Origin of the sequence: uncultured Jatrophihabitans sp. (genome assembly GCF_964244045.1) — a bacterium.
In the GTDB taxonomy this organism is placed as follows: Bacteria; Actinomycetota; Actinomycetes; order Mycobacteriales; family Jatrophihabitantaceae; genus Jatrophihabitans.
Genome location: NZ_CAXTHK010000003.1, coordinates 54,859 through 109,733 on the forward strand (window position 1 = coordinate 54,859; position 54,875 = coordinate 109,733).

Annotated in this window: 56 protein-coding genes, 4 tRNA genes and 1 pseudogene (2 of these 61 only partly in view); 26 read left to right on the plus strand and 35 right to left on the minus strand. The window is 70.3% G+C overall.

Annotated elements, in window-relative coordinates; all coding sequences use genetic code 11:
* The 6 genes from ACFFC4_RS03370 to ACFFC4_RS03395 all read left to right on the plus strand — a co-directional run.
* On the plus strand, positions 1 to 818 hold the 3' portion of the coding sequence (locus ACFFC4_RS03370; RefSeq protein ID WP_375497783.1) for a prephenate dehydrogenase. Its footprint begins 145 nt before the window's first position; only the last 818 of its 963 coding nucleotides appear in the window; its start codon lies off the left edge, out of view; its stop codon occupies positions 816 to 818.
* 89 nt (positions 819 to 907) lie between these two features.
* Complete coding sequence (locus ACFFC4_RS03375) at positions 908 to 1,468, plus strand: hypothetical protein (protein ID WP_375497785.1); 561 nt, start codon at positions 908 to 910, stop codon at positions 1,466 to 1,468.
* A 121-nt stretch (positions 1,469 to 1,589) separates the two neighbouring features.
* A tRNA-Glu gene (locus ACFFC4_RS03380) sits at positions 1,590 to 1,662 on the plus strand.
* A 77-nt stretch (positions 1,663 to 1,739) separates the two neighbouring features.
* Positions 1,740 to 1,816 (plus strand) — tRNA-Asp (locus ACFFC4_RS03385).
* Entirely contained in the window at positions 1,816 to 2,532 is a 717-nt protein-coding gene (locus ACFFC4_RS03390; protein ID WP_375497786.1) for a sirohydrochlorin chelatase, read from the plus strand. Before ACFFC4_RS03385 ends, ACFFC4_RS03390 begins: the two co-directional genes overlap by 1 nt.
* A 40-nt stretch (positions 2,533 to 2,572) precedes the next feature.
* Positions 2,573 to 2,646: transfer RNA gene (locus tag ACFFC4_RS03395), tRNA-Phe, on the plus strand.
* 40 nt (positions 2,647 to 2,686) lie between these two features.
* Here the strand turns inward: ACFFC4_RS03395 and xylB are convergent.
* From xylB to ACFFC4_RS03420, 5 genes are all read right to left on the minus strand, one after another.
* A complete protein-coding gene (gene xylB, locus ACFFC4_RS03400; protein WP_375497788.1) occupies positions 2,687 to 4,099 on the minus strand; it encodes a xylulokinase in 1,413 nt (470 codons plus the stop codon).
* Positions 4,100 to 4,102: 3 nt separating this feature from the next.
* The gene (locus ACFFC4_RS03405; protein WP_375497790.1) at positions 4,103 to 5,092 is read right to left on the minus strand and encodes a zinc-dependent alcohol dehydrogenase family protein; all 990 of its coding nucleotides are present in this window, start codon (positions 5,090 to 5,092) and stop codon (positions 4,103 to 4,105) included.
* Between the two features lie 25 nt (positions 5,093 to 5,117).
* On the minus strand, positions 5,118 to 6,002 hold the full coding sequence (locus ACFFC4_RS03410) for a carbohydrate ABC transporter permease (RefSeq protein WP_375497792.1): 885 nt from the start codon (positions 6,000 to 6,002) through the stop codon (positions 5,118 to 5,120).
* Positions 5,999 to 6,961, minus strand: coding sequence for a carbohydrate ABC transporter permease (locus ACFFC4_RS03415; RefSeq protein ID WP_375497794.1), 963 nt, complete (start codon positions 6,959 to 6,961; stop codon positions 5,999 to 6,001). Before ACFFC4_RS03415 ends, ACFFC4_RS03410 begins: the two co-directional genes overlap by 4 nt.
* Positions 6,962 to 7,056: 95 nt before the next feature.
* Positions 7,057 to 8,412 (minus strand): ABC transporter substrate-binding protein, encoded by a 1,356-nt coding sequence (locus ACFFC4_RS03420; RefSeq protein ID WP_375497796.1) that lies wholly within the window; start codon positions 8,410 to 8,412, stop codon positions 7,057 to 7,059.
* 190 nt (positions 8,413 to 8,602) lie between these two features.
* On the opposite strand from ACFFC4_RS03420, the gene ACFFC4_RS03425 reads away from it, so the two are divergent.
* Together ACFFC4_RS03425 and ACFFC4_RS03430 are read left to right on the plus strand one after the other, a co-directional pair.
* Positions 8,603 to 9,589, plus strand: a complete 987-nt coding sequence (locus ACFFC4_RS03425) for a sugar-binding transcriptional regulator (RefSeq protein WP_375497798.1) — start codon at positions 8,603 to 8,605, stop codon at positions 9,587 to 9,589.
* Complete coding sequence (locus ACFFC4_RS03430) at positions 9,579 to 10,385, plus strand: phosphotransferase (RefSeq protein WP_375497800.1); 807 nt, start codon at positions 9,579 to 9,581, stop codon at positions 10,383 to 10,385. Before ACFFC4_RS03425 ends, ACFFC4_RS03430 begins: the two co-directional genes overlap by 11 nt.
* Before the next feature lie 3 nt (positions 10,386 to 10,388).
* Here ACFFC4_RS03430 and ACFFC4_RS03435 read toward each other — a convergent pair whose 3' ends face one another.
* The 6 genes from ACFFC4_RS03435 to ACFFC4_RS03460 all read right to left on the minus strand — a co-directional run bounded on the left by ACFFC4_RS03435 (position 10,389) and on the right by ACFFC4_RS03460 (position 16,556).
* Positions 10,389 to 11,477 (minus strand): ABC transporter ATP-binding protein, encoded by a 1,089-nt coding sequence (locus ACFFC4_RS03435; protein ID WP_375497802.1) that lies wholly within the window; start codon positions 11,475 to 11,477, stop codon positions 10,389 to 10,391.
* Positions 11,478 to 11,687: 210 nt separating this feature from the next.
* Positions 11,688 to 12,092 (minus strand): cyclic nucleotide-binding domain-containing protein, encoded by a 405-nt coding sequence (locus tag ACFFC4_RS03440; RefSeq protein WP_375497804.1) that lies wholly within the window; start codon positions 12,090 to 12,092, stop codon positions 11,688 to 11,690.
* 34 nt (positions 12,093 to 12,126) lie between these two features.
* A complete protein-coding gene (locus ACFFC4_RS03445; RefSeq protein WP_375497806.1) occupies positions 12,127 to 13,869 on the minus strand; it encodes an MDR family MFS transporter in 1,743 nt (580 codons plus the stop codon).
* The gene (locus tag ACFFC4_RS03450; protein ID WP_375497808.1) at positions 13,869 to 14,396 is read right to left on the minus strand and encodes a MarR family winged helix-turn-helix transcriptional regulator; all 528 of its coding nucleotides are present in this window, start codon (positions 14,394 to 14,396) and stop codon (positions 13,869 to 13,871) included. Before ACFFC4_RS03450 ends, ACFFC4_RS03445 begins: the two co-directional genes overlap by 1 nt.
* A gap of 112 nt (positions 14,397 to 14,508) precedes the next feature.
* Positions 14,509 to 16,188, minus strand: coding sequence for an AMP-binding protein (locus ACFFC4_RS03455; protein WP_375497810.1), 1,680 nt, complete (start codon positions 16,186 to 16,188; stop codon positions 14,509 to 14,511).
* A gap of 158 nt (positions 16,189 to 16,346) precedes the next feature.
* Positions 16,347 to 16,556 (minus strand): BldC family transcriptional regulator, encoded by a 210-nt coding sequence (locus ACFFC4_RS03460; RefSeq protein WP_375497812.1) that lies wholly within the window; start codon positions 16,554 to 16,556, stop codon positions 16,347 to 16,349.
* 329 nt (positions 16,557 to 16,885) lie between these two features.
* Between ACFFC4_RS03460 and ACFFC4_RS03465 the strand changes: the two genes are divergently transcribed.
* A complete protein-coding gene (locus tag ACFFC4_RS03465) occupies positions 16,886 to 17,074 on the plus strand; it encodes a DUF3073 domain-containing protein (protein WP_375497814.1) in 189 nt (62 codons plus the stop codon).
* Positions 17,075 to 17,210: 136 nt separating this feature from the next.
* On the opposite strand, the gene purM is transcribed toward ACFFC4_RS03465, so the two are convergent.
* From purM to ACFFC4_RS03505, 8 genes are read right to left on the minus strand one after another with little or no spacing between them, the layout of a single operon-like run.
* Positions 17,211 to 18,299 (minus strand): phosphoribosylformylglycinamidine cyclo-ligase, encoded by a 1,089-nt coding sequence (gene purM, locus ACFFC4_RS03470; protein WP_375497816.1) that lies wholly within the window; start codon positions 18,297 to 18,299, stop codon positions 17,211 to 17,213.
* The gene (gene purF / locus ACFFC4_RS03475) at positions 18,296 to 19,822 is read right to left on the minus strand and encodes an amidophosphoribosyltransferase (RefSeq protein WP_375497818.1); all 1,527 of its coding nucleotides are present in this window, start codon (positions 19,820 to 19,822) and stop codon (positions 18,296 to 18,298) included. The genes purM and purF overlap by 4 nt, the downstream gene beginning before the upstream one ends.
* 30 nt (positions 19,823 to 19,852) lie before the next feature.
* Positions 19,853 to 20,614 carry a sterol carrier family protein gene (locus tag ACFFC4_RS03480; RefSeq protein ID WP_375497820.1) on the minus strand — a complete coding sequence of 254 codons (762 nt, stop codon included), beginning with the start codon at positions 20,612 to 20,614 and terminating at the stop codon, positions 19,853 to 19,855.
* Positions 20,615 to 20,621: 7 nt separating this feature from the next.
* Complete coding sequence (gene purL / locus ACFFC4_RS03485) at positions 20,622 to 22,892, minus strand: phosphoribosylformylglycinamidine synthase subunit PurL (protein WP_375497822.1); 2,271 nt, start codon at positions 22,890 to 22,892, stop codon at positions 20,622 to 20,624.
* Positions 22,889 to 23,566: a phosphoribosylformylglycinamidine synthase subunit PurQ gene (gene purQ / locus ACFFC4_RS03490; protein ID WP_375497824.1), complete on the minus strand. Its 678-nt coding sequence runs from the start codon at positions 23,564 to 23,566 to the stop codon at positions 22,889 to 22,891. Before purQ ends, purL begins: the two co-directional genes overlap by 4 nt.
* 23 nt (positions 23,567 to 23,589) lie before the next feature.
* Complete coding sequence (gene purS, locus ACFFC4_RS03495; RefSeq protein WP_375497826.1) at positions 23,590 to 23,823, minus strand: phosphoribosylformylglycinamidine synthase subunit PurS; 234 nt, start codon at positions 23,821 to 23,823, stop codon at positions 23,590 to 23,592.
* Between the two features lie 37 nt (positions 23,824 to 23,860).
* A complete protein-coding gene (locus tag ACFFC4_RS03500) occupies positions 23,861 to 24,430 on the minus strand; it encodes an NADPH-dependent FMN reductase (protein ID WP_375497828.1) in 570 nt (189 codons plus the stop codon).
* 45 nt (positions 24,431 to 24,475) lie between these two features.
* The gene (locus ACFFC4_RS03505; RefSeq protein ID WP_375497830.1) at positions 24,476 to 25,378 is read right to left on the minus strand and encodes a phosphoribosylaminoimidazolesuccinocarboxamide synthase; all 903 of its coding nucleotides are present in this window, start codon (positions 25,376 to 25,378) and stop codon (positions 24,476 to 24,478) included.
* Positions 25,379 to 25,570: 192 nt separating this feature from the next.
* Between ACFFC4_RS03505 and ACFFC4_RS03510 the strand changes: the two genes are divergently transcribed.
* Together ACFFC4_RS03510 and ACFFC4_RS03515 are read left to right on the plus strand one after the other, a co-directional pair.
* A complete protein-coding gene (locus ACFFC4_RS03510; RefSeq protein ID WP_375497832.1) occupies positions 25,571 to 26,617 on the plus strand; it encodes a helix-turn-helix domain-containing protein in 1,047 nt (348 codons plus the stop codon).
* Positions 26,618 to 26,634: 17 nt separating this feature from the next.
* On the plus strand, positions 26,635 to 27,021 hold the full coding sequence (locus tag ACFFC4_RS03515; RefSeq protein WP_375497834.1) for a hypothetical protein: 387 nt from the start codon (positions 26,635 to 26,637) through the stop codon (positions 27,019 to 27,021).
* Positions 27,022 to 27,025: 4 nt separating this feature from the next.
* Here ACFFC4_RS03515 and ACFFC4_RS03520 read toward each other — a convergent pair whose 3' ends face one another.
* From ACFFC4_RS03520 to ACFFC4_RS03530, 3 genes are all read right to left on the minus strand, one after another.
* Entirely contained in the window at positions 27,026 to 28,390 is a 1,365-nt protein-coding gene (locus ACFFC4_RS03520; RefSeq protein ID WP_375497836.1) for an aspartate aminotransferase family protein, read from the minus strand.
* Positions 28,391 to 28,498: 108 nt separating this feature from the next.
* Positions 28,499 to 29,842: an amidase gene (locus ACFFC4_RS03525; protein WP_375497838.1), complete on the minus strand. Its 1,344-nt coding sequence runs from the start codon at positions 29,840 to 29,842 to the stop codon at positions 28,499 to 28,501.
* Positions 29,843 to 29,876: 34 nt separating this feature from the next.
* Complete coding sequence (locus ACFFC4_RS03530) at positions 29,877 to 31,502, minus strand: alpha/beta hydrolase (RefSeq protein WP_375497839.1); 1,626 nt, start codon at positions 31,500 to 31,502, stop codon at positions 29,877 to 29,879.
* A 305-nt stretch (positions 31,503 to 31,807) separates the two neighbouring features.
* Between ACFFC4_RS03530 and egtA the strand changes: the two genes are divergently transcribed.
* The 4 genes from egtA to ACFFC4_RS03550 all read left to right on the plus strand — a co-directional run bounded on the left by egtA (position 31,808) and on the right by ACFFC4_RS03550 (position 35,904).
* Positions 31,808 to 33,094 (plus strand): ergothioneine biosynthesis glutamate--cysteine ligase EgtA, encoded by a 1,287-nt coding sequence (gene egtA / locus ACFFC4_RS03535; protein ID WP_375497841.1) that lies wholly within the window; start codon positions 31,808 to 31,810, stop codon positions 33,092 to 33,094.
* Positions 33,087 to 34,364: an ergothioneine biosynthesis protein EgtB gene (gene egtB, locus ACFFC4_RS03540; RefSeq protein ID WP_375497843.1), complete on the plus strand. Its 1,278-nt coding sequence runs from the start codon at positions 33,087 to 33,089 to the stop codon at positions 34,362 to 34,364. The genes egtA and egtB overlap by 8 nt, the downstream gene beginning before the upstream one ends.
* Positions 34,357 to 35,064, plus strand: a complete 708-nt coding sequence (gene egtC / locus ACFFC4_RS03545) for an ergothioneine biosynthesis protein EgtC (RefSeq protein WP_375497845.1) — start codon at positions 34,357 to 34,359, stop codon at positions 35,062 to 35,064. Before egtB ends, egtC begins: the two co-directional genes overlap by 8 nt.
* Before the next feature lie 72 nt (positions 35,065 to 35,136).
* Positions 35,137 to 35,904 (plus strand): lysophospholipid acyltransferase family protein, encoded by a 768-nt coding sequence (locus ACFFC4_RS03550; RefSeq protein WP_375497847.1) that lies wholly within the window; start codon positions 35,137 to 35,139, stop codon positions 35,902 to 35,904.
* A 50-nt stretch (positions 35,905 to 35,954) separates the two neighbouring features.
* Here the strand turns inward: ACFFC4_RS03550 and ACFFC4_RS03555 are convergent.
* A pseudogene (locus ACFFC4_RS03555) lies at positions 35,955 to 36,233 on the minus strand (3-beta hydroxysteroid dehydrogenase); the annotation flags it as partial.
* 53 nt (positions 36,234 to 36,286) lie between these two features.
* On the opposite strand from ACFFC4_RS03555, the gene ACFFC4_RS03560 reads away from it, so the two are divergent.
* Positions 36,287 to 36,865: a TetR/AcrR family transcriptional regulator gene (locus ACFFC4_RS03560; RefSeq protein ID WP_375497849.1), complete on the plus strand. Its 579-nt coding sequence runs from the start codon at positions 36,287 to 36,289 to the stop codon at positions 36,863 to 36,865.
* A 3-nt stretch (positions 36,866 to 36,868) separates the two neighbouring features.
* Here ACFFC4_RS03560 and ACFFC4_RS03565 read toward each other — a convergent pair whose 3' ends face one another.
* A complete protein-coding gene (locus tag ACFFC4_RS03565) occupies positions 36,869 to 38,359 on the minus strand; it encodes a DHA2 family efflux MFS transporter permease subunit (protein ID WP_375497851.1) in 1,491 nt (496 codons plus the stop codon).
* Positions 38,356 to 39,204 (minus strand): amidohydrolase family protein, encoded by an 849-nt coding sequence (locus ACFFC4_RS03570; protein ID WP_375497853.1) that lies wholly within the window; start codon positions 39,202 to 39,204, stop codon positions 38,356 to 38,358. The genes ACFFC4_RS03565 and ACFFC4_RS03570 overlap by 4 nt, the downstream gene beginning before the upstream one ends.
* A 14-nt stretch (positions 39,205 to 39,218) precedes the next feature.
* Here ACFFC4_RS03570 and ACFFC4_RS03575 point away from each other — a divergent pair, with 14 nt between their 5' ends.
* Together ACFFC4_RS03575 and ACFFC4_RS03580 are read left to right on the plus strand one after the other, a co-directional pair.
* Positions 39,219 to 40,058, plus strand: a complete 840-nt coding sequence (locus ACFFC4_RS03575; RefSeq protein ID WP_375497855.1) for a PaaX family transcriptional regulator C-terminal domain-containing protein — start codon at positions 39,219 to 39,221, stop codon at positions 40,056 to 40,058.
* The gene (locus ACFFC4_RS03580; RefSeq protein ID WP_375497857.1) at positions 40,055 to 40,558 is read left to right on the plus strand and encodes a TrmH family RNA methyltransferase; all 504 of its coding nucleotides are present in this window, start codon (positions 40,055 to 40,057) and stop codon (positions 40,556 to 40,558) included. Before ACFFC4_RS03575 ends, ACFFC4_RS03580 begins: the two co-directional genes overlap by 4 nt.
* Here ACFFC4_RS03580 and ACFFC4_RS03585 read toward each other — a convergent pair.
* The gene (locus ACFFC4_RS03585) at positions 40,506 to 41,201 is read right to left on the minus strand and encodes a methyltransferase domain-containing protein (RefSeq protein ID WP_375497859.1); all 696 of its coding nucleotides are present in this window, start codon (positions 41,199 to 41,201) and stop codon (positions 40,506 to 40,508) included. The two genes, ACFFC4_RS03580 and ACFFC4_RS03585, sit on opposite strands and share 53 nt — an antisense overlap.
* 124 nt (positions 41,202 to 41,325) lie before the next feature.
* Between ACFFC4_RS03585 and ACFFC4_RS03590 the strand changes: the two genes are divergently transcribed.
* The gene (locus ACFFC4_RS03590) at positions 41,326 to 42,378 is read left to right on the plus strand and encodes a DUF371 domain-containing protein (RefSeq protein ID WP_375497861.1); all 1,053 of its coding nucleotides are present in this window, start codon (positions 41,326 to 41,328) and stop codon (positions 42,376 to 42,378) included.
* A gap of 80 nt (positions 42,379 to 42,458) precedes the next feature.
* Positions 42,459 to 43,427: a hypothetical protein gene (locus tag ACFFC4_RS03595; protein WP_375497863.1), complete on the plus strand. Its 969-nt coding sequence runs from the start codon at positions 42,459 to 42,461 to the stop codon at positions 43,425 to 43,427.
* 2 nt (positions 43,428 to 43,429) lie between these two features.
* On the opposite strand, the gene ACFFC4_RS03600 is transcribed toward ACFFC4_RS03595, so the two are convergent.
* From ACFFC4_RS03600 to ACFFC4_RS03620, 5 genes are all read right to left on the minus strand, one after another.
* The gene (locus tag ACFFC4_RS03600; RefSeq protein WP_375497865.1) at positions 43,430 to 44,005 is read right to left on the minus strand and encodes a Uma2 family endonuclease; all 576 of its coding nucleotides are present in this window, start codon (positions 44,003 to 44,005) and stop codon (positions 43,430 to 43,432) included.
* Between the two features lie 72 nt (positions 44,006 to 44,077).
* Positions 44,078 to 44,920: an LLM class F420-dependent oxidoreductase gene (locus ACFFC4_RS03605; RefSeq protein WP_375497867.1), complete on the minus strand. Its 843-nt coding sequence runs from the start codon at positions 44,918 to 44,920 to the stop codon at positions 44,078 to 44,080.
* Between the two features lie 78 nt (positions 44,921 to 44,998).
* Positions 44,999 to 45,433 carry a Uma2 family endonuclease gene (locus ACFFC4_RS03610; RefSeq protein WP_375497869.1) on the minus strand — a complete coding sequence of 145 codons (435 nt, stop codon included), beginning with the start codon at positions 45,431 to 45,433 and terminating at the stop codon, positions 44,999 to 45,001.
* 152 nt (positions 45,434 to 45,585) lie between these two features.
* On the minus strand, positions 45,586 to 45,864 hold the full coding sequence (locus ACFFC4_RS03615; RefSeq protein ID WP_375497871.1) for a hypothetical protein: 279 nt from the start codon (positions 45,862 to 45,864) through the stop codon (positions 45,586 to 45,588).
* A gap of 107 nt (positions 45,865 to 45,971) precedes the next feature.
* Positions 45,972 to 46,059 (minus strand) — tRNA-Ser (locus ACFFC4_RS03620).
* 272 nt (positions 46,060 to 46,331) lie between these two features.
* On the opposite strand from ACFFC4_RS03620, the gene ACFFC4_RS03625 reads away from it, so the two are divergent.
* Positions 46,332 to 47,849, plus strand: coding sequence for an MFS transporter (locus ACFFC4_RS03625; RefSeq protein ID WP_375497873.1), 1,518 nt, complete (start codon positions 46,332 to 46,334; stop codon positions 47,847 to 47,849).
* 12 nt (positions 47,850 to 47,861) lie between these two features.
* Positions 47,862 to 48,551, plus strand: a complete 690-nt coding sequence (locus tag ACFFC4_RS03630; protein ID WP_375497875.1) for a TetR/AcrR family transcriptional regulator — start codon at positions 47,862 to 47,864, stop codon at positions 48,549 to 48,551.
* Here the strand turns inward: ACFFC4_RS03630 and ACFFC4_RS03635 are convergent.
* The 3 genes from ACFFC4_RS03635 to ACFFC4_RS03645 form a co-directional block, all read right to left on the minus strand.
* The gene (locus tag ACFFC4_RS03635) at positions 48,540 to 49,328 is read right to left on the minus strand and encodes a vWA domain-containing protein (RefSeq protein WP_375497877.1); all 789 of its coding nucleotides are present in this window, start codon (positions 49,326 to 49,328) and stop codon (positions 48,540 to 48,542) included. The genes ACFFC4_RS03630 and ACFFC4_RS03635 overlap by 12 nt on opposite strands.
* 134 nt (positions 49,329 to 49,462) lie before the next feature.
* Positions 49,463 to 50,356 carry an AAA family ATPase gene (locus ACFFC4_RS03640; protein ID WP_375497879.1) on the minus strand — a complete coding sequence of 298 codons (894 nt, stop codon included), beginning with the start codon at positions 50,354 to 50,356 and terminating at the stop codon, positions 49,463 to 49,465.
* Positions 50,357 to 50,460: 104 nt separating this feature from the next.
* Positions 50,461 to 51,579: an NDMA-dependent alcohol dehydrogenase gene (locus ACFFC4_RS03645; protein ID WP_375497881.1), complete on the minus strand. Its 1,119-nt coding sequence runs from the start codon at positions 51,577 to 51,579 to the stop codon at positions 50,461 to 50,463.
* 187 nt (positions 51,580 to 51,766) lie between these two features.
* Between ACFFC4_RS03645 and ACFFC4_RS03650 the strand changes: the two genes are divergently transcribed.
* The gene (locus ACFFC4_RS03650; protein ID WP_375497883.1) at positions 51,767 to 52,045 is read left to right on the plus strand and encodes a hypothetical protein; all 279 of its coding nucleotides are present in this window, start codon (positions 51,767 to 51,769) and stop codon (positions 52,043 to 52,045) included.
* Position 52,046: 1 nt separating this feature from the next.
* Here the strand turns inward: ACFFC4_RS03650 and ACFFC4_RS03655 are convergent, their stop codons facing one another.
* Positions 52,047 to 52,862, minus strand: a complete 816-nt coding sequence (locus ACFFC4_RS03655) for a tyrosine-protein phosphatase (RefSeq protein ID WP_375497885.1) — start codon at positions 52,860 to 52,862, stop codon at positions 52,047 to 52,049.
* A 74-nt stretch (positions 52,863 to 52,936) separates the two neighbouring features.
* Here ACFFC4_RS03655 and ACFFC4_RS03660 point away from each other — a divergent pair, with 74 nt between their 5' ends.
* The 3 genes in view from ACFFC4_RS03660 to ACFFC4_RS03670 are tightly spaced (each overlapping or abutting the next) and all read left to right on the plus strand, a layout consistent with a single transcriptional unit that may run on beyond the window.
* Positions 52,937 to 53,239, plus strand: coding sequence for an urease subunit gamma (locus ACFFC4_RS03660; RefSeq protein ID WP_375497887.1), 303 nt, complete (start codon positions 52,937 to 52,939; stop codon positions 53,237 to 53,239).
* Positions 53,236 to 53,541 carry an urease subunit beta gene (locus ACFFC4_RS03665; protein WP_375497889.1) on the plus strand — a complete coding sequence of 102 codons (306 nt, stop codon included), beginning with the start codon at positions 53,236 to 53,238 and terminating at the stop codon, positions 53,539 to 53,541. Before ACFFC4_RS03660 ends, ACFFC4_RS03665 begins: the two co-directional genes overlap by 4 nt.
* On the plus strand, positions 53,534 to 54,875 hold the 5' portion of the coding sequence (locus tag ACFFC4_RS03670; protein ID WP_375497891.1) for an urease subunit alpha. Its footprint extends 395 nt past the window's final position; 1,342 of the gene's 1,737 nt are visible here — the first part of the coding sequence; it begins with the start codon at positions 53,534 to 53,536; its stop codon lies off the right edge, out of view. The genes ACFFC4_RS03665 and ACFFC4_RS03670 overlap by 8 nt, the downstream gene beginning before the upstream one ends.

Genomic DNA, 54,875 nt, shown 5'->3' on the forward strand with positions numbered 1-54,875 from the left:
TCGCGGTGGCGCCCTCGACCGCCGCGGCCGCCCGCGGTGCCGACCTGATCGTCCTGGCCATGCCGCTGCCCGCCGTCCGCGACGCCGCAGCCGCCCTGCGCGGGCACTTGTCACCCGGCGCGATCGTCACCGACGTCGGCACCCTCAAGCAACCGGTCGTCGACGCAGTCCGCGCCGAGCTCCCTGGCGTCTCGTTCGTCGGCGGGCACCCACTAGCCGGTGTCGAGGACACCGGGTGGCCGGCCGCGCGGCCAGCGATGTTCCGCGATGCGTCGTGGTCGCTCGTGCTGGAAGCCGACACCGACCTCGACGACTGGCTGCGGCTCGCGTCCTTCGTCTGCGACATCGGTGCGCGCCCGGTGCCCACCACGGCCGCCGACCAGGACGCCGCGGTCGCCCGGGTCATCGGCCTGCCACACGTGCTGGCCGAGGCATTGGCCCTGACCGGGCTTGCCGGCGGCCCGCTCGGGCTGACGCTGGCGGCCGGTTCGTACATGTCCGGCTCGCGGGTGGCACGGACCCGTCCCGAACTGGTGACCACGTGGTGCGACGGGAATCCTGCGCTGCCCACCGCACTCGACGACGCCATCAGTTACCTCGTCGAGGCCCGCGATGCGCTGCGCTCGGGCGGTTCCGTGCTTTCGCTCGCCGACGCCGGCCACGCGGCGCGCATCAACTGGGAGCACCGCCAGGTCGAGCCCGTCGAGCTGCGGGCCGATGCTGCTGCGCTGGTCGCGCACGGGCGCTGCGGGGGGTGGATCACTGCCGTGCTGCAAGAGCCCGATGGCGTCCGACTGTTGGGCATGCGCCCCGTCTGAGCTGCAGCGTGGCGGCTCGTCCCGACCGGTTGTCCACAGGGCGCGAACTCGGCCCCCTGCGGGTCGTCGGCCGGCGGTAGCTTCGCCCCATGACGATGATCAGAGTGGCCCCCGCATCGGCCCTGCGGTTGTTCCTGCTGGCCCTCGGGCTGCTCGTACTCGTGGTCGCTCAGGCCACCCCGGCCGCTGCGACGCTCGACCCACCGCAGCAGTCGGGCAATTGCGCGTCCACCAACACGTCGTACGTCGGGATCTCGATCGGGGTGGGTCTGGGCAAGGATCGGACGGGCGCAATCACCAAGCACAACGAGGCGCTGGGCCTCGCCTGCCTGGTCCGCAGCGCGCACCACGTGCGGATCATGCTGCAGTGGGACACGGTCGGCCGGTTGTTCCAGGGCACCTTCGGCGGGTACATCCGCGACTGCACGACGAAGAAGTGGTACCTCGTCACCTACCTGGCCTACGACAACGGCACCTCGCATCGCCGCGGCGCAAAGACAAGTACGCGATCGTTCACGTCGCGACACAAGATCCAACCCGTCGTGCAGGGTGACGGCGCCTACTCGCGCGCGCCCTTCCCCATCGGGAGCGCTGCCTCGGGCCACTTCGCCTCGTTGAAGGGTTTCCGCGCGATAGGCGCGTGCGTCTGACCGCGCCGCGCCTCGCGCCGACGTCCGCGCGGGCCGGCAGCCGGAACCGGGTTGGGCGCGGTTCGCGCCGTCCCCTATGCTGGGAGGGTCCACCAGCGGGGCTAGCATGATGCGGTTCGCCGCCCTCATCGTCTAGAGGCCCAGGACGCCGCCCTTTCAAGGCGGTAGCACGGGTTCGAATCCCGTTGGGGGCACGTACGACGTCCGTAGCAGCGTTGAGTGAAGTAGCACCGTCAATACCGCCAGATCGGCCCGCACGTCGGGTCGCCGAGGCCCCGTAGCGCAGCTGGTTAGCGTGCCGCCCTGTCACGGCGGAGGTCGCGGGTTCAAGTCCCGTCGGGGTCGCCATGCACGAACAGCTCCAGCAGCCAAAGCACCCTCGCCTGCTGCTCGTCGCCCACGGCACCCGTTCCACCGTCGGGCTGCAGACCACCCGCGAGCTTCGCGATGCCGTCGGCGCCGCCCGCCCCGGCACCCTCGTCGAGCTCTGTTACCTCGATGTCGTGGACCCGCGCCTTGCCGACGTGCTGGCCACCGACGATCGACCGGCGGTGATCGTGCCCGCCCTGCTGTCCACCGGCTTCCACGTGCAGCACGACATCCCCGAGGCCATCGGCGACCGCCCATCGACGCTGCTCGCCCGGCACCTCGGCCCGCATCCGCTGCTCGTCGAGGCGATGTTCGACCGGCTGCCGGCGGGCGCCGCCAGCGCCGTGAACGCCGCCAGCGCCGCCGTGGCCCTTGTCGGTGCCGGCTCCACCCGACCCGAGGCGCGCACCGAGCTCGACGAGGTGGCGCGCCTGATCGGCGAGCGCACCGGCGCGACCGTCCCGGTGTTCACCATGGCCGACGACCTGCCTGCCGAGCTGTCCGCGCTCGCCCGGCCGCTGCAGGTGCTCACCTACCTGCTGGCCGAGGGTCAGTTCGTCACCACGCTGCGCGACGCGGCCGACGAGCTGACCGAGGTCGGCGATCCGATCGGCGTGCATCCCGCGGTGGTCGAACTCGTGTGGTCACGCTACGACGAGGCGCTCGCGCAGAACCGCGTCGACGCGGTCGGCTAGACTCGCTCGCGTTCGGCCCGGGCCCGGCCCGCGGCTGTACGGCCAGGTAGCTCAGTTGGTACGAGCGACCGCCTGAAAAGCGGTAGGTCGGCGGTTCGACCCCGCCCCTGGCCACCCGGTACCCACCCGCCATGGCGCCGCCGCCGATCCTGGGTCACGCGTGCCGATCCGACGACGGCTCGTCCACCGTCAGCTCGCGCGCGGCCGCGTAACGCTCGCGCACGTGCGGTGTGGCCGGGTGTTCGTACTCGCCACGTACCGGCACCGGCCAATCGGGTGCGACGTCGGCGCCCGACAGCACCCAGGCCGCCTGGCGGGCCGCGCCCCGAGCCACCGACTCGGCTACGGCCGGGACGACCACGGCAAGCCCCAGCACCGCGGACGCGATGGTGCATGCCGCGACCGATCGCGCTCCCCCGCCCACCAGCACGATCCGCCGGGCATCGAGGCCCTGCACCCGCAGGGCGTCGACACCGTCGGCGAGACCGCACAGCACGCCCTCGAATGCTGCCCGGGCGATGTTGGCCGGCGTGCTGTTGCCCAGTCGCAGCCCGTGCAGGGCCCCGGTCGAGTGCGGCTTGTCCGGCGTCCGCTCTCCCTCCCAGTACGGGACGAGGACGACACCCTGCGCCCCGGGGTCCGCGCGCAGCGCCAGGGCGGACAGGGTGGGCAGGTCGACTCCCAACATCGTCGCCACTGCGTCGAGGACGCGGGTGGCGTTGAGCGTGCACACCAGCGGCAGGAACTGCCCGGTGGCGTCGGCGAAACCGGCGACGGCCCCTGACGGGTCCGCCGTAGGCGCGGTTCCGACCCCGCAGGCCACCCCGGACGTGCCCAACGAGACCAGCACGTCCCCCGGTCCGAGGCCGGTGCCGAGCGCCGCCGCCGCGTTGTCGCCCGCGCCGGGGCCGAGGACGACAGCCGACGCGGCGAGCTCGCCCGCCTGCTCGGCCGGCGCCAGCACGCGTGGCAGGTCCGGACGCGCCCCGCAGGCGAGCCGCAGCAGGTCGTCGCGGTACTCGCCCGTCGCGGGTGACCAGTACCCGGTGCCGCTCGCGTCGCTGCGGTCGGTGACGAGTTCGCGCCGCCCACCCAGCTGCCACGTGAGCCAGTCGTGCGGCAGGCAGACCGCCGCCGTGCGATCGAGCGCCACCGGGTCGTGCTCGGCCAGCCAGCGCAGCTTCGTGACGGTGAACGATGCCACGAGCACGGACCCGACCGCTGCCGCCCAGCCGCCGGCGCCGCCCGGCAGCTCCTCGGTCAGTGCCCGCGCGGCCGGGGCGGAGCGCAGATCGTTCCAGAGCAGGGCGTCCCGAACGACGGAGCCGTCCTCGGCGAGGCACACCATGCCGTGCTGCTGGGCACCGACTGCGACCGCGGCGACATCGGCGAACCCCCCGGCGGCTGCGATCGCTTGCTGCAGCGCTGTCCACCACGCCTGCGGATCCACCTCCGTACCGGCCGGGTGGGCCACCGCGGCGGAACGCACCAGGGCTCCGGTGTCCGCGTCGACGACGTGCACCTTGCACGATTGTGTGGACGAATCCACGCCCGCGACGAGCGCCAACGGCTACGGCACCACCTGGGTCTTGAGCCCGGTACCGGACTTGAACGCCTCGATCGCGTCGGCGTACTGCTCGAGCGGCACCCGGTTGGTGATGAACAACGTCGGATCGAGCACTCCGGTGGCGAACAGGTCCGCAGCCCTCTCGTAGCTGTGCAGCACCGCCATGGAACCGGTGATCGTGATCTCCTTGTTGTAGATCCGGTACGGCTTGATAACCGCCTCCGCGGCGTAGTCGGCGACGCCGAACTGCAGGAACGTGCCGCCCGGCGCCACCCGGTCCAGGCCGTCCTGGATCGCCTTGGCGTTGCCCGTGGCGTCGACCACGAGGTCCCAGCCGAAGGGTGGCTCGATGCCCTCAGCCGTGGTCTCGGCGTGCGTGACCCCGAGCCCACGAGCCACGTCGAGGCGCTCCTTGTTGAGGTCGACGACGTCGATGCTGGTGGCACCGACGCGCTGCGCGAGACGCAGCATCATCAGTCCCATCGTGCCGGCGCCGTAGATGAGCACGTGCGCGCCCAGCTGACTGCTGAGCACGTCGTAGCCGCGTACGGCACACGACAGCGGCTCGATCAACGTCGCGTCGCGGGTGTCGATGTGCTCGGGCAGCGTCACGCAATTGGCGGCCGGTACCGCGACGTACTGCGCTGCGCCGCCGGCCGCCGTCACGCCGATCGCGCCCCATCGCAGGCACAGGTTGTTGCGTCCGCGCCGGCAGTTGTGGCACTCGTGGCAGTACAGCGACGGGTCGACGGCCACCCGGTCACCCTCGTTGACGCCTACCGCTCCGGTGCCGAGCGCCACGACCGTGCCGGCGAACTCGTGCCCCGGAATGACGGGCAGACTCGGCGCGAACTCGCCCTGCAGGATGTGTAGGTCTGTCCCGCACAACCCGCAGGCGGCGACCTCGACCACGACCTCGCCCGCGGCGGGAGTCGGATCGTCGACGGTCTCGACCGCGACCTCGCCGACCGACTTCACGACTGCGGCTCTCATGACTGCACCCCGCGCGGCTCGCCGGTCATTTCACAGCACCCAACGACAGTCCCTGGACGAGCTTGTCCTGCGCTGCGAAGCCCGCCACCAGGACCGGGATCGAGATCATCACCGCGCCCGCGGACAACTGCGCCAGGTAGGCGTGCTCGGTCTGGATGAGCGTGCTCACGTACACCGGCGCCGTCTGGGCATTGACGCTCGTCAGCACCTTCGCGAACAGCTGCTCGTTCCAGCTGAAGATGAAGCAGATCAGCGACGTCGCCGCGATGCCCGGCATGGCGATCGGTGCGACGATCTTGCGCAGGATCATGAGCGTGCTCGCACCGTCCATCGAGGCCGCCTCGATGATCGCCGGTGGCACCTCGGCGAGGAACGAGCGCATCATCCACACCGCGATCGGGAGGTTCATCGAGGTGTACAGCACGATCAGCACAAGGATGTTGTCCGGCAGGTTCACGACCTTGGTCGTGAACAGGTAGATCGGCAGGATCCCGGCCACCGGCGGGAGCATCTTGGTGGACAGGAAGAAGAACATCACGTCCGTCCACTTGCGCACCGGACGGATCGCGAGTGCGTACGCCGCGGGGATCGCCAGGACCAGCACGAGCACCGTCGAGACGACGCTTGCCTGCAACGAGTTCAACAGCGCGGGCCTGATGTTGTTGGTCTCGCCGAACAGGTCGCTGTAGTTCTGACCGGTGAGCGGCGCGGTCCAGCTCGGCGGGTAGGTCTGCGCCTTGGGCGGCGTGTGCAGCGAGGTCAGGATCATGTAGAGGATCGGGACGATGAAGACCAAGCCGATCACCCAGGCGGAGACGGCGATGACGGCCTTGCCGTAGCGGCGTGCCGACGGCGACTTCGCCGACGGGACGTCGTCGAGGACCTGCGGGTCCATGGTGGCCGAGGTCATCGGACCTCCTCGTCGGTGAGCAGGGAGGACACGACGCGCAGCCCGACGGTCGCGACGATGATCGAGCCGATGACGACCACGACGCCCAGGGCCGAGGCCGCGCCGTAGTCCTTGGCCGAGTAGAAGACCTCGTAGATCTCGAACGGGATGTTGGTCGAGTTCTGGCCGCCGGTCATCCCGACGATGGCGTCGAAGTTCTGGACGATGAAGATCGTGCCGAGGACGACGCTGAGCTCGAGGTAGCGACGCAGGTGCGGCAGGGTGATGTTGCGAAACATCTGCCAGGCGTTGGCACCGTCGATGCTGGCCGCTTCCATGACGTCGCCGTCGCGGGACTGCAGGCCGGCCAGCAGGATCAGCATCATGAACGGCGTCCACTGCCAGATCAGTTCGATCTCGATGGCCATCTTCGGGTGTTCGGTCAGGAATGAGATGTTCTGTGCGTCGTGCACGCCCAGCTCGCCGAGCAGGCCGTCGACGAGCCCGAAGCCCGTCTGCAGCACCCCGTTGCCCCAGAACACCGCCGCCGCGATCGGGACGACCAGGAACGGGGCGATCATCATCGTGCGGACCACGCCGCGGCCGATGAAGGAGTGATCGAGCAGCAACGCGATGCCGAGACCGAGGGCGGCGCTGACGGCCACCACCGTCACCGTCATCTGGATCGAGGTGTAGACGGCCTCACGGTAGGCGGCGGTCTGGAACACCGACTTGAAGTTGTCGAGACCGGCGAACGAACGGCCCGGGGCGTCGGGCTGGGCGCTCCAGTTCATGAAGGAGATGATCAGCGTGGCCACGAAGGGAAGCTGCGTCACGATGATCAGGAAGACCAGGGCGGGCAGCAGCGGTGCCCTGCGCACCCAGGACTGCTTGTCCCACTTGTGAACCTTCGGCGGGCTGACCTTCGCGGCCGGCCGCGGCGCGGGCGCCGCCTGCTTGTCGAGGGCTATCGAACTCATCCTGGCCTCCGCCTCCTGGTGGGGTCGTCGGTCACGGCGGTGGCCGTGAGCAGCGGCCGTGACCGGCAGATGAGTGCCGGCCACGGCCGCGTGCGTCATTTCTGCTTGTTGCCGGCCGCCTGCGCGAGCGCCTGACAGCTGTTCAGCGCCGAATCCGTGGTCTCCGAGCCGGCGATCGCACTGCTCACCGCCTTGGCGCAGTTCGTACCGAAGTCCGTGAACGACGGGATGCCGACGAACTGGATGCCGCTGTACGGACGCTTCTGCACCCCCGGCATGGCCGCCGGTGCGTTCTTGATCGAGTTCAAGGTCGGCGTGGCGAACGCCGAAGCGACCTTGAGGTAGGTCGGGTCGGAGTAGGTGGAGGCCCGCTTACCGGCCGGGATGTTGGTCGGTCCGCCCGTGCTGGGGTTCTTCGTGTCGGCGGCCACGAGCTGCTCGTAGGCCTTGCTCGAAGCCCAGCTGACGAACTTCTTCGCGTTCTCCTGGTGCTTCGAGGCCTTCTCGATGGCCCACGCCCAGGTGTAGAGCCACCCGGACTGCGCGGTCTGGTCGTGCGGCGCGGAGACGTAGCCGATCTTGCCCTTCACCGGGGAGTCGGAAGCCTCGAGGGAGCCGGCCGCCGCGGTGGAGTCGTACCACATCGCGACCTTGCCCTGCTGCAGCGCGTTGAGGCACTGCGGGAAGCTGAAGGTCGCCGCGCCGGGCTCGCCGTGCTGGCGCACGAGGTCGACGTAGAAGTTCGCCGCCTTCTTGAATCCGCCGGTGTTCACCTGCGCCTTCCAGTCCTGGTCGAACCAGGTGCCGCCGAAGGTGTTCACGACCGTGGTCAGCGGAGCCAGGTTGTCGCCCCAGCCGGCCAGGCCGCGCAGGCAGATGCCTTTCATGCCCGCCTGCGAGCCATCGGCCTTCGCCGCCCATTCGGCGACCTGCTGCCAGGTGGGGTCGGTGGGCACCGTGATGCCGAGGTTCTGCATCACGTCCTTGCGATACATCAGGAATGACGACTCGCCGTAGAACGGTTCGCCGTAGACGGTGCCGTTGTAGGACAGCGCAGAGGTCATCGACGGCAGGATGTCGGCCTGGTCGAACTTCGGGTCCTTCGCGATGCTCGCCATGCTCGAGATCCAGCCCGCCTTGGCGTAGTACGGGATCTCGAAGTTCGACAGCGTGGCCACGTCGTACTGCCCAGTCTGGTTGGCGAACTCCGTACTCGCCGTGTCGCGCATGTCCTGCTCGACCTTGACCACGAAGTTCACTTTGATGCCGGTCTGCTTCGTGAAGTTGGCCGCGGTGAGCTTCTGCAGCTCGAGCATCGGCGGGTTGTTCACCATCAGGACGTTGATGCTCTTCTTGCCCGAGCTGTTGCCGCCGGCGCTGCAGGCGCCCAGTCCCGCCGAAGCCAGGACGAGCGTCAGGGCCACGATGCCGGTTCGCCGTCTCATTCGCATGCGTCGTACTCCTGTCAGTGGGTGCAGGTCATTGCACGCCGTCGCTGGTCACTTGACCTCTCACATGAGCACCGATGTGCTCGAATGACAGCCGAAGCTTCTTACGTGACTCTCGTCACTATCAACGCTTGGTGCCGAACTGATACCGGCGGCGCTCAAACGAGCAGAATGGCTTCAACTGGAGGACGTCGTGACCCCCACTCCGACCGAGCACGTGCTGCTCGCGCGAGTCGCGCGCAACTACTACCTCGACGACCGCTCGAAGAGCGACATCGCCCTCGAGCTCGGCATCAGCCGGTTCCGGGTCGCCCGCCTGCTCGACACGGCCCGCCGGGAAGGAGTGGTCACCATCCACGTCGCATCGCCGACGGGATACGACACCGAGCTGTCCGTGCGCCTGCAGGAGATGTTCGGCCTGTCGCACGCAGTGGTCGTCACCGCCGAGGACGACGGTCCGGACACCCTGCGACAGCTGCTCGGCCGGGTCACCGGCGAGGTCCTGCACGGCCTCATCACGCGCGAGGACGTGTTGGGACTCGCCTGGGCGCGCTCGCTGCGCGGGGTGGCCCGCGAGGGCATGGCCATTGCGCCGTGCCCGGTCGTCCAGCTCACCGGGGCGCTGTCCGGGCCCGACGGCAGCGACGTCCTCGAGCTGGTGCGCAGCGTGGCGAAGGCCAGCGGCGGCAGCCCGCACGTCTTCTACGCGCCGCTGGTGGCCCCTGACGCGGCGTCGGCACGCAGCCTGCGCAAGCAGCCGGAGGTCAGGCATGCTGCGGAGTTGGCCGACAAGGTGACTGTCGCCGTCGTGGGGATCGGCGCCTGGGAACCCGAGTTGTCGACCATCTATGACATGGTCGAGCCGGCCGCCCAGCAACGCACCACCGAGCTGGGGGCGATCGGCGAGATCTCCGGCGCGATCATCGACAGCGCCGGCAAACCGCTGGCTACGCCGCTCAGTCGCCGCATCATCGGGGTCACCGGCGATCAGTTGCGGCGCATCGATACCGTCATCTCCGTCGCCTACGGGCGGCGCAAGGCGCCCGCCGTCCTCGCCGCGCTGCGCGGCGGCCTCGTCAACGGGCTCATCACGCATACTGACCTGGCTCGGGCCCTGCTCGACACCGCCACCGAGGCCGGGCTCGGTCCAGCCCCCATCAGGAGCAGTCGTGAGCGCTGAGCGGGGGCGGATCGTCGGTACGGGCATCGACGGGCCGCTGCCCGGCGGCACCGCCAACCGGGGCCGCGTCGTGCGCGTCGGCGACACCGTCCACCGGCCACGCGGCGTACACACCCGCGCGGTCCACGCCCTGCTCGACCATCTCGTGCGCCGCGGTTTCACCAAGGCGCCACGGGTCGTCACCGCCGACGACCGCAGCGAGGTGCTCACCTACCTCGAAGGCACTGCCGCCACCGAGCCGCTCGCGGACTGGGCACTGCGCGACGACGCGGTGTTCGGGGTGGGCCAGCTGCTGCACGAGCTGCACGAGCACTGCGCCGGCTTCGACAGCACCGGACTGGTCTGGCAGCGCCCCGTGCCGGTGCGCTGGCGCGGTCCGCTCATCACGCACAACGACGTCAATCCGGCCAACGTCATCTTTCGGGCCGGCGCCCCGGCGGCGCTAATCGACTTCGACCTCGCCGCACCGGCGAGCGCAGGTTGGGATCTCGCCGTGACCGCTTGCTTCTGGGCCCCGCTGCGCAGCGCCGGCGACATCGCCGACAGCCGGCAGGGCAACGTCCGTCGTCGATTCCGGGCGCTGCTCGACGGCTACGAGGCGCCGGCCGGCCTGCGCTACGACGCCGCCGAGGCCACCGTCGAGGCCAACGCCTGGATCGCTGCCATCATCGAGGACGCGAGCCGCCGCGGGCACCCCGCCTTCGGCCGGCTGTGGGCCGCCCAGTCGCAGATGTACGCCCGCGCCGACGCCTGGCTACGCCGAAACCAGCTGCACCTGGCCGACGCCGTGCGCTGACGGCTACCCGATGCGGTCGCCGGTGCTGGCGTCGAAGACGTGCTCCTGGCCCGGCTCGGCGGACACCGTGAGAGTCTCGCCGATGCGTGGCGCGGTGCGGCCCGCGACCCGAACCACGATGGGACGGTCCGTGGCCGGGTTGTCACCCGCCAGGCTGCCGTAAACGTAACTGTCCGAACCGAGCTCCTCGACCAGGCTGACCTGCAGCGCGAGACCACGGTCGGACAGCGAGAGGGCCTCGGGGCGGATGCCGAGCTGGATCTGCTCGACGCCGATCCGATGAGCGCGCTCCAGCATCTCGCGCGGCAACGCGATGACGGTGTCGCCGAGCTTGGCGCCGTCCGGCACCAGCTGCGCGTGCCGCAGGTTCATCGCCGGCGAGCCGATGAAACCGGCCACGAACGCGTTCTTTGGCCGGTCGTAGAGATTGCGCGGGGTGTCCACCTGTTGCAGGACGCCATCCTTCAGCAGCGCGACGCGGTGGCCCATGGTCATGGCCTCGACCTGGTCATGGGTGACGTAGACGGTCGTCGTCTTCAGCCTTGCCTGTAGCGCCGCGATGTTGGCGCGCGTCTCGACCCGCAGCTTCGCGTCGAGGTTGGACAGCGGCTCGTCCATCAGGAACACGCTGGGCTCGCGGACGATCGCCCGGCCCATCGCCACGCGCTGGCGCTGGCCGCCGGACAGTGCCTTGGGCTTGCGCTCGAGATAGGCCTCCAGGTCGAGCAGCCGGGCGGCGTCGCGGACCTTGGTCATGCGTTCCTCTTTGGGGACGCCCTTGAGCTTGAGCGCGAAGCCCATGTTCTCGGCGACGCTCATGTGCGGGTACAGCGCATAGTTCTGAAAGACCATGGCGATGTCGCGGTCCTTGGGCGCCTTGCGCGACACATCGGCTCCGTCGATGTGGATCTCGCCGGCATTGACCTCCTCGAGGCCGGCGAGCATCCGCAAGGCCGTGGACTTTCCGGACCCCGACGGGCCGACGAGCACCATGAACTCGCCGTCTTCGATGTCGAGGTCGAGTTCGTTGACCGCGGGTACCGGGTTACCCGGGTAGAGGCGAGAGGCCTTGGCGAACGAAACTGTGGCCATGCCACGCTCCCCGACCGGTGTGCTCGGTTGCGCCGAGTACGGGCGCCTGGTCGGCGCCCCACGGTTTTCCGTCGGGAGCGTGTAGTCCGCCCCACCGGTGTCATGGCGGTGCGCCACCGACGGCATAGCAACCTTGTGCGACGCATCACACACCACACTGCACAGACGAGTCAAGGGCTGCTCATATGAGCAGCCCGTGTCAGCTGTCCGTCAGCCGGAATGCGCGGCGTACACGGCGTCGAAGGCCGCCGCGAGCTTGGGCCGCTTGGCCAGGACGGGCTTGAGCTTGTCGTACTCGACGCGCAGCCCCGCGACCCGGCTGGCCGAGGTCACGGTGGCCTTGCGCTGGCCACCCTTGAGCAGCGCCATCTCACCGACGAGATCGCCGACCCCGATGGTGGCGATCTCCTCGCGCTGGTGGAACACGCGGGCCTCGCCCTCGGTGAGGACGTAGACCGCGTCGGCCGGGATGCCCTCCTGCACGAGGGGCCAGCCGGCCGGCAGGCTGAACGCGCCGCCGGCCTCGACGAGGGCCTCGATGTCGGCCTTGTCGCAGTCCGCGAACGTCGCGTACCCGCGCAGCGTGGAGATCAGTTCGCGCTTGTCGTTGGCCATGCCGCGAGCCTAGAGCGGCGCACGCTACGACGCATCACGACTGCGGTCGGTCCGCGTCGTGTCGCCCGTCGCCGGCGGACGTGGATTGCGCCCCGTCGACGTTTGGTCCGCAGGACAAGCGCTCGTCGCTGCCCGTCGGGGTCTGCCCGTCGGCCACCCCGTTCGCAGCCGGGGCCGGAGCCGCTGCACCCGCAGCGGAGCGGGCCGCCTGGTTGCCCGAGACGGAGCGCAGCGGGACCTCCTTCATCAGGGCCGAGACGACGATGGCCAGCACCAGCACGATCGCCGCGACCAGGAACACGGTGTCCATCGCGTTGCTGAATCCGACCAGGATCGGGTGCTTCACCTGGTCCGGGAGCTTGTCGATGCCGCTGGTGTCGTTCAGATCGAACGACTTGCCCGCGGGTAGCGAGGCGCCGGACTTCTTCAGCTCTGCCGGCACGTTCGTGGCTGCGCGGGAGAACAGGATCGACAGGAAGACCGCGGTACCGAGCGAGCCGCCGACCTGGCGGAAGAACGTCACCGACGAGGTCGCGACGCCCATGTCGCGCGGATCGGCCGAGCTCTGCATGGCCAGGACGATGCTCTGCATGTTCATGCCCAAGCCGAGGCCGAAGATGGCCATGAAGATATCGGTCTGCCATAGGGCTGTGTCGGCAGCCGTCTGCGTCAGTAGCGCCATCCCGATGACCATCAACACCGAGCCGGTGACGGGGAAGATCTTGTACCGGCCGGTGCGGGACGTTACCTGGCCGGCGGCCAGGGAGGCGACCATCAGCCCGCCGATGAGCGGCAGCAGCAGCAGGCCGGACTTGGTGGGGGACGCACCCTTGACGATCTGCAGGTACAGCGGGATGGAGGCGATGCCGCCGAACATCCCCATACCGATGATCGTGGCCTGAAGCGAACCGAGCGCAAAGACCTTGTTGCGGAACAGCCGCATCGGCAGCAGGGCCGCGTCGCCCATGCGCAATTCGACGAAGACGAAGGCGACCAGCCCGGCGGCGCCGAGCACGTAGCAGGTGAAGGCGCCGACCGACATCCAACCCCAGGTACGACCCTGCTCGGCGATGATCAACAGCGGCACCAGGCCGGCGGCCAGCGCAGCGGCGCCGCCCCAGTCGATGCGGCTCGGGCGGCGGGTGTGGTCGAGCTTGAGCACGGCCTGCACTACGAACAGGGCGATGGCGCCGATCGGCACGTTGATGTAGAAAATCCAGCGCCAGCCCGGCACGCCGAAGATGTGGGCCTGGCCGGCCAGGAAGCCGCCGATGACCGGTCCCAACACTGAGGAGGTCGCGAACACGGCCATGAAATAGCCCTGATAGCGGGCGCGCTCACGCGGCGGGATGATGTCGCCGATGATGGCCAGGGCCAGCGGCATGATGCCGCCGGCGCCGATGCCCTGGAAGGCGCGGAACGCGGCCAGCATGTACATCGATTGGGCCAGGCCACACAGCGCCGAGCCCAGGACGAAGATCGTGATGGCGATCATGAACAGCGGTTTGCGTCCGTAGATGTCGGACAGCTTGCCGAACAGCGGTGTTGCGATCGTCGAGGTGATCAGGAACGCGGTGGTGACCCACGCCTGCACGGACAAACCGTTCAGGTCGTCGCCGATCGTGCGGATGGCCGTCGAGACGATGGTCTGGTCAAGCGCCGCAAGGAACATGCCGAGCATCAGGCCCGACAGGATCGTCTTGATCTGCTTGTGGCTCAGCCTGCCGTCCCCGGACGGCGCCTCGACGGCACTGGGTACGGACTCGGTCGTCGTCATCAGTTGCTTCCTTCTGAACGCACAGCGACTCGGCTGATCCGTTCGGTGATCCAGTGTTCGTTGGCGTTCTCATAGGTCTCGGTGAAGCGTCGCAGCAGCTCGGCGAACTGCGCGAGGTCCTCGTCCGTCCAGCCGACCAGCATGTCGGCGTAGTGGTCGAGACGCAGCCGGTCCTGGACGGCGAGCACCTCGCGGGCACGCTCGGTCAGGACCAACAGCGCGGCCCGGCCGTCCTCAGGGTCGGCCCGCCGCTCGAGCAACCCGTCCTTGACGAGCGCGGCGACCTGCCGGCTGACGGTGGACGGATCGGACTGAATGACCTCGGCGAGCGCGCCGGAGCGGATGGGCCCCTCGGCGCGAAGGGTCTTGAGGATGACGTGCGCCGACCATTCGACGTCATGGGCCGCCGCGGCCAGCAGCCGGCTGCGAGCTTTGCTGAACGTTTGCATCATCCGGATGAAGCTGTCGGCGATCTGCTCGACGTTCAGCCGCGCCTCGGTGCCGGAGCGCTCGGCAACATCAGTCATGGTGGTCTCGTTCTTCGACACGGCGGCCGGCGGCTGCGGCAGATAGTTAGTTGCTCGATACAAGCATCTACCCAACCTCAGCTATTCCGCAAGCCGAAATCGAAGCCGGCCCTTAGGCGTGTCTGGTTGCCGCCGCGCCCTGCAGCCCCAGGATCTCGACGGCGTGCGTGCGCATCTCGACCTTGCGCACCTTGCCGGTGACCGTCATCGGGAAGTCGTCGACGACGTGCACGTAGCGCGGGATCTTGTAGTGGGCGAGTCTTGCGCTGCAGAACTCGCGCAGCGTCTCGGCCGTCAGCTCGGCAGCCCCGGCACGCAGCCGTACCCAGGCCATCAGCTCCTCCCCGTAGCGCTCGTCGGGAACGCCGATCACCTGGGCGTCGACGATGTCCGGGTGGGTGTAGAGGAACTCCTCGATCTCGCGCGGGTACACGTTCTCGCCACCGCGGATGACCATGTCCTTGATGCGCCCCACGATGTTGAGGTAACCGTCGTCGTCCATGACTGCGAGGTCGCCGGTGTGCATCCAGCCGCGCCGCAGTACCTCGGCCGTCTTCTCGGGCTCGTCCCAGTACCCGCTCATCACCGAGTAGGCGCGGGTGCAGAGCTCGCCGGTCTCGCCGCGGGGCACGGGCAGATCGGTCTCGGGGTCGACCACCATTACCTCGACATGCGGGTGCACCCGGCCGACGGTGGCGGTGCGCCGGTCGAGGGAGTCGTCCTTGCGGGTCTGCGTCGACACCGGCGAGGTCTCGGTCATCCCGTAGGCGATCGTCACCTCGTCCATGTGCATCTCGCTGATCACCCGCTTCATGACCTCGATCGGGCACGGCGAGCCGGCCATGCACCCGGTGCGCAAACTGCTCAGGTCGAAGTCGGCGAAATTGTCCAGTGCGAGCTCGGCGATGAACATGGTCGGGACGCCGTACAGGGAGGTGCATTTCTCGTCCTGGACGGCGCGCAGCGTGGCCACCGGGTCGAACCCGGGGGCCGGGATGACGATGCAGGCTCCGTGGCTGGTCGAGGCGAGGTTGCCCATGACCATGCCGAAGCAGTGGTAGAAGGGCACCGGCACGCAGATGCGGTCGGCCTCGGTGTAGCTCATGCCCTCGCCGACGAAGAAGCCGTTGTTGAGGATGTTGTGGTGCGACAGCGTCGCGCCCTTGGGAAAGCCCGTGGTGCCGGACGTGTACTGGATGTTGATCGGGTCGTCGAAGGCGAGCCGGGCCGAGGCCTCGGCGACCTGCTCGGCGGGGACGGCCTGCCCGTCCGCGAGCAGCGCGTCCCAGCTCGGATCGTCGAGGTAGACGACGTCGTGCAGCTCGGGCAACTCGGGGCGGACCTGCTCGATCATGTCGCGGTACTCGCTGGTCTTGAAGCTGACAGCCGAGACGAGCGTGCCGACGCGGGCCTGCTTGAGGACGAACGCTAGCTCGTGGGTCCGGTAGCTCGGGTTGATGTTGACCAGGATCGCGCCGATGCGCGCGGTGGCGTACTGGGTCAGGAACCACGGCGCGCAGTTCGGCGCCCAGATGCCGACCCGGTCGCCGCGTTGCACCCCCCGGGCCAGCAGCCCGCGCGCGAGCTCGTCGACCGCGGCGTCGAGCTGGGCGTAGGTGTAGCGGCGCCCGGCGGCGACGTCGACGAGCGACTCGCGGTCGGGGAAGCGGGCGACGGCGGCGCGCAGGTTGGCGTCGATCGTCTGGCCGAGGAGCGGGGTGTCCGATGTGCCGCTAGCGTACGAGCTCGCTGACGGAATGGCGGTTGAAGTCGGGGCGGGTGTGGTGCTCACCTGACTCAGCCTAAGTGTGCTGGGTCACAGCCGAAACGGCGCGGGGCGATCCGGCAGGGCAACCCCGCTTAAACACGAACACCGCACCGGGGACCGGTAGTCCGGTCCAGGTGCGGTATGGGTGTCGCGCAACGCGCGAGTCGCTCGATGGCGCGTGATCAGGCGTCGATCGGTGCGGTGTTGCCGTCCAGCAGTGAACGAACCTCGGACTCGCGGTAGCGGCGGTGGCCGCCAAGCGTGCGGATCGAGGTGAGCTTGCCGGCCTTGGCCCAACGCGTGACCGTCTTGGGGTCGACGCGAAACAGCGTCGCTACCTCGGACGGGGTGAGCAGAGCTTCGGTTTCGGGCCGATGACGGACCGTGGTCATGAGGTGCCACCCTTCTGGGGATTCATCACGCGGAGTCCTGTTCCGTGTGAACACCCCAAGTATGCATACGGTTAAACGCAGCGCCCATAGGTGCGCGTTCAACTGTCCACTCTGTGCCAGGCAGGAAGTTGCTGTCCGGATTCTCCGGCGGGCAAACCGGACGTTTAGCGCTACTTCCGGACACCGATCCACGCCTGCGTCCCTCCGCGCCGCGGCACTTCTACGCGCGGTACGCTGGCCGCACGAGATGACTAGTTCCCCGGTATGCCCGCTACCCTCTCGTCAAGCGGCCGACAACCGGATGAGCGCGCGAGCGAGGGGGTCGAGCCATGGGGCGAGGCCGGGCGAAGGCCAAGCAGCAAAAAGTGGCCCGAGAGCTGAAATACAACACGCATTTTACGGATCTCGACTCGCTGCAGCGGGAGCTCGGGACTTCTGACTCTGGCGGCCGCGCGCCGACGCAGGAGTCGGATCTCGAGGACGACGGCTACGAGGACTGGACCGGCACCGACCGCTGAGCGCGTTCGACCGGGCTGAGTTCCCGTGGCCGATCTCATCCCGATCGTTATTTTGTCGTCGAGGCAACCCGTCGTGTTTGTGCCACGGAGATCGAGAAGCCGGTGGCACGCTGACACCGGATCATTCGGACAGCCGTCACCGCCACTCGGCGGCCGCTCCGGCGTAGTCGGCATGCAGCACGACGGTCTCGCTCCCCTGTGCACCGTTCCTTCTGATGTCGCCGAGCGGCCAGGCGGGGACGCCACGCGCAGCCAGCAGGTCGAGGGCATCGCTCACCCGTGCACGCGGCAGGACGGCGACCATGCCCACCCCGAGGTTGAAGGCAAGCTCCAGGTCGGCGCGTGACAGCTCGCCGGCTGCCCGGACGAGATCGAACACCGGCTGCGGGCTCCAGGTCGCGCGGTCGATCACCGCGTGCAGCCCGTCGGGCACTACGCGGGCCAGGTTGCCCGCGAGACCGCCGCCGGTGATGTGCGCGAACGTCCGCGCCGCACTGTGGGCGGCGAGCGCCAGGCAGTCCAGGGCGTAGATGCGAGTGGGCTCGAGCAGCTCGTCGCCCAGGGTGCGACCGCCGAGGACATCGGGTGTCGCGTCGAGCGACAGGCCGGCCTGCGTGAAGAGCGCGTGCCGGACCAAGGAGTAACCGTTGGAGTGCAATCCCGACGAGCCGAGCGCGATCAGCACGTCGCCGGGCTGCACCCGCTCGGGCCCGAGCACGGCGTCGGCGTTGACGACGCCCACGCCCGTGCCGCAGATGTCGTAGTCGTCGGCGGCCATGACGCCCGGGTGCTCTGCGGTCTCCCCGCCGACGAGCGCGCAGCCGGCCTGGACGCACCCCTCGGCGATGCCGCCCACGATCGCAGCGATCTTCTCGGGCACCACCTTGCCGGTAGCGATGTAGTCGGTGAGCACGAGGGGCTCGGCGCCGACCACCACGAGGTCATCGACGACCATGGCCACCAGGTCGATGCCGATGGTGTCGTGCCGGTCGAGGGCCTGCGCAATCGCCAGCTTGGTGCCCACGCCGTCGGTGGAACTGGCGAGTACCGGCTGCGGGTACTTGGCCAGGTCGAGGCGGAACAGCCCGGCGAACCCGCCCAGCCCACCGAGGGACTCGGGACGGTCGGTGCGCTTGACCGCCGCTTTCATCAGCTCGACGGCCCGATCGCCCGCCTCGATGTCGACCCCGGCCGCGGCGTAACCCGTCCGTCTCGCTGAGCTCATGGGCGGGTCAGGGCGTCCTCAGCGGCGTACGCCGAGCTGTGTTCGGGCTCGCGACCGGCCAGCTGGACCGCCTTCTCGATGCCCTCGAGGACGTGCTTGCCGCCCATGGCGTCGGGCAGCTCGATGGGGTAGTGGCCGTCGAAGCAGGCGCTGCACAGGCGCGATTTGGGCTGCTCGGTGGCCGCCACGGTGTTCTCGAGCGAGACGTAGCCGAGCGAGTCGGCGCCGATCGAGCGGCGGATGCCCTCGTCGTCCAGGCCGCTGGCCACCAGCTCGGCGCGCGAGGCGAAATCGATGCCGTAGAAGCAGGGCCACTTCACCGGCGGCGCCGAGATGCGCACGTGCACCTCGACCGCGCCGGCCTCGCGCAGCATCCGGATCAGCGCGCGCTGGGTGTTGCCGCGCACGATCGTGTCGTCGACAACGATGAGCCGCTTGCCACGGATGACGTCGCGCAGCGGGTTGAGCTTCAACCGGATGCCCAGCTGGCGGATGGTTTGCGACGGCTGGATGAAGGTGCGTCCGACGTAGGAGTTCTTGACCAGGCCCACGCCGTACGGGATGCCGGACTCCTCGGCATAGCCGATCGCTGCCGGCGTGCCGGACTCGGGCACCGGGATGACGAGGTCGGCCTCGGCCGGGTGCTGGCGGGCGAGGCGACGGCCCATCTCGACACGCGCCGAGTGCACGCTGCGCCCGGCGATCGTGGTGTCGGGGCGGGCCAGATAGATGTACTCGAAGATGCAGCCCTTGGGATCGGCGTTGGCGAAATGCTGCGAGCGCAGGCCGTCGGCGTCGATGGCGACGAGCTCGCCGGGCTCGATCTCGCGCACGAAGCTGGCGCCGACGATGTCGAGGGCGGCGGTCTCGGAGGTGACGACCCAGCCCCGCTCGAGCCGACCGAGCACGAGCGGCCGAACGCCCTGCGGGTCACGGGCGGCGTAGAGCGTGTGCTCGTCCATGAAGCACAGCGAGAACGCGCCGCGCAGCTTGGGCAGGACGTCCATGGCTGCCTGCTCGACGCTGACGTCGGGCCGGGCGGCCAGTAGCGCGGTGAGCAGCTCGGAGTCGGTGGTGGCGCCCATCGCGCTGCGGATGCCGGCCTCGCGCGCCTCGGCTGCGAGCTCGGCGGTGTTCACCAGGTTGCCGTTGTGGCCGAGGGCCAGGCCGGTGCCGGCCGGCGTGGTGCGGAAGCTGGGCTGCGCGTTCTCCCACGTCGTCGACCCGGTGGTGGAGTAGCGGGTGTGGCCGACCGCGATGTGGCCCTGCAGGGTGGCGAGGGTGGCCTCGTCGAAGACCTGTGACACCAGGCCGAGGTCCTTGTAGACCACCAGCGAACTGCCGTCGCTGACGGCGATGCCGGCGGCTTCCTGACCGCGGTGCTGCAGGGCGTACAGCCCGAAGTAGGTCAGCTTGGCGACCTGCTCACCCGGCGCCCAGACCCCGAAGACGCCGCACGCGTCCTGGGGCCGCTTGTCGTCGGAGAAGAGGTCATGGGTCAGTTTTCCGTCGCCTCTGGCCACGACTCAACTGTACGGGAGGGCGGGCGAAGCTCAGGCCAGGAGTGGGAGGTACGCAGTGAGGTCGGCGCGGTTCCCGCTGGCCCGGACGCTGCCGTCGGCCACCGCCTCCGCGAACCCGCGGCGGCCGGTGGCGATGCGCAGCCAGGTGACGCCGTCGGTCTCCACGACGTTCGGCGGCGTGCCGCGCGTGTGCCGCGGCCCGGGGATCGCCTGGACGGCCACGAACGGCGGCACCCGGACCTCGACCGAGCGGCCGGGCGCGCGCGCCGCCAGCAGCTCGGCGAGCGTGCGGACGGCGGTAGCCAGGGCCGGGCGCACGAGCTCGACCGGCGGTTCGGGCAGCGTCTGGGACAGGTCGTCGCAGTGCACCACGACGTCGAGCGCCCGAAGCCTGCCGAAGTCCAGGGCGGTGATCGGGCCGCGTGGTCCGGCGATGACGGTGCGGTCGGTGACGTCGTCCGGTACCGATAGCGGGGCGCGCAACCGCTCGATCAACTCGGCCGGCGGGCTCGACGCACCGACCGCGGCCGAAGCAGCTGTGATGTCGGCCGCTGCCGGGGCGTAGGCCCGGACGTAGCGCTCGGCCGGCAACGGAGCTGCATCGGAGCGGGTCGCCAGGTACGTCACCAGCCCGTCGCGGGTGCCGACCACGTGCCCGGTCAGCGTGCGGACGTCCCACCCCGGCAGGGCGGTCGGTGCCGCGAAACCTGCCTCGTCGAGCTGGGCCAATCGATCACCCAGCGCTACGCATTGGCGGGCGAAGGACTCGACGACCCCGGCGAGCTGGCTCACGCAGGGCTCAACCGAAGCGGCGCGGCAACGTCGAGGTCCACGCCGAGCGCAGCTCACGCAAGGGGATACGGAACAGGTGCTGCACGTCCAGGGCCGGTGCGAGCAGGTCGACGGTGCCGATCCGCCGGCAGGGCAGGTCGCGATGGGCGCACAGCTCGGCGAAGCGGCCGTGCTCGGCGCGGGTCACACTCACCAGCACCCGTCCCGGTGACTCGCTGAACAGCGAGACGAACGGGTCCGGACCCTCGGTGCCGTCGGGCAGCGTGATGCGGACACCGGCATCGCCGAGCAGGCAGGACTCGACGAGAGCCTGCGACAAGCCGCCGTCGGCGAGGTCGTGGGCGGAATCCAGCAGCCCCTGGGCGCCGGCGTCGAGCAGGACGTCGGCGAGCAACTGCTCGCGCGCGAGATCGACCTGCGGCGGCCGTCCGCCCAGGAAGCCGTGGATGGCGTACGCCCACTCGGAGCCGCCGAGCTCGTCACGGGTGTCGCCGAGCAGCAGGACCACCGCGCCGTCGCTGCGGAACGCCTGGCCGATGCGCCGGCTGACGTCGTCGATGACGCCGAGCACGCCGATCACCGGGGTGGGCAGGATCGGCGTCGTGCCCGTCTGGTTGTAGAAGCTGACGTTGCCGCCGGTGACCGGTGTACCCAGTGCCTGGCAGCCGTCGGCCAGGCCGCGAACGGCTTCGGCGAACTGCCACATGACGCCAGGGTCCTCGGGGGAGCCGAAGTTCAGGCAGTTGGTGACGGCGAGCGGTCGCGCCCCGGTCGTGGCCACGTTGCGGTAGGCCTCGGCCAGGGCCAGCTGCGCGCCGGTGTACGGATCGAGACGGGTGTAGCGGCCGTTGCCGTCGGTGGCCAGCGCGAGCCCGCGCGGGCTCGAGTCGTCGATGCGGATCATCCCGGCGTCGGCGGGCTGGGCCAGCACCGTGTTGCCGAGCACGTAGCGGTCGTACTGGTTGGTGATCCAGGACTTGTCGGCCAGGTTCGGCGAGGCGGCCAAACGCAGGACGGTGCTGCGCAGCTCGTCGGGCGTGCGCGGCCGGGGCAGGCCGGCACCGTCGTGCTGCATGACGGCGTCCTGGTCGAGCGGGCGCTCGACGGGCCGCTCGTAGACGGGGCCGTCGTGCGCGGCGGTGCGCGGCGGGAGGTCGACGATCTGCTCGCCGCGCCAGCTCATCCGCAACCGGCCGCTGTCCGTGACGGTGCCGATGACCGTGGCCAGGACGTCCCACTTGCCGCACAGCGCGAGGAAGTCGTCGAGCTTGTCGGGCGTGACGACGGCCATCATGCGTTCCTGCGACTCGCTCATGAGGATCTCCTCGGGAGCGAGCGTGTCGTCGCGCAGCGGAACGACGTCGAGGTCGACGTCCATACCGCCGGTGCCAGCCGCGGCGAGCTCGGTGGTCGCGCACGACAGCCCGGCCGCACCGAGATCCTGGATGCCGACGACCAGGTCGGCGGCGAAGATCTCCAGGCAGCACTCGATGAGCACCTTCTCGGCGAACGGGTCGCCGACCTGGACGCTGGGGCGCTTGGCGTCCCCGTCGGAGAAGCTCGCGCTGGCCAGGACGGACGCGCCGCCGATGCCGTCGCCGCCGGTCCGCGCGCCGAACAGCACGACCTTGTTGCCCGGGCCGTCGGCCTTGGCCAGCTTGATGCCGTCGGCGCGCAGGACGCCGACACACAGCGCGTTGACAAGCGGGTTGCCGAGGTAGCTCTCGTCGAACACGACCTCGCCGCCGACGTTCGGCAGGCCCAGGCAGTTGCCGTACCCGCCCACGCCGGCGACCACACCGGGCAGGACGCGACCCGTGTCGGCGGCCTGCAGGGGGCCGAACCGCAGGCTGTCGAGCACCGCCACCGGGCGCGATCCCATCGTCAGGATGTCGCGGACGATGCCGCCCACCCCCGTCGCCGCGCCCTGGTACGGCTCGACGTACGACGGGTGGTTGTGCGACTCGATCTTGAACGTCACGGCCCAGCCGTCGCCGACGTCGACCACGCCCGCGTTCTCGCCCATGCCCACCAACAGCGCTGTGCTGCCAGCCGTGCCTACGGGCTTCTTCTCGCCGAACTGACGCAAATGGACCTTCGACGACTTGTACGAGCAGTGCTCGCTCCACATCACCGAATAGATCGCGAGCTCGGAGCTGGTGGGCCGGCGGCCGAGGATCTCGCGGACGCGCTGGTACTCGTCCTCGCGCATGCCCAGTTCCTTGAACGGCTGGACCTGCTCGGGCGTCTGCTCGGCCCGGCCCACCGAATCGATCATGCTGCTGCGGCGGCGAGGGTCTGGGCGAGGAAGAAGCCGAGGCCGTCGGTGCCCGGACCGGTCAGCGCGTCGATCGCGTGCTCGGGGTGTGGCATCAGCCCGACGACGTTGCCCGCCGCGTTGGTGATGCCGGCGATGTCGCGCTGGCTGCCGTTCGGATTGCGGTCCAGGTAGCGGGCCACAACGCGGCCCTCGGCCTCGAGCTCGTCGAGGGTGCGCGCGTCGGCGACGTAGCCGCCCTCCATGTTCTTGAGCGGCACGACGATCTCCTGACCCGCCCGGTACTGCGACGTCCAGGCCGTCGACGCGTTCTCGATGCGTAGCCGCTGGTCGATGCACACGAAGCGTTGCGCCGCGTTGCGGATGAGCGCACCGGGCAGCAGGTGGGCCTCGCACAGCACCTGGAAGCCGTTGCAGATGCCGAGCACCGGCAGGCCGTCGTGCGCAGCCGCGATGATTGAGTCCATCACCGGGGAGAGCCGGGCGATGGCTCCGCAGCGCAGGTAGTCACCGTAGGAGAAGCCGCCGGGCAGGACCACGGCGTCGACGTCGCGCAGCGCAGGGTCGGCGTGCCACAGCGGGACCGCTTCGCCGCCCGCAACCCGCACCGCACGCTGCGCGTCGCGGTCGTCGAGACTGCCCGGAAAGGTCACGACACCGACGCGTTGAGCCACGGCGTTCAGGCTACCGGGGGCGATTACTCCCGGTGGACGGTGAATGTCTCGATGACCGGGTTGGCCAGCAGCGTGTCGGCCAGCCGGGTGACGGTGGCGTCGTCGAGCCCGTCGTCGACGTCGAGTTCGAAGTGCTTGCCCTGCCGAACGCCGTTGACGCCGGCGATGCCCAGTCGACCGAGCGCGCCCACGATCGCCTGGCCCTGGGGGTCCAGGATCTCGGGCTTCAGCACGACGTCGACGACCACGCGGGCCACGGCTACTCCTTCGGGCGGCGGTACTGGCCGGTCGAGCCTAGCGTTCGGCGCCGCCGCGGATCGTGGCCAGCGCGGGCGCCACCTTGGCCAGCTCGTCCAGGACCGCGGTCGCCGACTGGCTGATGGGCTCGGTCGGGTGGAAGCCCTCGTCGTCGAGCAGTCCGCGGACCATGGGCAGGACGACACCCTCGGTGACCGGTGTCATCCGCAGCGTGGTGACCACCTCTTTGAGTCCTTGGACCGCACGCGTGCCGCCGGCCACGCCGCCGTAGCTGACGAAGCCGACCGGCTTGTAGGCCCACTCGCGGTGCAGAAAGTCGATGGCGTTCTTCAGCGGGGCGCTGAACCCGTGGTTGTACTCGGGCAGGACGAACACGAAAGCGTCGGAGCGGGCGACGGTCGCGCTCCAGTCCTTGGTGTGCTGGTGTTCGTACTTCCCGCTCATGGGGTGCCCCGGCTCGTCGTGGAAGGGCAGGTCGAGCGTCTTGAGGTCGGTGACCTCGACATCGAAACCGCCGTGCTCCTTCGCGACGCCGGTGAACCACTCCCCGATCACGGCTCCGATGCGGCCCGGGCGGGTACTGGCGATGACGATCTGCAGCAGCATGGGAACTCCGAACACGACGAGGTTGACGTATCAACCTCGAGCGTACTACGCCTGCCGAGCCCCGCCCGGCCACTCGGCGAAGGACAACCCGGTCAGCCGTTCGTAGGCCTCGACGTACCGCGCGCGCGTGGCCGCGACGACGTCGTCGGGCAGCGGCGGGGGCGGGGTGCCGCCGTGCCGGTCCCAACCGGACTCCGGCGAGAGCAACCAGTCCCGCACGTACTGCTTGTCGAAGCTGGCCTGCGCGTGACCGGGCTCCCACTCGCCGGCGGGCCAGAACCGCGACGAGTCGGGAGTGAGCACCTCATCACCCAGCACGAGCGGTCCGTCCGGGTCGGTGCGCCCGAACTCGAACTTCGTGTCGGCCAGGATGATGCCGCGCTCGCGCGCGACGTCTGCGGCCGTGGTGTACAGGCGCAGCGTCACGTCGCGCAGTTCGGCAGCGGTGGTCTCGCCCACCTGAGCGGCGACAGTTGCATAGCTGACGTTCTCGTCGTGCGCGCCGAGTTCGGCCTTGCTGGCCGGCGTGAAGATCGGCCCGGGCAGCCGGTCGCCGTCGACGAGACCCGCCGGCAGCGGCACGCCGCACACCTCGCCGGTGGCGCGGTAGTCCAGCAGGCCCGACCCGGTGAGGTACCCGCGGGCCACTGCCTCGACGGGGATCATCTGCAGGGCTTCGCAGACGATCGCCCGCCCGCGCCAGGCCACGGGGATGAGCGGGTCGTCCCAGCTGTGCAGGTGGTTGGCCGCCACCTCGGCCAGCCGGTCGAACCACCAGACCGACATAGCGGTGAGGATGCGTCCTTTGTCGGGGATCGGGTTGTCCAGGATGTGGTCGAAAGCCGACATTCGGTCGCTGGCCACCATGATGAGGCGGCCGTCCTCGGTGCGGTAGAGGTCACGCACCTTGCCGCTGTGCACATGGGTCAGGCCGTCGGTTGGAGTCACGCCCCGATCCTCGCAGAGCCAGCGGGGGGAGAATGGCTAGAACCACCAGTCGCTAGACGCCGTCACCCGCTCATAGTATGCCTTTCCCGATTTGAGACGGATCTACAACTAAGATCCTGGCGACGGTCGTTACAGACAAGTCGACTGCACCTCGACGTCCCCCGCAGCCCGGCAGGAAACGAGTCCGAGCCCATGAACGATTTCGGCGAACTGGTGGAGTTCGACGGCGCGCTGTACCGCGCGGTGCTCGCTGAGCCGAATCGTGCTGTCGCCGAGTACGCCCAGCGGCTGGAGACGTCAGCCGACGCGATCGAAAAGTCAGCGGCCCGGCTCGGCGAGATGGGCTTGCTGCGGATCGGGGCGAGCGACCGGATCAGCGCGGTCAGCCCGATGCTGGCCGAGGCGACCGTTCTGGGCGCCGAGGACCTGGAGCTGGCCGCCCGCAGGGCCGCGGTTGAACAGCGACGTGACTCCATCCGTCAGCTGATCCCCGACTGGAACACCGCACTGTCCGAGCGGGTGAGCGACGGCGCGGTCGACGTGATCTCCGACCCGACCGCGATGGCCAACGTCTTCATGCACTATGCCGACTACTGCAGCGAGGAGCTGCTGTCCATCGCTCCCGGCCGGATGGCCGCCACCCGCATCGACGGGCGCACCCGGATGGCCAACGTCTACTCCTCGCGGCGTGGGATCAAGACCAGGGCGATCTACCAGTACGTCGCGCTGAAGGACCGGGCCACGAGGTCCTATCTCAATGAGCTCGCCCAGAACGGCGCGCGGGTGCGGTTGACGCCGTCGGTGCCGGGCCGCGGCCTGGTCATCGACCGAGAGGTGGCCCTGTTGCCGATCCCCACCGAGGAGTCCGGCGGCCAGCGGCTGGCGGTGGTGCGCGAGCGCAACGTCATCGCCTGGGTCATCGCCACCTTCGAGCAGCTCTGGGCGGAGGCCTCGCCGCTGGACGAGGTCATGAACAACGAAGCCAATGAACACGGCGACAGTACCGACAGTACCGACAGTAATGACAGAACCGACCTGGACCAGACCCGCGCAGCGATCCTGCGCCTGATGGCCGAGGGCGAGAAGGACGAGGCCATCTCGCGCCGGCTGTCGATCTCGGTGCGTACCTGCCGCCGGCACATCGCCGATTACATGCTGCAGGTGGGAGCGTCCAGCCGCTTCCAGGCCGGGGTGATCGCCGCCCGGGCCGGCCACACCGACGCGCCGACGCCGTCCTGAACCAGTAGCCTCGCACGGTGCTCGCGCTGGTGATCGTCCTGGCGGGGACGACAGTGCTGGCGCTTGCCGCACTTGTCGTGCTGGTGGCACGGCCGCCGTCCTGGCTCGTCGAACGGGCCCTCGGGGTGGACCCGAGCGCGGCGGCCACGCTCGAGCGAACCCCGCGGCCGCCCGCGGCGACCGGCAGCGTCCGTCGGCTGATCAGCATCGAGATCCTCAACGTCCGCGAACTCGCCGCCACCCGCGGGAGGCTGGCGGGGCTCGCCGGCTCGCTGGCGCCGGCTCTGACCCGGCGCATCGTCTACGACCAGACGCTGAAGATCCTGAACCAGCAGCTCGTTGAACAGCAGGTACGCGCGGACGTGCGGCTGCACGTCATACCGGTGGATCAGGCGCCGGTGTAGTTGATCAGGTAACCGTGTAGCTGTCGGCGACGTCAAGCGCCTCGTCGAGGATGGCCAGGCCCTCGTGCAGCTCGTCGGCGCTGACCGTGCACGGCGGCACCACATGTGTGCGGTTGAAGTGGACGAACGGCCACAGGCCGCGCTCTTTGCAGGCCGCGGCAAACGCGTTCATCGGCGCCGCCGCCTCGCCGGCGGCGTTGAACGGGACGAGCGGCTCGTGGGTGGCGCGGTCGCGGACGAGTTCGAGCGCCCAGAACATCCCCAGCCCACGCACCTCACCCACCGACGGGTGCTTCGCGGCGATCTTCGCGAGCTCCGGTTCGACGACGTCCTGACCGAGCGTGCGGACGTTCTCCAGGATCTTCTCGTCGCGGAAGATCGTCATCGACGCGACGGCGCTCGCGCACGCCAGCGGGTGACCGGAGTAGGTGAGCCCACCCGGGTAGACGCGGCGGGCGAACGTCTCGGCGATCTCGTCGGAGATGACGACGCCGCCGAGCGGCACGTAGCCGGAGTTGATGCCCTTTGCGAAGGTGATGAGGTCGGGCTCGACGTTCCAGTGATCGACGGCCCACCACTCCCCGCAGCGGCCCATGCCGGCCATGACCTCGTCGCTGATCAGCAGAATGCCGGTGTCGTCGCAGATCTGCCGCACGCCCTCGAGGTAACCGGGCGGTGGCACCAGGATGCCGTTGGTGCCCACGACGGGCTCGAGGATGATCGCGGCGATGGTCTGCGCGCCCTCGACCATGATCGTCTCGCGCAGGTGCTGGAGCGCGCGCTCGGTCTCCTGCTCGGGGGAGTCGGAGTGGAACGGCGAGCGGTACGGATACGGGCCCCAGTAGTGCACGACGCCCGGGATGGCGCCGGGCTCGCTGCCCCAGCGACGCGGGTCACCGGTGAGGGCGATCGAGGCGTGCGTGGCGCCGTGATAGCTGCGGTAGGCGGCCAGGATCTTGCTGCGTCCGGTGTGCAGCCGTGCCAGGCGAATCGCGTTCTCGTTGGCCTCGGCGCCGGCGTTGGTGAAGAACACCTGATTCAGCGCGGGCGGCGAGACCTCGGCGATGAGCCGTGCCGCCTCGCTGCGCGCGTCGTTGGCGAAGGCCGGCGAGATGGTCGTGAACCGCTGCGCGTACTCGGCGATCGCGGCGATCATCCGCGGGTGCGAGTAGCCGAGGTTGACGTTGACCAGCTGGCTGGAGAAGTCGAGGTAACGCCGGCCCTCGTAGTCGGCGAAGTACGAGCCCTGCGCGCTGGCGATGGGCAGGGGGTCGATCAGGGCCTGCGCCGACCAGGAGTGGAAGACGTGGGTGCGGTCGAGCAGGCGGACGCTGGCGTCGTCGCGGGGCAGGCCGGCGAGGTCGGACATTCGGGATCCTTTGAGCAGTCATCGTTCTGGGGTGTCCCGACCCTGCCACGTCCGGCCGGGCCGCGGCACACCCCGTCGGGGGTTTGCGTCGGTTTTTCCCTGCCAGGGTCAGCCAGTGACCGGTGCCGTGCGTGGCCACGGCCGGACCCGCTCCAGCTGAGCTGCCAGGGCAAGCAGCTGCGCCTCGGCGCCGGGCTTGCCGACGAGTTGGACGGCGAGCGGCAGGCCGTCCGCGTCGAGTCCGGCGGGCACGGTCATGGCCGGCCACCCCGCGAGGTTCCACGGCGCGGCGAACGGCGCGTAACGCGAGTTCGACCAGACGTTGGCCAGCCAACCGCGCTCGGCCCACGCCCGAGCCGGCGGCGGTGACTGCGCCAGCGCCGGGGTGAGCAGGACGTCGTGATCGGCGAAGAACCGCTCGGCCCGGTGCAGCCAGCGACGGCGGCCGCGCTCGTGCGGGAAGCCCAGCCCGAGCAGCGCCCGACCGGCCGCGGCGTGCCGGGCGGTGCGCACGGCCAGCTGGTCGCGGTCGCGGGTTAACCGGGCGTCGAGTTCGGTACCGGCCGTCCAGCGGGCCAGTTCGGACAGGGCGATCAGCTGGCCGTAGTGCGGATCGGCCGGCTCGACCACGTGTCCCTCGCCGTGCAGCACCTCGCCGATCAGGTGGGCGACGTCGCGCCACTCGTTCGCCAGCGGCGTTCCGGTCATGGGTACGGCGGTCGAGACTGCGACGCGCAACCGACCGGGGTGAGGTGGCGTGGCCAGCTCCGGCCGGTCGGCGAGTACCGCCAGCACGAGCGCAGCGTCGGCCACCGTCGTGGCGAGCGGCCCGTTCTCGGCCATGCCGAACCAGCCGCTGCCGAGGTCGCGGGGCACGACGCCGGAACCGGGCTTGATGCCGACCAGCCCGCAGCAGGCGGCCGGGATCCGGATCGAGCCCATGCCGTCGTTGCCGTGCGCCACCGGCACCGCGCCGGCCGCGACGGCGGCCGCGGACCCACCCGACGAGCCCCCGGAGGTGCGGTCGGTATTCCACGGGTTGCGGGTGATGCCGAACGTCGAATCGGTCGTGCCGAACACGCAGAGCTCAGGCACTCGGGTCGTGCCGACGACGATCGCCCCGGCCTCCCGCAAGCGCCGAACGATCTCGTGATCGACCGGCTGCGGATCCTCGGCAGTGGCCAGGGAGCCGTTGCGGCGCGGTTCGCCCGCGACCGCGACGTTGTCCTTGATCGCCACCGGTACGCCGGCCAACGGCAACGTGCCACGGTCGAGCCGAGCGTCGACCTCGTCGGCCTCGCGCAGGGCTGCGAAGACGCGTACCCGTTGCCAGGCATTGAGGTGTGCCGTGTCCTCGATGCGCGACAGGCTCTGCTCGACCGCGGTCCGCGCGGTGAGCCGCCCGGCGCGCACGTCGGCCGCGATACCAACAGCGGTCGGGGCAGTGGTCATCGCCCGACCGTATCGGCCGGGCGATGACCACCTGTCAGCGGAGCTGCGCCTCGGTCAGCACCTTCAGCAGCACGGCGCTGCGGGCGGCGTTGCCTGTCGACGCGGCGGAGCGCGCCAGCGGGTTCGGTTTCGGCACCGGAGGACAGACCTTGTCCGACCGGTTCCCGCTGCGCCGCGCCGGCGTCTTGCCCGTCGCCAGGTATGTCGCGATCGCCACGTCGGTGCACGCGACGCCGCTGAGCGAGCCGGCGTGCGTGGTGCCGTCCTTGCCCTCGATCAGCGAAGCCCCCGGGAACAGCTTGCGGACGTAAAGGCTGCCCTCGTACGGCGTGGCCGGGTCGAAGGTCTCGTCGATCATCAGGATCTTGGACTTGACGACGTTGGCCGTGACGGAGAACGCGTGCACCCGGCTCGGGAAGTGCCAGTAGGCGCACGGGCCGTTGAACCAGGCGTTGGACCAGGTGAGGTAGAAGTAGTTCTTGTTCAGGCGCCGGCTGTCGGCGTTGAGCTTGCTCTGGCTGGGCGGCCACTGTGCGTCGGTGCACTGGGTGCCCAGGTAGAGCGCGTACTCGTTGTCGCCACCGGGCGCAGTGGAGTTGGCGTCGGTGTACAGCTTGATCAGCGGCTTCGGATTGTTGTGGTTGAGATAGGCCGAGTACGCCTTTGCGATGTCCTCCCAGCCGTAGACGTAATAACCGGCCGAAGTGAAGTCGTCGATGAGTTCGTCGCCGCCCAGGACACCGCCTGCGGCGTGCCGGTCGAGCTTGTCGATCGTGGCCAGGTACTTCGCGCGGACCGCCTGGTACGTCTTACCGACGTGGTAGACGCTGTGGTACTTCGCCAGCCAGCGCAGGTAGATCCGGAAGGTCTTCTGGAAGGCGACGTCCTGGTCGAGGTTGCCCTTGTACCAAACGCCGCGCGGGTCGACCGTGCTGTCGAGCACGAAGCGGCGGACTCGGCTGGGGTGCAGGCTCGCGTACACCGTGCCCAGGTAGGTGCCGTAGGAAAAACCGTAGTAATTGATCTGCCGACGGCCGATCGCCCGGCGCAGGCTCTCCATATCCGCAACGCTGTCGGTCGTCGTGACGTGGTTGAACAGTGCGTGCCCGGGCGACTTGGCGCACGCGGCGGCGTACGCCTTCGAGCGCTTGATCCAAGCTTCGTAGGCTGCCGAGGTCTTCGGCTCGTAGGACGGCCGATCACCCTTGAAGAACTTCGCGTCACAGGTCAGCGACGGGATGCTTGCACCGACACCTCGCGGGTCGAAGCCATACCAGTCGTAGTCGTCACCGACGTGCCCCGGGACGAACTGCGCCAGGACCACTAGGTCGAGGCCGGAACCACCCGGGCCGCCGGGGTTGGTGAACATTGCCCCCTGGTAGCTCGCGGCGCGGCTCTTGTGCAGCAGCCGCGACACCGCGATTTTGATCTTCCGACCTTCCGGGAACGCATAGTCCAGCGGCACCGTGAGGTACCCGCACTGGGCGCCGAGCTTCTTCAACACGTCATCGGAACAGGCGTGCCAGGCGATGGCCGGTGGTTGGTAGACCGCCGGGGTGCGGACGCTGGGCGCCGCAGGTCCAGCCTGCGCAACGTTGGGGACGGTGGTCAGCGCGGCGGCGGCCACCACGGCCGACACCACAGCGATCAGCTTGCGCAAGGAGGCTCCTGAATGTGCGGGGAGTGTGAGTGTGTCCTGAATCTGCTAGGTGGACAAGGGCCACATTCGAGACGCGGTGCCCATGCCCTCGAGAGTGAAGCGATTCACCCGTCGGAGGTCGGAAGCCAGGCTTCGAGCCGGGTTGGCCGTACGCGAATGCGTGAGCCACACTGAAGTGCGGAACACGATGAATCCGTGGCACCAGTAACACTCACGCAGTACGAGGACGGCCGCACCATGGCCGCCCCCGCACCGACCCGCGGTCGCACCCAGTGCGGCCGGTCCGGACCTGGAGGGGGCACCTCTTGAGCGTCGAAATCTCGGCGGCCGCGGCATGCCCCGCGACGTGCACCGACACCGACCCGTTGCACCTGAGCGTCGACCCGCTGGCTACCGCACGGGCGCACGTCGCCGACACCGCCTTGGCCGGGACGCCGGCGGGTTCCGGGTTGGTCGGCCTAGAGCTGGAACTGCACCTGGTCGACCTTGCGGATCCGGCGCAGCGGCCGGGGTGGGACCGGATCCAGGACGTCGTAGCGGGACTGCCCGCCATGCCGTCCGGCAGCAGCGTGACGCTGGAGCCCGGCGGCCAGATCGAGCTGTCGACGCCGCCCGTGCGTGGGATTGCCGGCTCGGTGGCCGCGCTGGAGGCCGACCGCTTCGTGCTGCGGGAGGCCTTGCTGGTGGTCGGGCTGGGCGCGGCGCCATTGGGCACCGACCCGGCTCGCGAGGTACGGCGGATCAACCCCAACGAGCGCTATGTGGCGATGGCACGTCACTTCGCGGCCCGTGGCTGCGCCGACGCCGGGTTGGCCATGATGACGGCCACCGCCGCCCTGCAGATCAACCTCGACGCCGGCCCCCGCCACAACTGGGCCGAGCGGACGAGCCGCATCCGCGACCTGGGGCCGGTGCTCGTCGCGATCTCGGCATGCTCGCCCCTGCTGGCCGGGGCGGCGTCGGGCTGGCACTCGATGCGTCAGCAAGCGTGGCACGGCATCGATCAGGGCCGCACCGCGCCCGTCGCCGGGGCCGATCCTGCGCAGGCCTGGGCCGACTACGCACTCGACGCGCCGCTCATGCTCGTCCGCGACGGCGGCGTGACCCGGCCGGTGACCACCGGTGCCACGTTCGCCGACTGGCTGGCCGGCCACGCGCCCGTCGACCGGCCGCCGCGCATCGTCGACCTCGACTACCACCTGACCACGCTATTCCCGCCGATCCGGCCGCGCGGCTACCTGGAGCTGCGTTGCCTGGACGCTGTCCCCGACCGGTGGTGGCCCGCCCTGGCCGGCATCACCGCCGTCTTGATCGACGACCCGGCGGCTGCTGACGAAGCGGCCGAGGCGTGCGCGCCCGTCCGCGACGCCTGGGTCACCGCCGCGCGCGCGGGCCTGGCCGACCGCCCCCTGCATGTCGCAGCCATCTCGTGCGTCGACATCGCGGTCCGGCACAGCCCACCCGAGCTGCATGACCGCATCGACGCCTACGCCGGGCTGGTAGCCGGCGGCCGCACCCCGGGCGACGAGGTGCGCGAGCGAGCTGCCGCCGCCGACCCGCTCACCGCACTCGTGGAGGAAGCCCGTGCGTGACGACACCGTCCGTGGCCTCGAGCGGGCCCGGCAGCGCACCGCCGCATTGACCGAGTTCGACGACGGCGAGCTCACCCGTCAGCACAGCCCGCTGATGAGCCCGCTGGTCTGGGACCTCGCGCACATCGGCCAGCAGGAGGACCTCTGGCTGCTGCGCGGCGGGAACGCCGCGGCACAGGGCGTCCTGCCCCGGGCCGTCGAGCGGTTGTACGACGCGTTCGAGAACCCGCGGGCGACCCGCGTCGACCTGCCGCTGCTCTCGGCCGTCGAGGCGCGCGGCTTCCTCGGCGACGTCCGCGGAAGGGTGTTCGACGCGCTCGAGCGCACGCCCGACGACGCGTCGGCGCTGTTCCCGTTCGCGATGGTCGAGCAGCACGAGCAGATGCACGTCGAGACGATGCTGGCCACCCACCAGCTGCGCGACGGCGCGCCGATCCTGGGCGCCGGGACGCCGGTGCCGGCCGGTCGACCGGTGCCGCACGACGGCGTGCTCGTGCCCGCGGGCGAGTTCGTCCTCGGCGTCGATGCCGCCGACGAGCCGTTCTCGCTCGACAACGAACGGCCTGCGCACGTCGTCGACCTGCCGGCCTTCCGCATCGGGCGGGTGCCGGTGACCAACGGCGAGTACCGCCGCTTCGTCGCCGACGGCGGCTACGACGAGCCGCGCTGGTGGTCCACGGTCGGCTGGGCGCACCGGGTGTCGGCCGGTCTGGTCGGACCGCAGTTCTGGACGGCCGACGGTGCCGCGCGGGTGCGTTTCGGCACCGTCGAGGACCTGCCCGAGGACGAGCCGGTGCAGCACGTCTGCTGCCACGAGGCCGAGGCCTACGCGGCCTGGGCCGGCGCCCGGTTGCCCACTGAGCAGGAGTGGGAAAAGGCGTGCGCGTGGGACCCCGACCGTGGCGAGCGGCGCCGCTGGCCGTGGGGGGCGTCGGACTGGACGCCGGCGCTGGCCAACCTGGGCGGCACAGCGCTGCGCCCGGCCGAGGTGGGCGCGTATCCCGGCGGAGCGTCGGCGTACGGCGTCGAGCAGCTGATCGGCGACGTGTGGGAATGGACGTCCTCGGGCTTCGAGGCGTGGCCCGGCTTCGTCCCGATGCTCTACGCGCAGTACAGCGCGCCGTTCTTCGGTGGCGACTTCCGGGTACTGCGGGGCGGGTCGTGGGCCGTGGACGCGGCCGCGGTCCGTCCGTCGCTGCGCAACTGGGACCTGCCGATCCGTCGACAGATCTTCAGCGGGTTTCGGCTTGCCTGGGACGTCGATGTGTAGGCACCTGGCCTGGCTGGGGGCGCCGCGGTCGGTTGCCTCGCTCGTGCTCGACCCACCGGCCGGACTGCTGCACCAGTCCTACGCGCCCCGTCGGCAGAAGCGTGGCGTCGTCAACGCCGACGGCTGGGGTGTCGGGTTCCACGACGACGCAGGGCAGGTGCGGCGCTGGCGCTCGAGCCGGCCGCTGTGGGGTGAGTCGTCGTTCGCCTCGCTGGCGCCGGTGCTGGCGTCGGGCTCGGTGCTCGCGGCCGTGCGCTCGGCGACGATCGGCATGCCGCTGGACGAGACCGCCGCGGCGCCCTTCACCGACGGCACCTGGCTGCTGTCGCACAACGGGCGGGTGTCGCGGGCGGCGCTGCCTCCGCGGCTTGACGCTGAATCCACGTGCGACTCCGCGATCCTTGCTGCGCACGTGTTCGCGGCCGGCGTCGACCGCGTCGTGGACACCGTGCGTGATGTTGCGCGCGCCGACCCGGACGCCTACCTCAACCTGCTGATGACCGACGGCACCCGCATCGTCGGGCTCACCTGGGGCGACGAGCTGAGCTACCTCGTCGAGCCCGACGGCGTCGTGGTCGCCAGCGAGCCCTGGGACGACGACCCCCGCTGGATCGACGTGCCCGATCACCACCTGATCGAGGTGGGTCCGTCGGTGAATGGCGCCCGGCCAATCAGCGTCACGGACCTCGAGGACCGCTGATGGGCCGACGGCTTCGCCCTGTCCTTGGCGGTCCCGGCGGGCTAGCCTGCCGGGGATGAGCGGGTGCGCTGGGTGAGCGCGTACCCGCACGATCGGTTCTACCGCTGGGTCATCCGCGCCTTCAAGGCGCTGTTCCGGGTGCTCGGCCTGCGGTTGGAGGTGCGGGGCTCGTCATCGATCCCGTCGGACGGTCCTGCGGTGCTGGCCTGCAACCACCTCAGCTACCTGGACTTCACGTTCGTCGGGCTGGCCGGGTCGCGGCGCCGGCGGCTGATCCGGTTCATGGCCAAGACGTCGGTGTTCGACCACCGGGTGGCCGGCCCGCTGATGCGCGCGATGGGGCACATCCCCGTCGATCGGGCGAGCGGCGCGGCCGCCTACCGCAAGGCGGCACGGGCGCTGGCCGACGGCCAGCTCGTCGGCGTCTTCCCCGAGGCGACGATCTCACGCTCGTTCACGCTGAAATCGTTCAAACTCGGCGCCGCGACACTTGCCGTCCGCGAGCAGGTGCCGCTGATCCCGGTCGTGCTGTGGGCACCGCAGCGCACCTTCACCGTCGACAAGCACTACAGCGTGCGGCGCGGCAAGGCCATCGTCATCGCAGTCGGCGAGCCCATCATCGCCCGGGCTGACGACGATCCCGTCAAGATCGACGCAGAGCTGCGGCGCCGGATGGACGACCTGCTGGTCGAGGCCTGGCGGACCTACCCCGACCAACCCCGCGACGACGCCGACCGCTGGTGGGTGCCGGCCGTGGCCGGTGGCAGCGCGCCCACCCTCGAGGTTGCCGCTGAGCTCGAGCGGGCGGCGAACGAGCGGCGCCTACGCAAGGCGTCCTGACCCACTACGCCGGTGCGCGTCCGGCGCGGCGCGACCCGGCGACGGACCGATCACGGCTCGAGGTTCTCGAGGTCGTCGAGCAGCTTCGGGTGGGTCGGGCGCCAGCCGAGCGCCTCGCGGGCATGGGCGCCCGACGACGGTTGATCCATGGCGAAGATCGCCCGAGCGGACCGAACGACTCCGCCGGCACCGATTCGACCGGCAGGCCAGCGCTGCGTGCCGTCGCCCGGGTACCCGGACACTCCCGTGCCGCGGGCGATGTCGCTCAGCAGACCGGCGAAGCCGCCCTCGCCCCTGTTGTGGCCGGTCCGCGGCAGGCGGATCGCGGTACGTCACAGTAGCAGGGTGACGGGACAAAGGTGCCGTCACTTAGGATGACGACATGGGGCGGTGGGAACCGGGAGCGCGCGAGCGGCTCGTCGTGGCTGCGGTCGACCTCTTCGGCGAGCAGGGTTACGACGCCACGACCATCGCGCAGATCGCCGAGCGAGCGGGCGTCACCAAGAGCACCTTCTTCCGGCACTTCCCTGACAAGCGCGAGCTCTTGGTGGCGGGTCAGGATGCGCTGTGCCGGTTGCTTGCCGAAGGCATCGCCGACGCGCCCGAGGGCGTGACGCCGCTCGAGGCCGTCGCCGCCGGCCTGGAGCGGGCGTCGAACACCATGGGGCCGGCGAACCGCGAGCTCGGCCCACGCCTGAAGGCCGCCGTCGCCTCGAGCACCGAACTGCAGGAGCGCGACGCGCTCAAGAGCGTCGGCCTCGCCGCGGCCATGGCGACGGCCCTGCTGACCCGGGGAGTCCCCGACCCGACCGCGCACCTGGCCGCGGAGTTGGGCGTGCTCGCCTTCAAGCGCGGCTACGCCGAATGGTCCGAGGGCGACCATGCTGCTGAGGACGGGCTCGCGAAGCACGCCATTGCGGCGCTGGACGAGTTGCGGGCGGCCAGCACCTCACTGGGGTGAGCCTCAGGCGCCGGCGTGCGGGGCCAGGATGGGGCAGGCGGCGCACGATGGCGTTCCGTCGAGCGTGGGAGCGGTGGTCTCGGTGCTGACGGCTTCGCGGCGCACGAGCACAGCCGACAGCAGGCCACCGAGCACGGCCAGCGCGGCAGCGATCAGCACCGCGTGGTGGAACCCGTCGGACAGCTGCGCGGGGTGGTCGTAGGCGGCTGGCGTGATGCCCGCGACTCCCGGCAGGACGGCCACGGCCAGCAGGCCGGCGACGCGGGCGATGTCGTTGTTCACCGCCGACGCGACCCCGACCTGCCGGGCCGGTGCCGAGGCAAGGGCGGTAGCGGTCAGCGGTGCGACCGTGGCCGACAGCCCGAGAGCGAACACGAGCAGTGCCGGCAGCAGATCGGTGACATAGGAGGCGTGCGCGCCCACGCGGGTCAGCATCGCCAAACCGGCCCCGGCGACGATCGGTCCGATAGTCATCGGCCAGCGCGGCCCGATGCGTTGCGCGAGCCGGCCCATGCGCGCCGACAGCAGCAACATCACCGCGGTGATGGGCAACAGCGCGCTGCCGGCCTCGACCGGCGCGTACCCGGACACCCGTTGCAGCTGGACGGGGACGAGGAACAACGCGCCGCCGAGCGCGCCGTACATGACGAACGTGACGAGGTTGGCCGCAGTGAATTCGCGGTCGCGGAACAGGCTCAGCGGCATCATCGGGTGGCTCTCGCGGGCCTCGGCCACGACGAACGCGGCCAGCACCACGATCCCGGCGACCAGGCAGACCACGAGCGTCGTCGGCCAGTGCTGGGCCGGTCCCTCGGTGAGCGCGTACACCGTGAGCGCCAATCCGGTTGCGGCCAAGACCGCGCCGCCGACGTCGAGACGTCCGGTGGCCTCGTCGTCGCGGGTCTCGGGCACGTACCGGGACGCGAGCGTGATGACCACGGCCGCGATCGGCACGTTGATCAGGAACACGAGTCGCCAACCCCATGGCGCGACGCCGACAAGGACGCCGCCGAGCACCGGGCCGATGGCGGTGGCGATGCCGCCCAACCCGGACCACGACCCGACGGCGGCGGCACGGTCCTCGCGCCGGAACACCGCCTCGAGGATGGCCAGCGAACCGGGCGTCAACAGCGCGGCCCCCACGCCCTGCAGGGCGCGCATCGCGATGAGCGTCGCGGGCTCGGGCGCCAGCGTGCAGCCGGCCGAGGCAGCGGTGAACCAGATGACGCCGAGGACGAACACCCGGCGGCGTCCCAGCCGGTCGCCGAGGGAGCCGCCGAGCAGCAGCAGCCCGGCGAGGGTCAGTGTGTAGGCATTGACCGTCCACTGCAGCGCGGTGAGTCCGGCGTCGAGGTCACGCCCGATCCGGGGCAGCGCGACGTTGACCACCGTCCCGTCGAGCTGGGCCATGCCACTGCCCAGGATGGTGGCGGCCAGGACGCCTCGTCCCTGCCCGGATTTCAGGACCAACCCCGGGGCCGCCGGCTGCGTCATTCGGCGGGGATGAGCCCGTAGACGCGCTGCGCGTTCCCGGCCAGGACGAGCTCGGCCGTCTCGTCGTCGGTGCACAGGGCGGCGACGGCGCGGGCGTTGATCGCGATGCCGGGAATGCCCGGCCAGTCCGTCCCGAAGATCATTTTGCGGGTGAGGCGGGGCCAGCTGTGCCGCGCGTAGTACGTCTGCAGCCGGCTGGGTGGCAGGCCCGACAGCTCGATCCAGACGTGCTCGTTGGCCAGCGCGAGGAACGCCGCGGCGTCGTACCACCAGCCGCGCCCGCCGTGCGCGAGCACGATGGAAAGGCGGCGGAAGTCGCGCAGCAGGTCGTCGATCAGGACGGGATCGCCGTACTGGTTCAGTGCGCCGGGGAATGTCGAGGTGCCGCAGTGCACGACGAGCGGCAGCCCGCGCTCCTGCAACATCGCGTACGCCGGGTACAACGCGCGGTGGTTGACCGGGAACCCGCCGTGCACAGGGTGCACCTTCAGCGCGACCGCCCCGAGATCGAGCTGGCGGGCCAGCTCGTCCTCGACGGGGTGGTGCAGGTGCGGGTTGAGGCTGGCCGCGAAGTGCACGCGCGGGCCGGCGAGGGCAGCCATGTCCTCGGCGGTCTGCAGGCCGGTGACGCGCGGGCTGTATTCGGCCAGCACCACAGCGGCGTCCACGCCCTGGGCGGCGAGCAGCAGGTCGAACCGCACCGCGTCGACCGTGCCGTCGTCGCGGTAGACGTCCTGGATCTCGGGGGAATCGAAGTTCTGCACCCACGTCGCCCAATCCATCTTCAAACTGCTCTTGCGGGCGGGGTGCAGGTGGACGTCGATGAGGGGCCGGCCGTCGAGCACGGGCCATTCGTAGCATGTCCCTTGTGAGTTCCCCGACGGCACCGACGATCTCGCGGCGGCACGCCGCCGGGTCCGACAGCGCGCGCGGGCAGCTGTTCACGGTGCTGGGCGAGTTCGTCCTGCCCAGCGGGGGCACAGCGTGGACGTCGTCGTTCATCGACATCTTCGCCCGCTTGGGCGTCGAGGAGAAGGCGATCCGCCAGGCGTTGATGCGCACGGCGAGCGACGGTTTCCTGGTCTCCGAGCGGGTCGGGCGACGGACCCGCTGGACGCTGACGCCGTCCGCGCACCAGCTGCTCGTCGAGGGCACCGAGCGCATCTACTGCTTCACCGGTGCGTCCAGCGGGTGGGACGGTCGGTGGCTGCTCGTCCTGGCCCGGACGCCGGAGACCGAGCGACCCACCCGGCACCTGCTGCGCACCCGGCTGACCTGGGCCGGGCTGGGCAGTCCGGCGCCGGGAGTCTGGGTGAGCACGCATGCCGATCGCGTTCCCGAGGTCGAGATCGCCCTGGTGGAGGCCGGCCTGCTGAGCGAGGCGCAGGTATTCGTGGCCACCCATCAGGGGCGAGGTCGACTGACCGAGCTGGTGCGCCAGGCCTGGGACCTCGAGGCGATCGAGACCGCGTACGAGGACTTCATCACCCGGTTCTCGGCACCGATCGCGGGCGACCCGCTGGTATCGACGGTCGAGCTTGTCCATGCCTGGCGACGCTTTCCGTGGATCGACCCCCTGCTGCCCGACGAGCTGCTGCCCGCGCCGTGGAGCGGGGTGACGGCGGCGTCGCTGTTCGCCCGGCGGCATGCCGACTGGGCCGCCGATGCCCGGGCGGCGTGGCAGGCGCTAGAGACGTGACCTCTTCCGGGTTCGAGCAGGTGCGGCACCGGCCACCGTCGCCGCTGGACGCCCCGCGCGAGCTGGTCGTAGCGTGCGCGCCCATGCGCAGCAACGTCAACCTCTCGACGATCGCGCGGACGGCCGGGTGCTGTGGCGTGCATCGGATGATCGTGTGCGGGCACGCCAAGCTGGACCGGACGATCGCCCGTGACGGTGCCGAGCAGGTGCAGCTCGAGGTGCGCAACTCGCTCGCGCCGGTCCTCAGGACACTGCGCGCCGACGGCTACCGGCTGGTCGGGCTCGAGCAGACGACGAACTCCGCCGACCTGCACCACTACGCGTTCCAGCGACGGACGGCGCTGGTGATCGGCAACGAGCGGGCCGGGCTGACCGAGGACGAGCTGGCCCTGATGGACGACTGCGTCGAGATCCCGGTCTGGGGGTTGCCGTACTCGTACAACGTGGCTACCGCGACGTCGATGGCGCTCTACGAGTACTGCCGTCAGTACCCCGGTTGATCGTCCAGCGCAGGGTGAGAACGGCCAGCTCGTCGCGCGTCGAGCCGAGGCGCTTGGTCCAGGACGTGCCGTAGGCCGCGAGTTCTGCGTCGTCGGCGTAATGCACGTCGTCGAGGTGCCAGCCGGCCTTTTCGTATTCCACCGCCAGGTCGGTGCGCGCGCTGTCCGGCGTGGGCTCGGGTGCATCACCGACCTCGGGCACGGGCGGGCGCCAGGCGTGCAGATTCAGCGTGATCAAGAACGTCGCCCCGGTGCGGCAGCGCTCACCCACACTGAGCAGAGCATTGCTCTGCTCAGTCAGGGTGAGCGTGCGCAGCAGGCTGCCCCACGGCATGAGGGCGTGCAGTTCGTCGATCCCGTCGAGTTCCGGCGGTAGCTGCTCGGCCGACGCCCAGACGAACATCGCGTTCGGCGTCCCGCCCCTCGCCGGCTTCTGCGCCGCGCGGAACGCTGTCTTGCGCATCGCGTCGGGGCTGGCGTCGACCCCGACGACGAGGGTGTCGGGATGCGCGCGGGCCACGGCCAGGACGTGCTTGCCGTCGCCGGTACCGAGATCGACGACCAGGCGTTCGTACGGCGCCCGCAGCGCGGCGAAATCAGCGGCGTCGAGGTCGAGCGTCCGCTTCCCGATGACCTGCCGCACCGCGTCAGGGTAGGGGGCGGGCGTGTTGATCGGGCCTGCGCGTCGTGTGGTCGGTTTGGGGCGCGTCCACCGAACACTCGGCGCGCAAACCTGATCGACGGCGCAGGCGGCCTACCCTGGCGCGGTGCGATTCGTCGGACGGGGCCACCCCGCGATCCGGGCGACCCACGCCAAGACCCTCGAGCTCTCGCCCGACCCAGACATCACGGCGCGCGCCACCTGCGTCATCGCGGTGGGCACCGACGCCGAGCCACTGGCGCCGATGGCCGGCCGGGTCCGGATCCGGATCAGCGCCGGGGATGCCCGGTTCAGCCTGGACGCCGACGCCAACTCCTCCTGGGACCCGGCCGGCCCGGTCGTGATCCGCCGCAGCCCGCTGCGCCGCCCCGGAACGTTCGCCACCGGCGCCACCGCGTCGTCGGCCGACCTGCCGCGCGAGCTCGTGCGGGCCCTGCAGGACCCCGACGCCCTCGTCACCGTCGACGTCGTGGCCATAGCGGACGACCGGCCGACCGTCGTGCTCGCCTACGTCGACCCCGCGGTCGCCAGCCTGCCGTCGCCTCTGATGGCAGAACGCGAGCGGGCCGACACCGTCATCGCCCAGGACGCCGCGGCCCGCGCGTTGGCCGAGCCGCGGGCGGGGGACGGGCCCCGTCGGCTGGTGATCGCCACCGCTGATCTGCCCCGTCCACCGCTGGGTTGGACCAGCGCGGTCGAGGTCGTCGGCCTGCCCGCACGCCTCGCTGTCGCCGCCGCCTCGCCGAGCCGCGGCCCGCTCGTACTTGCCGACCCGGCCGCCGAGATCAGGACGGCGCTGCGCGACACCCCCGCCGCGGCGCGGCTCGTTCTCGTCGTCCCCGCGGCCGGCCTGGCCGACGCCCTCGACCAGGCCCGGCTCATCCGCGGCAACGCCGCCGGCATGGTCGCCCAGGAGTACGTCCATCCCGTCCGGACCGAGGGCGGCGCCGTGCCCGAGCTGCCCAGCAGCGCCGACGTCGCAGTCTGCTTCGACGCCGGCGGGCCGGACGACGCGCTCGATCCCGCCGTCCGCGCGGCGGTCGACGCGCTCGTCGCCGACGGTGTTGCCACCCGCACGGCCGCGAAGGCTCTTGCTGCCCTCACCGGCTGGGACCGCCGCCGCGCCTACGACGCCGTGGTCGCCTGGCTTCGCGACTGATCGAGCGCCGACGTTGCGATCCGGTCTCGCCCGGCGATGCGCCCCGCGGTTTTGTCGGTTTCGACTGGTACTACGGGCACATGCGAGCTCACCGGCTGGCGGCCGCGCTGTGCACCGTCGCGCTGGTCCTGACCGCCTGCGGATCGTCCGACCCGGTGTCGCATCTCGCGACGTCGCCGTGGTCGAGCCGGTTGCCGACCACGTTGGCCGTACCGTCCGCCCCGGCGCCCCCGCCCAGACCGTCGAAACCCGCGATCGTACGAACCCTGCCCCGCGGCGGGCAAACGATCATCGGGCACTACCGGGTCGTTGCCTACTACGGCGAGGCCGGCAATCCGCAGCTCGGCGTGCTGGGGACCGCCTCGCCTGACCAGATCGCCCGGTCGGTCACTGCGCGGGCCCGCGGCTTCGCGCGCTACGGGTTGCCGGTGCAGCCGGCCATGGAGTTGATCGCCACCGTGGCGCAGGGCTCACCCCAGACCGACGGCTCGTACTCGAGGGCCATTCCGCTCGCGACGGTCCGCCGGTACCTCGCCGTGGCGCACCGCTACCGGATGCTGCTCCTGCTGGACCTGCAACCTGGGCGCTCGACGTTCCTGCGGCAGGCCAGGGCGCTGGGCCGCGTCCTGCTCGACCCGTCGGTGGGGCTCGGCCTCGATCCAGAGTGGAAGGTGACGAGGCGCCAGCGTCCCGGCGGCGGGCGCATCGGGTCCAGTGGGCCGGGCGACATCAACGCCACCATTGCCTACGTCAGCTCGCTCGTCAGCAGGCACCGGTTGCCGCACAAACTGCTCGTCGTGCACGAGTTCACGCCGTCGATGCTGCCCCATCGCTCGAGCATCACCCGCCACCCCGGCGTCGACCTCACCTTCCACGCCGACGGCTTCGGCGGCGTCGCGACCAAGATCAACGTCTTCCGCGGGCTGCACTTCCCCGGCTATCCCTTCGGCGTCGGCATCAAGCTGTTCCTGAAGCAGGACGCGCGGTTGATGACGCCGGCCGAGGTCATGCGGCTGACTCCTCGGCCCGACGTCATCACCTACCAGTAGCGCTAGCCGAGCGCGTCCAGATCGACGGTGACCGGGAATGGTTCGTCGGCGCTGAACCGACCGGTGACGGCGGGCGCATCCTGGTAGCCGAAGCCCTCGGCGAGCTGGCAGGCCACCAATGACGGCCGCCCTTCCAGATCGACGATCCAGTAGTGCGGGATCCCGGCGTCGGCGTACTCACCGTGCTTGACCACCCGATCGGTGCGTCGCGAGCCCGGCGACACCAGCTCGACCACCAGCCGGGCATCAGTGGCCAGCAGCAATCCACCCCCGTCACGGACTCGGTCGAACGCTGTCCTCGTGACAACGACCAAGTCCGGTCGACGCGCCGAGCCCGGCTCGTCGGCCGGTGCAAGCGTGAGATCCAGATCGACGTCCGGCACGACCATGAGGTCCGGCGGCAATTGCGTCCTGAACTGCACAGCCAATTCGAATGCGGCGTGGTTGTACGGCGGGGTTGGGCTCGGCGCCATCGTCAGGTTGCCCTCCTGCAGCTCCCAGCGGTACTGCTCGTCCTCGGGCAGGGCGGCGTAGTCGGCAATCGTCAGGAGCTGGCCGGGCTTGGGCAGAGCGGTCATGGCTGCCTCCTCGTAATGCCTCGAGTGTGGCACGCAGGGCCGACAACGTGGCCTCGTCGGCGCACGCTCCTGTTACCCGTTCAGACCCAATGCCTCGGCGAGCTCGCGGTACTGCGGCAGCGCGTCGACGCCCGGCGCGGTGAGCAGCTGCACCGGGACGTGGTCGGCGCCGGCGTCGAGGTGCTGCTGCACGCGAGCCGCGGCCGTCGCCGCATCGCCGTGCCCGACCAGGGCGTCGATGAGCCGATCACTGCCCGGCCGGGTCAGGTCATCGGCGCTCCAGCCCAGGCGCTGCAGGTTGCTGACGTAGTTGGTCAGGCCGAGGTAGGGCTTGTCGACGGCCGGCCGGCCCACCGAGCGGGCCTTCTCGGGGTCGGTGTCGAGCACGACCTTCTGCTCAGGCGCCAGCAACACCGCGTCGCCGAGGATCGCGCGGGCCTCGCGGGTGTGCTCCGGCGGCACGAGGTACGGGTGCGCACCAGCGCTGCGCTCGGCCGACAACCGCAGCACCTTCGGGCCGAGAGCGGCCAGCACCCGCTCATCCTTCGACACGCCCTCGTCGTCCAGGACGTCGAGGTACTCGACCAGGTTGCGATAGGGGTGCGAGTAGTCCGTCGTCGCTTCGGGGTGGCCGACCCCGATGCCGAGCAGGAAGCGGTCGGGGTACGCGGCGGTGATGCGCCGGTGCGACGCGGCAACGGTGTGCGCGTCGTCCTTCCAGATGTTGACGATGCCGGTGGCCACGACGAGGTGCTCCGTCGCGGCCAGCATTTCGTCGACCATCGCAAGCCCGCCGTCGGGCGAACCGCCGATCCAGATCGCGCCGTAGCCGAGCTGCTCGATCTCGGCCGCGAACGGCCCCGATACCTTCGGGTATGGCACCCAGATGCCGATGCGTCCGAGCTGGACTGTCATGCCGGGCCCTTTCGTCGTGTGTCGGTCGGTGGCGCATCACCGGGCCCGGGTCGACCCAGCGCGGGACCGCGTCCGAGCTCAGATCAGCGCGTCGAGGTCGATCCGAACGGGGAACGGGTCGCAGGCATCGAACACGCCGGTGACCGGTCCATCGTCGCGGTACCCGGACCGGCCGGCCCGGGTGCACGCCACGATCGACACCGGCGGCTCGGTATCCACGATCCAGAAGTGGCCGATTCCGGCGTCGGCGTAGTCGGTGCGTTTCAGGATCTGGTCGGTGCGGTGCGACCCCGGAGACAGCACCTCGACGACGACCACGGTGGCCTCCGCGCGCAACAGCCCACCCTCGACGTCGACCCGCGCGAACTCCTGGGCCGTCACGACGATGAGGTCCGGCCGACGGGCCGTGGCGGGTCTGCCCGGCGAGGCCAGCTGGAGATCGAGGTCGACGTCCGGGACGACGCGCAGGTCGGGCCGGCAGTTGCGCCCGCAACGTGGCGAACAACGCGCCAATGGCGACCATATGTCGCGGCGTCGGGCTGGGCGCCATGACGAGGCTGCCCTCAACCAGCTCCCACCGCTGCTCGTCGTCCGCAGGGAGCGCGGCGTAATCGGCGATGGTGAGCAGCTGCCCCCGCGCCGGTGACACGCTCATCGCGCACGCCTCATGCTCCCGAGTGTGGCACGGAGACGCCCCCGCGGTCCGGCTCGTCGACGATCGCCGGCTCGGGCAGGAGGCCGTGCAGCCAGGCCGCTGTGCGGTGGCTGATCACCGCTCCGGGCAGCGCCGCGGCAGCGGCGTGCACTTTGTCGATCGTGGTGGGCGTTCGACGCGAGCAGTAGACGGCCGGCAGCAGCTCGACGAGCGCGCCGCGCCGGCGCCGTCGCCCGATCTCGGTGTTGGTCAACCCCGCCAGGCGCAGTTGCTGGAGGTGCGCACACACGACTCCATGACGTCATCGTGCGGCTTGCGCTCGCCGGGCGTCGAGAAAACTCGCGGCCTGTGGACAACGGCCGCTCACCCAGGTGGCTTCTCGGGTGAACAGAACAGCGGAGGGCGTGGGATTCGAACCCACGTCAGGGGATCACCCTGAAGCGGTTTTCAAGACCGCCGCACTCGGCCACTATGCGAGCCCTCCAGTGCCTGCGAAACTACCCGACTGCGCACCTTCCCCGCCGGGGGCTTACGTCGCACGTGCAGCTGTGACACATCGAGAGGGCGCCCACCCGAAGTCGACCGGACAGTCGTGCGCCGACGCGCTGCCCTTGCCGGCGACCGTTCGCGTTGAGCGCCGCTCACTGTGGCGCGCGTCTCGGATAACGGAGTGACAACCTCCGGATCGTGGGTAGAGTCTTCTGCGGAACCGGAGGCAACACCTCCGCTAGCGATCTACAGCACTGGAGCACACCCATGGCCCTCGACACCGCGGCAACGAGCCTGTCGAAACCCGCTGCCAACGACGACCCTATGCACGCGCGTCGCTGGTTGATCCTGACGATTCTCGCGCTCGCGCAGCTGATGGTCGTCCTCGACTCGACCATCGTGAACATTGCGCTGCCGACCGCGCAGAGCGATCTCGGCTTCAACAACGCCGACCGCCAGTGGATCGTCACCGGGTACGCGCTTGCGTTCGGCAGCCTGCTGCTGATCGGCGGCCGGCTCAGTGACTTCTTCGGCCGCAAGTGGGCCCTGCTCGTCGGCCTGGTGGGTTTCGCGGTGGCCTCTGCCGTCGGCGGAGCGGCCCAGAACTTCGGCATGCTGGTCACCGCCCGCGCGGTGCAGGGCGCGTTCGGCGCGATCCTCGCCCCGGCCGTGCTGGCCCTGCTGACCACGACCTTCACCGACGCCAAGGAGCGCGGCAAGGCCTTCGGCATCTTCGGCGGCATCGCTGGCGCCGGCGCCTCGATCGGGCTGCTGCTCGGCGGCTTCCTCACCGAGTACGCCACGTGGCGCTGGACGCTGTACGTCAACCTCGCCTTCGCCGCCGTCGCGTTCGTCGGCGCCTTCACCCTGCTGCCCGCCTTCAAGCGCTCCGAGGAGCGTCAGGGCAACGACCTGCCCGGCACCTTCAGCATCACGCTGGGCCTGTTCGCCCTGGTCTACGGCTTCTCCAACGCGGAGCAGCACGGCTGGTCGGCAGCGCTCACCGTTGGTTGCCTCGCCGTCGGCGCCGTCCTGCTGATCGCCTTCGTCTTCATCGAGCAGCACGCGACCAACCCGATCCTGCCCCTGCGGGTCGTCACCGACCGCAACCGCGGCGGTGCCTTCATCGCGATGTTCCTGTCCGGCATCGGCCTCTTCGCCGTCTTCCTGTTCCTGACGTACTACCTGCAGGGCATCCGCGGCTACTCGGCCGTGAAGTCCGGCCTGGCCTTCCTGCCCATGACCGGCACGATCGTGGTTGTGGCCTCGCTGGGCAGCGCGGTGCTGGTCACCCGGATCAGCTCCCGGATCATGATCCCGCTGGGCATGGCCCTGTCCGCGGTGGGCCTGTTCCTGCTCACCCACATCAGCCTCGAGGGCAACTACGCCACGGTCATCCTGCCGGCCACGATCATCCTGGGCGCGGGCCTCGGGCTGATCTTCGCCCCGGGCTTCAACCTGGCCATCCTGGGCGTGCGCGCCGAGGACTCCGGCGTCGCCTCCGCGGCGGTCAACGTCGCGCAGCAGGTCGGCGGCTCGATCGGCACCTCGCTGTTCAACACGATCGCCGGCACCGTCGTGGGCACCTACGTCGCCTCGCACCTCAACGGCGCGAAGCCGGGCAGCGCCCAGTTCGCGTTGACCCAGGCCAACGCCCAGCTGCACAGCTACACGGTGGCCTTCTGGATCGCGGCCGGCGTATTCCTCGGCGGGGCGATCATCACCGCGCTCGTCCTGCGCTCGGGCATCGCCCAGGCCGAGGGCGAACCGGCCCTCGCAGTCTGAGCGGGGACGCAGATGAATACCGCCGAAGACGTCGGGACGGTATCGGGCGAGGACGCACCTCGGCCGACGCGCAAGGACGCGGCGCGCAACCGCGCGCTGCTCATTGCCGCCGCCCGCGAGGTCTTCGCGCGACGCGGCCTCGAGGCCAGCCTCGACGACATCGCTCGGCAGGCCGGCGTCGGGGTCGGCACTGCGTACCGGCACTTCGGCAACAAGCACGAGCTGGCCGAGGCGATCATGCACGAGACGATCGACGAGGTCGTGGCCGCTGCCGATCGCGCTCTCGAGGCCGACGACGCGTGGGACGGGCTCGTCGAGTTCCTCGAGTCGGTGCTCGAGCTGCAGACGAAGGACCGTGGCCTGCGCGAGGTACTCATGGGCGTGCACGAGGCCAAGACCGACGCCATGCAGGATCGGCTGACCGCCCGCGTCCGTCATCTGCTCGAGCGCGCTCAACGCGACGGCCAGGCGCGCGCGGACGCCGAAAGCGGCGACGTCGGGGCGATGCTGATGATGCTGTGCCACGTCGCCGATCTCGGTGGGGACATCGCGCCGACGCTGTGGCAGCGCTACGTCCCGACGCTGCTGTCGGCTCTGCGTCCGGGTGGTCCGCCGCTGCCCGGCCGCGCCCTTACCGACGCCGAGATGCACACCGCGATCGTCTGCCAGCACCGCATGCGCCCACCCCGCTCAACCGAGTAACTCCTCCAGCAGGGCCGGAGCCGCGTCGACGTGGTCGAAGGCCCCCCACCGGGCGCCCGACGCCGCAGCGAGCGCGGCTGCGGCGTCGCTGTCGCTGCCCGGCGCGAGGATGACCAGCTCCGGGATCGCCGCGGCCACCGGCACCGGGTCCTGCTCGTCGGTGGCCCGGCAGTCCGAGAGCAGCACCAGCACCCGTCGAGTTGCCCGGGTCGCGGCCAGCGTCTCGGCGCCCGCCTTTAACGCCGACGCCAGCGCCGTGATCCCGTGTCCGCGCAGGCGCAGCACCCGCTCGACGACCGTCTCGGGCGGCAATGTCTCGGTGACGCGGCGCAGCGGCCGGACGTCACGGGCGAAGGCCAGTACCGCGTGCTCGGCCGGGGCGCGCAGCGCGCAGGCCGCGGCGATCATGGCCGCCCGCGCGAGGCGTTCGCCGGTCATCGACCCTGAGTCGTCGACGAGCAGGCACAGCGCGAGTTCGGGACGACCCCAGTCGCGGGCCAGCAGGTCGTCCAGGTGCGGCGCGCGGGCCTCGGCGTGCGCCCCGACGACGGCGTCGAAGGAGGCGTCGAGATCGAGGTCGCCACCCCGGCTCGCGGGCACCAGTCGAGGACGGCCGGTGCCGCGCAGCAGCGTGCGACCGGTGCGGGTGCGGTCCAGGACGATGCGCGCCGCGAGCCGCCGGGCGCGGGCCCGCAGGGCCTCGTCGGTGGCGGTAGTCAGCTCGGCCAGCAGGGCGAGCGCGGCGTCGGGGTCGTCCTCGAGCTGACGCGCGAGCACGTCCTCGTCCAGCTGCCCGACCTGTGGCGACAGCTCGGCGAAGGCCGGGTTCTTGGCGAGCTGCGACCGCGAGGTCGTGCGCCCGTCCGGCCGGGCGTGCCGGCGCTGCTGCTGGTTGCCCGCCGGTGGCGGGCTCAGGCTTCCCCCGGCGGGGCGTCTCCCGTCTTGTCGTCGGCGGCTGCGGGCTCGCGGCCGAACACGCCCTCGTAGAGCTCGCGGACCACCTGCTCGGCCGTGCGCGTGCAGGATTCGAGCAGCCGCACCCGTCCGGACAGCGACACGAGCGCGGCGTCGAGTCCGACGTGCCAATCGGTGGCCGGTACGCCGCGACTGACGCCGAGCCTTGCTGCGATGCCGACAAGATCGATGGCGCCGCGCACCGACGACCCGACCCGGATGTCCGCATGCGCCCGGGTCCGGCGGACGAGCTCGACGACCTGATCGCGCCATTCCGGGTCAACGGCGTCGTCACGTTCGCGCAGCGCAACGATGCTGGCCTCAGTGGCTGCGGACTGGTAGTCCATCGCGATGCGGCAGGTCCGGTCGTACACCGCGGCCGAGATGCGTGCCGTGCCCACCGCGTCGAACGGGTTCATCGCCGCGACGAGGCGGAACCCCGGCTCGGCCTTGATCACCCCGAGCCGGGGGACCGCGAGTTCGCCCTCGGACATCACGGTGATGAGGACATTGAGCGTCTCCTCCGGGACCCGGTTGATCTCCTCGACGTAGAGCAACCCGCCCGTGCGTAGTGCGTCGACGAGCGGGCCGTCCACGAAGATGTCGGGCACGTAACCCTTGGCCAGCACCTGGGCCGGGTCGAAGTGCCCGACCAGCCGGGCCGGCGTCAGCTCGGCGTTGCCTTCGACGAGGAAGAACGGAACGTCGCGACCGCCGGCCACCGCCCGCAACAGCGTGGACTTACCGGTGCCCGGTGGCCCCTCGAGCACCACGTGGGCGCCGGCGTCCAGCGCGGCGCGCAGGAGCTCGTCCTCACCTTCGCGTCCTAAGACCGTTCCAGCGCCGCTCACGCTCAGCGACACTCCTCTCCCCCGCTCGCTCCGCGCGGGGGGATCATCGCGACGCTTCCTCGCTCCGCTCGGACGATGTTCCTTGTTCGCTCCGCAAGCGTCGCTCAGCCCGCATGATCATGCACGACGATGCCGCGAATGTTCTTGCCGTTGAGCAGGTCGTCATAGCCCTCATTGACCTGCTCGAGGGTGTACGTGCGGGTGATGATCTCGTCCAGCTTGAGGTCGCCGCTCTGGTAAAGCCCGAGGATCTTCGGGATGTCGGTCGTCGGGTTGCAGTCGCCGAACAGGCTGCCCTTGAGCGACTTGCGGAACAGCGTCATGACCGAGCCGGACAGCTCGATCGTCTGCTCCTCGATCTTGTTCAGACCGGTGAGCACGACGGTGCCGCCCTTGCCGATGGCGTTGAAGCCGCCCGAGACGATCTCCGACGTCATGAGGCCGGGCGTGAGGATGGCGCTGTCGGCCATCTGCCCGCGCGTCATGTCGGTGATGGCGGCCATCGCCTCGTCGGTGCTGGCGAAGGTGTGCGTAGCGCCGAGCTCCATCGCCTTCTCGCGCTTGTTCTCCAGCGGGTCCACGGCGATGACGTTCTTGGCACCGGCGTACCGCGCACCCTGCACCGCGTTGATGCCGATGCCGCCGATGCCGACAACGACCACGGTGTCGCCAGGCTTCACGTCGGCCGTGTTGACCGCCGCGCCCCAGCCGGTGGGCACACCGCAACCGACGAGGACAGCCTTGTCGAGCGGCAGGTCGTCGTCGACCTTGACCACCGAGTTCTGGTGGATCGTCCCCCACTGGCTGAACGTGCCGAGCATGCACATCGCGCCGTAGTCGCCCTTGGCGCCCTTGTACGGGAAGTGCTCGCCGGGCAGGTAGCCCTCGAGGATGGTGGCGCCCATGTCGCAGATCGACTGGCGGCCGGTGGCGCAGTAGCGGCACGTGCCGCAGTTGGGGATGAAGGAGCAGACGACGTGGTCGCCCACCTTGACCCGCGTGACGCCGGGGCCGACCTCCTCGATGATGCCGGCGCCCTCGTGGCCGAGCACCATGGGCAGCCGCGCCTCGAGGTCGCCGTGCGCAACGTGGACGTCGGAGTGGCACAGGCCGGCGTAGGTGTAGCGGATCAACACCTCACCGTCGCGCGGGCCGTCGAGGTCGAGCTCCTCGATCTCGATCGGCTTGCCCGGTTCGAAGACGACTGCGGCCTTGGTCTTCATCGACACTCCTCGGCGTTGTCACGCCGGCGGCGGGCCCGATCCACGGTGAACCGACCTCAACAATCACGCCGAACGTCACTCGTGTGTAGCAGGTTCGGCACGCGGCCGAAAGGCTTGCGCGGAGTGGCGGGCCGTATGCAGGTCCGGTTCTGCAGTTGTGTCAGTGGGTCGTCCTAGCGTGCGGAGCATGACGAATCTGGTGCTTCGCGAACTACCCGAATCCCTGCGGCGCGAGCTGCAGCAGGCCCAGCTGACGACACCGCAAGACTCTGCTCACCGCGAGATAGCGCTCGAGGCGGGTGGGCCGCTCATGCGCGCGCTGTTCCGGGCCGAGGCCGAACTGCTGGTCGCCGACGCCTTGGCCATGGAGTCCGGCACGTGGGTCCCGCGCGAGCCCGACGAGCGCCGCCACGACGCGCTGCTGCTGGTGCTGCAGCGGCTGCGCTACCTCAGCGAGGCGGCATGAGTCAGCCGAGCAAGGACGCGCGCATCGCGGCGGTGTCCTCGTCCGTCCAGCCCTGCGAGGCCAGCCACGCCTGGGTGCCGCCGTAGGTCGCGTCAAGGCCCTCGAACAGGGCGGTGATCGTCTCGGCCTTCGGCTTGTGCCGGTCGAGGTCGGCGACGGGGTCGATGTCGCCGGCATAGGTGCGACGCTGGGCGAGTCGGGCGAAGATCCGCGGCACCCGCTCGGCGCTCAGGGCGTAATCGGCGGCGATGAGGTCGCGGTCGACACCGACGAGGTCGAGGGCCAGTGCGACGACGGTCCCGGTGCGGTCCTTGCCTGCGGCGCAGTGCACGATCGTCGCGCCGTCGCCGTCGGCGATCAACCGCAGGGCGGCGACGATCGAGTCGGCGCGCTCGGACAGGTATCGCAGGTACACGGCAGAGGCGCCCTGCCGCCGTTCGGCCTCGCTGAGTTCGGCGTCGCGGGCCTGCCACGGCAGGACCACCGGCGCATCGTCGTCCTCAGCGGCCGCGGCGTCGGTGTGCTCGCCGGCCTCGGGCAGCAGCGACAGGTGGGTGATCTCGACGTCAGGCTCGCGTGTCATCGGCCCGGGGCCCTCGCTGGCCACCTCGACGCCGCTGCGCAGGTCGGCGACCTTGCGCACCCCGACGACGTCGACCAGCAGGCGGACGTCCGACTCACTGAGCAGCTGCAGGTTGTCCGAGCGGATCAGCCGGCCGGGCCGTGTCCGGCCGCCGTCGGCGGTGGGCAGGCCGCCCAGGTCGCGGACGTTGTCGGCGCCCTGAAGTTCGATCCAGAGCGGCTGCAAGGCAGTCATGTTTCGAGCCTAGCCAGGCGGCGCGACGGCATGGTTCACGGATCCGAAACGGTGCTGGAATAACGTGCGGCGACATGAGGCTGTCCGAGCACGAGCAGGAACGGTTGATGATCAGCTACGCCGCCGACATCGCCCAGCGCCGGCGAGATCGCGGCCTGCGACTCAACTATCCCGAGGCCGTCGCCATCATCACCTCGTTCGTCCTCGAGGGAGCACGGGACGGACGCAACGTCGCCGACCTCATGTCTGCCGGGCGCTCCGTGCTCACCCGCGACGACGTCATGGACGGCGTACCCGAGATGATCGAGTCCGTTCAGGTCGAGGCCACCTTCCCGGACGGCACCAAGCTGGTCACCGTCCACGGACCAATCGCATGACCCCGGGTGAAGTCGTGACGCCGGACGAGTCAATCGTCTTGAACGCCGGTCGCGAGCCCTTAGCGATGGTCATCGAGAACACCGGCGACCGCCCCGTCCAGGTGGGCTCGCACTATGCCATCGCGTGGGCCAACCCCGCGCTGTCTTTCGACCGCGCCGCCGCGCGCGGCATGCGCCTTGACATACCCGCAGGTACGTCGGTGCGCTTCGAGCCCGGGTTGTCGATGGACGTCGCGCTGGTGCCGCTCGCCGGTGCGGGCATCGTGCGCGGGCTCCGAGGTGAAGAGCGCGCCGATGGCTGAGATCTCCCGCGCCCGCTATGCCGCGCTGTACGGACCGACGGTTGGCGACCGCGTACGCCTGGCCGACACCGACTTGCTGATCGAGGTCACCGAGGACCGCGCCGGTGGCCCGGGCCGGGCCGGTGAGGAGGCTGTGTTCGGCGGCGGCAAAGTGATCCGTGAGTCGATGGGCCAGTCCATCGCTACCCGCGCCGAAGGCACCCCGGACCTCGTCATCACCGGCGTCGTCGTGCTCGACCACTGGGGCGTCATCAAGGCCGACGTCGGCATTCGCGACGGCCGGATCGTGGGGCTCGGTAAGGCCGGTAACCCGGACACGATGGACGGCGTTTCACCTGAACTCGTCATCGGCCCGTCGACGGAGATCCTGGCCGGCAACGGGATGATCCTGACCGCCGGCGGCGTCGACAGCCATGTGCACATGATCGCGCCGCAGCAGATCCCGGTGGCGCTGGCCGCCGGCATCACGACCCTGATCGGTGGCGGCACCGGTCCGGCCGACGGCACCAAGGCCACGACCGTCACGCCCGGTTCGTTCTGGCTCGACGCGATGCTGCGGGCAACCACGGCCTGGCCGGTGAACGTCGTCCTGCTCGGTAAGGGCAACACGGTCTCCGAAGAGGGTCTGTGGGAGCAGCTGCGCGCCGGCGCCGGCGGGTTCAAGCTGCACGAGGACTGGGGCACCACTCCCGCGGCGATCGATGCGTGCCTGTCGGTCGGGGTCGCGGCCGGCGTGCAGACGGCCATCCACACCGACACCCTGAACGAGGCCGGCTACCTGGAGTCAACGCTCGCCGCGATCGGCGGACGGCCGATCCACACGTACCACACCGAGGGGGCCGGAGGCGGGCACGCGCCGGACATCATCCGCATCGCCGCGTACGCGAACGTGTTGCCGTCGTCGACGAACCCGACCCGCCCGCACACCGTCAACACCCTCGACGAGCACCTCGACATGCTGATGGTCTGCCACCACCTCAAGCCGTCGATCCCCGAGGACCTCGCGTTCGCCGAGTCGCGCATCCGGCCGTCGACGATGGCGGCCGAGGACGTGCTGCACGACCTGGGCGCGATCTCCATGATCGGCTCGGACAGCCAGGCCATGGGCCGGATCGGCGAGACGATCATCCGCACCTGGCAGACCGCACACACCATGAAGCGTCGACGCGGCTCGCTGCCAGGCGAGTCGATGTCACCGGGCGGGGGCGCCGACAACATGAGAGCCCGGCGCTACGTCGCGAAGTACACGATCGCCCCGGCCGTCACCCACGGGTTGGCGTCCGAGATCGGGTCGGTCGAGGTCGGCAAGCTGGCCGACCTCGTGCTGTGGGAGC

Bases quoted from the DNA above. Each gene is read 5' to 3' on its own strand.
- ACFFC4_RS03375 (WP_375497785.1), top strand. From the start codon at position 908: ATGACGATGATCAGAGTGGCCCCCGCATCGGCCCTGCGGTTGTTCCTG.
- ACFFC4_RS03390 (WP_375497786.1), top strand. From the start codon at position 1,816: ATGCACGAACAGCTCCAGCAGCCAAAGCACCCTCGCCTGCTGCTCGTC.
- ACFFC4_RS03405 (WP_375497790.1), bottom strand. From the start codon at position 5,092: ATGAGAGCCGCAGTCGTGAAGTCGGTCGGCGAGGTCGCGGTCGAGACC.
- ACFFC4_RS03410 (WP_375497792.1), bottom strand. From the start codon at position 6,002: ATGACCTCGGCCACCATGGACCCGCAGGTCCTCGACGACGTCCCGTCG.
- ACFFC4_RS03415 (WP_375497794.1), bottom strand. From the start codon at position 6,961: ATGAGTTCGATAGCCCTCGACAAGCAGGCGGCGCCCGCGCCGCGGCCG.
- ACFFC4_RS03420 (WP_375497796.1), bottom strand. From the start codon at position 8,412: ATGCGAATGAGACGGCGAACCGGCATCGTGGCCCTGACGCTCGTCCTG.
- ACFFC4_RS03435 (WP_375497802.1), bottom strand. From the start codon at position 11,477: ATGGCCACAGTTTCGTTCGCCAAGGCCTCTCGCCTCTACCCGGGTAAC.
- ACFFC4_RS03440 (WP_375497804.1), bottom strand. From the start codon at position 12,092: ATGGCCAACGACAAGCGCGAACTGATCTCCACGCTGCGCGGGTACGCG.
- ACFFC4_RS03445 (WP_375497806.1), bottom strand. From the start codon at position 13,869: ATGACGACGACCGAGTCCGTACCCAGTGCCGTCGAGGCGCCGTCCGGG.
- ACFFC4_RS03450 (WP_375497808.1), bottom strand. From the start codon at position 14,396: ATGACTGATGTTGCCGAGCGCTCCGGCACCGAGGCGCGGCTGAACGTC.
- ACFFC4_RS03460 (WP_375497812.1), bottom strand. From the start codon at position 16,556: ATGACCACGGTCCGTCATCGGCCCGAAACCGAAGCTCTGCTCACCCCG.
- ACFFC4_RS03465 (WP_375497814.1), top strand. From the start codon at position 16,886: ATGGGGCGAGGCCGGGCGAAGGCCAAGCAGCAAAAAGTGGCCCGAGAG.
- purM (WP_375497816.1), bottom strand. From the start codon at position 18,299: ATGAGCTCAGCGAGACGGACGGGTTACGCCGCGGCCGGGGTCGACATC.
- purL (WP_375497822.1), bottom strand. From the start codon at position 22,892: ATGATCGATTCGGTGGGCCGGGCCGAGCAGACGCCCGAGCAGGTCCAG.
- ACFFC4_RS03500 (WP_375497828.1), bottom strand. From the start codon at position 24,430: ATGCTGCTGCAGATCGTCATCGCCAGTACCCGCCCGGGCCGCATCGGA.
- ACFFC4_RS03510 (WP_375497832.1), top strand. From the start codon at position 25,571: ATGAACGATTTCGGCGAACTGGTGGAGTTCGACGGCGCGCTGTACCGC.
- ACFFC4_RS03520 (WP_375497836.1), bottom strand. From the start codon at position 28,390: ATGTCCGACCTCGCCGGCCTGCCCCGCGACGACGCCAGCGTCCGCCTG.
- ACFFC4_RS03525 (WP_375497838.1), bottom strand. From the start codon at position 29,842: ATGACCACTGCCCCGACCGCTGTTGGTATCGCGGCCGACGTGCGCGCC.
- egtC (WP_375497845.1), top strand. From the start codon at position 34,357: ATGTGTAGGCACCTGGCCTGGCTGGGGGCGCCGCGGTCGGTTGCCTCG.
- ACFFC4_RS03560 (WP_375497849.1), top strand. From the start codon at position 36,287: ATGGGGCGGTGGGAACCGGGAGCGCGCGAGCGGCTCGTCGTGGCTGCG.
- ACFFC4_RS03565 (WP_375497851.1), bottom strand. From the start codon at position 38,359: ATGACGCAGCCGGCGGCCCCGGGGTTGGTCCTGAAATCCGGGCAGGGA.
- ACFFC4_RS03575 (WP_375497855.1), top strand. From the start codon at position 39,219: ATGTCCCTTGTGAGTTCCCCGACGGCACCGACGATCTCGCGGCGGCAC.
- ACFFC4_RS03595 (WP_375497863.1), top strand. From the start codon at position 42,459: ATGCGAGCTCACCGGCTGGCGGCCGCGCTGTGCACCGTCGCGCTGGTC.
- ACFFC4_RS03600 (WP_375497865.1), bottom strand. From the start codon at position 44,005: ATGACCGCTCTGCCCAAGCCCGGCCAGCTCCTGACGATTGCCGACTAC.
- ACFFC4_RS03605 (WP_375497867.1), bottom strand. From the start codon at position 44,920: ATGACAGTCCAGCTCGGACGCATCGGCATCTGGGTGCCATACCCGAAG.
- ACFFC4_RS03625 (WP_375497873.1), top strand. From the start codon at position 46,332: ATGGCCCTCGACACCGCGGCAACGAGCCTGTCGAAACCCGCTGCCAAC.
- ACFFC4_RS03630 (WP_375497875.1), top strand. From the start codon at position 47,862: ATGAATACCGCCGAAGACGTCGGGACGGTATCGGGCGAGGACGCACCT.
- ACFFC4_RS03645 (WP_375497881.1), bottom strand. From the start codon at position 51,579: ATGAAGACCAAGGCCGCAGTCGTCTTCGAACCGGGCAAGCCGATCGAG.
- ACFFC4_RS03650 (WP_375497883.1), top strand. From the start codon at position 51,767: ATGACGAATCTGGTGCTTCGCGAACTACCCGAATCCCTGCGGCGCGAG.
- ACFFC4_RS03655 (WP_375497885.1), bottom strand. From the start codon at position 52,862: ATGACTGCCTTGCAGCCGCTCTGGATCGAACTTCAGGGCGCCGACAAC.
- ACFFC4_RS03660 (WP_375497887.1), top strand. From the start codon at position 52,937: ATGAGGCTGTCCGAGCACGAGCAGGAACGGTTGATGATCAGCTACGCC.
- ACFFC4_RS03665 (WP_375497889.1), top strand. From the start codon at position 53,236: ATGACCCCGGGTGAAGTCGTGACGCCGGACGAGTCAATCGTCTTGAAC.